At 35.1% G+C, this 57,671-nt stretch carries 57 protein-coding genes (1 of these 57 running past the window's edge); 53 read left to right on the top strand and 4 right to left on the bottom strand.

The window, feature by feature from the left end; translation table 11 throughout:
- Window positions 1–539, bottom strand: the 5' portion of a protein-coding gene (locus F8153_RS13090; protein ID WP_151866804.1) for a hypothetical protein. It extends 97 nt beyond the left edge of the window; only the first 539 of its 636 coding nucleotides appear in the window; it begins with the start codon at window positions 537–539; its stop codon lies off the left edge, out of view.
- A 35-nt stretch (window positions 540–574) separates the two neighbouring features.
- A complete protein-coding gene (locus F8153_RS13085; RefSeq protein WP_243136982.1) occupies window positions 575–778 on the bottom strand; it encodes a helix-turn-helix domain-containing protein in 204 nt (67 codons plus the stop codon).
- Window positions 779–958: 180 nt separating this feature from the next.
- Between F8153_RS13085 and F8153_RS13080 the strand changes: the two genes are divergently transcribed.
- Genes F8153_RS13080 through F8153_RS13065 form a run of 3 tightly spaced genes read left to right on the top strand, consistent with a single transcriptional unit; the run spans window position 959 to window position 8,394 of the window.
- On the top strand, window positions 959–1,741 hold the full coding sequence (locus tag F8153_RS13080) for a ParA family protein (RefSeq protein ID WP_151866802.1): 783 nt from the start codon (window positions 959–961) through the stop codon (window positions 1,739–1,741).
- Window positions 1,734–2,756, top strand: coding sequence for a ParB N-terminal domain-containing protein (locus F8153_RS13075; protein WP_243136981.1), 1,023 nt, complete (start codon window positions 1,734–1,736; stop codon window positions 2,754–2,756). The genes F8153_RS13080 and F8153_RS13075 overlap by 8 nt, the downstream gene beginning before the upstream one ends.
- Window positions 2,749–8,394 carry a DUF6908 domain-containing protein gene (locus tag F8153_RS13065; RefSeq protein WP_243136980.1) on the top strand — a complete coding sequence of 1,882 codons (5,646 nt, stop codon included), beginning with the start codon at window positions 2,749–2,751 and terminating at the stop codon, window positions 8,392–8,394. Before F8153_RS13075 ends, F8153_RS13065 begins: the two co-directional genes overlap by 8 nt.
- An 85-nt stretch (window positions 8,395–8,479) precedes the next feature.
- Here the strand turns inward: F8153_RS13065 and F8153_RS13060 are convergent, their stop codons facing one another.
- Complete coding sequence (locus F8153_RS13060; protein ID WP_151866799.1) at window positions 8,480–9,904, bottom strand: transposase; 1,425 nt, start codon at window positions 9,902–9,904, stop codon at window positions 8,480–8,482.
- Window positions 9,905–10,081: 177 nt separating this feature from the next.
- Here F8153_RS13060 and F8153_RS13055 point away from each other — a divergent pair, with 177 nt between their 5' ends.
- The 14 genes from F8153_RS13055 to F8153_RS12990 all read left to right on the top strand — a co-directional run bounded on the left by F8153_RS13055 (window position 10,082) and on the right by F8153_RS12990 (window position 21,280).
- Window positions 10,082–11,545, top strand: coding sequence for a helicase C-terminal domain-containing protein (locus tag F8153_RS13055; RefSeq protein ID WP_243136979.1), 1,464 nt, complete (start codon window positions 10,082–10,084; stop codon window positions 11,543–11,545).
- A 43-nt stretch (window positions 11,546–11,588) separates the two neighbouring features.
- The gene (locus F8153_RS13050) at window positions 11,589–11,837 is read left to right on the top strand and encodes a hypothetical protein (RefSeq protein ID WP_151866798.1); all 249 of its coding nucleotides are present in this window, start codon (window positions 11,589–11,591) and stop codon (window positions 11,835–11,837) included.
- 1 nt (window position 11,838) lies between these two features.
- A complete protein-coding gene (locus F8153_RS13045) occupies window positions 11,839–12,546 on the top strand; it encodes a JAB domain-containing protein (RefSeq protein WP_151866797.1) in 708 nt (235 codons plus the stop codon).
- Between the two features lie 12 nt (window positions 12,547–12,558).
- The gene (locus F8153_RS13040) at window positions 12,559–12,819 is read left to right on the top strand and encodes a hypothetical protein (protein ID WP_151866796.1); all 261 of its coding nucleotides are present in this window, start codon (window positions 12,559–12,561) and stop codon (window positions 12,817–12,819) included.
- 3 nt (window positions 12,820–12,822) lie between these two features.
- Window positions 12,823–13,785 (top strand): DUF3991 and toprim domain-containing protein, encoded by a 963-nt coding sequence (locus F8153_RS13035; RefSeq protein WP_151866795.1) that lies wholly within the window; start codon window positions 12,823–12,825, stop codon window positions 13,783–13,785.
- 13 nt (window positions 13,786–13,798) lie between these two features.
- Window positions 13,799–14,212 carry a DUF6075 family protein gene (locus F8153_RS13030; RefSeq protein WP_151866794.1) on the top strand — a complete coding sequence of 138 codons (414 nt, stop codon included), beginning with the start codon at window positions 13,799–13,801 and terminating at the stop codon, window positions 14,210–14,212.
- A gap of 91 nt (window positions 14,213–14,303) precedes the next feature.
- Window positions 14,304–16,097 carry a hypothetical protein gene (locus F8153_RS13025; protein ID WP_151866793.1) on the top strand — a complete coding sequence of 598 codons (1,794 nt, stop codon included), beginning with the start codon at window positions 14,304–14,306 and terminating at the stop codon, window positions 16,095–16,097.
- Between the two features lie 241 nt (window positions 16,098–16,338).
- Entirely contained in the window at window positions 16,339–16,656 is a 318-nt protein-coding gene (locus tag F8153_RS13020; RefSeq protein ID WP_151866792.1) for a hypothetical protein, read from the top strand.
- A 97-nt stretch (window positions 16,657–16,753) separates the two neighbouring features.
- Window positions 16,754–17,071 carry a MobC family plasmid mobilization relaxosome protein gene (locus F8153_RS13015; RefSeq protein WP_151866791.1) on the top strand — a complete coding sequence of 106 codons (318 nt, stop codon included), beginning with the start codon at window positions 16,754–16,756 and terminating at the stop codon, window positions 17,069–17,071.
- Window positions 17,072–17,076: 5 nt separating this feature from the next.
- Window positions 17,077–17,433 carry a hypothetical protein gene (locus F8153_RS13010; RefSeq protein WP_151866790.1) on the top strand — a complete coding sequence of 119 codons (357 nt, stop codon included), beginning with the start codon at window positions 17,077–17,079 and terminating at the stop codon, window positions 17,431–17,433.
- A 5-nt stretch (window positions 17,434–17,438) separates the two neighbouring features.
- Entirely contained in the window at window positions 17,439–18,395 is a 957-nt protein-coding gene (locus F8153_RS13005) for a relaxase/mobilization nuclease domain-containing protein (RefSeq protein WP_151866789.1), read from the top strand.
- 16 nt (window positions 18,396–18,411) lie between these two features.
- Entirely contained in the window at window positions 18,412–18,861 is a 450-nt protein-coding gene (locus tag F8153_RS13000; protein WP_151866788.1) for a hypothetical protein, read from the top strand.
- 13 nt (window positions 18,862–18,874) lie between these two features.
- Entirely contained in the window at window positions 18,875–20,917 is a 2,043-nt protein-coding gene (locus tag F8153_RS12995; RefSeq protein ID WP_243136978.1) for a VirD4-like conjugal transfer protein, CD1115 family, read from the top strand.
- A gap of 36 nt (window positions 20,918–20,953) precedes the next feature.
- Window positions 20,954–21,280, top strand: coding sequence for an Mbov_0395 family pilin-like conjugal transfer protein (locus F8153_RS12990; RefSeq protein ID WP_151866827.1), 327 nt, complete (start codon window positions 20,954–20,956; stop codon window positions 21,278–21,280).
- A 309-nt stretch (window positions 21,281–21,589) separates the two neighbouring features.
- On the opposite strand, the gene F8153_RS12985 is transcribed toward F8153_RS12990, so the two are convergent.
- Window positions 21,590–23,047, bottom strand: a complete 1,458-nt coding sequence (locus F8153_RS12985) for a DDE-type integrase/transposase/recombinase (RefSeq protein WP_151866787.1) — start codon at window positions 23,045–23,047, stop codon at window positions 21,590–21,592.
- Between the two features lie 182 nt (window positions 23,048–23,229).
- Here F8153_RS12985 and F8153_RS12980 point away from each other — a divergent pair, with 182 nt between their 5' ends.
- The 36 genes from F8153_RS12980 to F8153_RS12815 form a co-directional block, all read left to right on the top strand.
- On the top strand, window positions 23,230–23,469 hold the full coding sequence (locus F8153_RS12980; RefSeq protein WP_151866786.1) for a DUF6133 family protein: 240 nt from the start codon (window positions 23,230–23,232) through the stop codon (window positions 23,467–23,469).
- Window positions 23,470–23,547: 78 nt separating this feature from the next.
- Window positions 23,548–24,387 carry a conjugal transfer protein TrbL family protein gene (locus F8153_RS12975; RefSeq protein WP_151866785.1) on the top strand — a complete coding sequence of 280 codons (840 nt, stop codon included), beginning with the start codon at window positions 23,548–23,550 and terminating at the stop codon, window positions 24,385–24,387.
- Window positions 24,388–24,402: 15 nt separating this feature from the next.
- Window positions 24,403–24,612: a mercury transporter gene (locus tag F8153_RS12970; RefSeq protein WP_151860350.1), complete on the top strand. Its 210-nt coding sequence runs from the start codon at window positions 24,403–24,405 to the stop codon at window positions 24,610–24,612.
- Window positions 24,573–24,947, top strand: a complete 375-nt coding sequence (locus F8153_RS12965) for a hypothetical protein (protein ID WP_330577788.1) — start codon at window positions 24,573–24,575, stop codon at window positions 24,945–24,947. Before F8153_RS12970 ends, F8153_RS12965 begins: the two co-directional genes overlap by 40 nt.
- 3 nt (window positions 24,948–24,950) lie before the next feature.
- On the top strand, window positions 24,951–25,364 hold the full coding sequence (locus tag F8153_RS12960; protein WP_151860349.1) for a prepilin peptidase: 414 nt from the start codon (window positions 24,951–24,953) through the stop codon (window positions 25,362–25,364).
- Window positions 25,365–25,466: 102 nt separating this feature from the next.
- On the top strand, window positions 25,467–25,988 hold the full coding sequence (gene cpaB, locus F8153_RS16450; protein WP_243136977.1) for a Flp pilus assembly protein CpaB: 522 nt from the start codon (window positions 25,467–25,469) through the stop codon (window positions 25,986–25,988).
- A 33-nt stretch (window positions 25,989–26,021) separates the two neighbouring features.
- Window positions 26,022–26,237: a hypothetical protein gene (locus tag F8153_RS16445; protein WP_243136976.1), complete on the top strand. Its 216-nt coding sequence runs from the start codon at window positions 26,022–26,024 to the stop codon at window positions 26,235–26,237.
- Window positions 26,227–27,048: an AAA family ATPase gene (locus tag F8153_RS12950; RefSeq protein WP_192929814.1), complete on the top strand. Its 822-nt coding sequence runs from the start codon at window positions 26,227–26,229 to the stop codon at window positions 27,046–27,048. The genes F8153_RS16445 and F8153_RS12950 overlap by 11 nt, the downstream gene beginning before the upstream one ends.
- Window positions 27,049–28,392: a CpaF/VirB11 family protein gene (locus F8153_RS12945; protein ID WP_151866783.1), complete on the top strand. Its 1,344-nt coding sequence runs from the start codon at window positions 27,049–27,051 to the stop codon at window positions 28,390–28,392.
- Window positions 28,385–29,314 carry a type II secretion system F family protein gene (locus tag F8153_RS12940; RefSeq protein ID WP_151866782.1) on the top strand — a complete coding sequence of 310 codons (930 nt, stop codon included), beginning with the start codon at window positions 28,385–28,387 and terminating at the stop codon, window positions 29,312–29,314. Before F8153_RS12945 ends, F8153_RS12940 begins: the two co-directional genes overlap by 8 nt.
- Window positions 29,315–29,327: 13 nt before the next feature.
- On the top strand, window positions 29,328–30,200 hold the full coding sequence (locus tag F8153_RS12935) for a type II secretion system F family protein (RefSeq protein ID WP_151866781.1): 873 nt from the start codon (window positions 29,328–29,330) through the stop codon (window positions 30,198–30,200).
- A gap of 11 nt (window positions 30,201–30,211) precedes the next feature.
- Window positions 30,212–30,604 (top strand): DUF4320 family protein, encoded by a 393-nt coding sequence (locus F8153_RS12930; RefSeq protein ID WP_151866780.1) that lies wholly within the window; start codon window positions 30,212–30,214, stop codon window positions 30,602–30,604.
- Window positions 30,601–31,122, top strand: a complete 522-nt coding sequence (locus F8153_RS12925) for a hypothetical protein (RefSeq protein WP_279380056.1) — start codon at window positions 30,601–30,603, stop codon at window positions 31,120–31,122. Before F8153_RS12930 ends, F8153_RS12925 begins: the two co-directional genes overlap by 4 nt.
- Window positions 31,123–31,219: 97 nt before the next feature.
- Window positions 31,220–31,546 carry a PadR family transcriptional regulator gene (locus F8153_RS12920; RefSeq protein ID WP_192929813.1) on the top strand — a complete coding sequence of 109 codons (327 nt, stop codon included), beginning with the start codon at window positions 31,220–31,222 and terminating at the stop codon, window positions 31,544–31,546.
- Window positions 31,547–31,560: 14 nt separating this feature from the next.
- Entirely contained in the window at window positions 31,561–32,154 is a 594-nt protein-coding gene (locus F8153_RS12915; RefSeq protein ID WP_151866778.1) for a DUF6550 family protein, read from the top strand.
- Window positions 32,155–32,221: 67 nt separating this feature from the next.
- Window positions 32,222–34,258 carry a hypothetical protein gene (locus F8153_RS12910; RefSeq protein WP_151866777.1) on the top strand — a complete coding sequence of 679 codons (2,037 nt, stop codon included), beginning with the start codon at window positions 32,222–32,224 and terminating at the stop codon, window positions 34,256–34,258.
- Window positions 34,259–34,272: 14 nt separating this feature from the next.
- On the top strand, window positions 34,273–35,502 hold the full coding sequence (locus F8153_RS12905; RefSeq protein WP_151866776.1) for a C40 family peptidase: 1,230 nt from the start codon (window positions 34,273–34,275) through the stop codon (window positions 35,500–35,502).
- Window positions 35,503–35,518: 16 nt separating this feature from the next.
- Window positions 35,519–36,160, top strand: coding sequence for a hypothetical protein (locus F8153_RS12900; RefSeq protein WP_151866775.1), 642 nt, complete (start codon window positions 35,519–35,521; stop codon window positions 36,158–36,160).
- Window positions 36,161–36,306: 146 nt separating this feature from the next.
- Window positions 36,307–37,695: an AAA family ATPase gene (locus F8153_RS12895; protein WP_151866774.1), complete on the top strand. Its 1,389-nt coding sequence runs from the start codon at window positions 36,307–36,309 to the stop codon at window positions 37,693–37,695.
- Window positions 37,685–38,374 carry a DUF167 domain-containing protein gene (locus F8153_RS12890; protein WP_151866773.1) on the top strand — a complete coding sequence of 230 codons (690 nt, stop codon included), beginning with the start codon at window positions 37,685–37,687 and terminating at the stop codon, window positions 38,372–38,374. The genes F8153_RS12895 and F8153_RS12890 overlap by 11 nt, the downstream gene beginning before the upstream one ends.
- A gap of 78 nt (window positions 38,375–38,452) precedes the next feature.
- Window positions 38,453–40,273 carry a VirB4 family type IV secretion system protein gene (locus F8153_RS12885; protein WP_151866772.1) on the top strand — a complete coding sequence of 607 codons (1,821 nt, stop codon included), beginning with the start codon at window positions 38,453–38,455 and terminating at the stop codon, window positions 40,271–40,273.
- A 12-nt stretch (window positions 40,274–40,285) separates the two neighbouring features.
- The gene (locus F8153_RS16225) at window positions 40,286–40,453 is read left to right on the top strand and encodes a hypothetical protein (protein ID WP_192929812.1); all 168 of its coding nucleotides are present in this window, start codon (window positions 40,286–40,288) and stop codon (window positions 40,451–40,453) included.
- Entirely contained in the window at window positions 40,407–41,438 is a 1,032-nt protein-coding gene (locus F8153_RS12880; RefSeq protein ID WP_192929811.1) for a P-loop NTPase family protein, read from the top strand. Before F8153_RS16225 ends, F8153_RS12880 begins: the two co-directional genes overlap by 47 nt.
- A gap of 19 nt (window positions 41,439–41,457) precedes the next feature.
- Window positions 41,458–41,916 (top strand): helix-turn-helix domain-containing protein, encoded by a 459-nt coding sequence (locus tag F8153_RS12875; RefSeq protein ID WP_151866770.1) that lies wholly within the window; start codon window positions 41,458–41,460, stop codon window positions 41,914–41,916.
- A gap of 227 nt (window positions 41,917–42,143) precedes the next feature.
- Entirely contained in the window at window positions 42,144–42,737 is a 594-nt protein-coding gene (locus F8153_RS12870; RefSeq protein ID WP_151866769.1) for a helix-turn-helix domain-containing protein, read from the top strand.
- A gap of 19 nt (window positions 42,738–42,756) precedes the next feature.
- On the top strand, window positions 42,757–44,289 hold the full coding sequence (locus F8153_RS12865; protein WP_151866768.1) for a class I SAM-dependent DNA methyltransferase: 1,533 nt from the start codon (window positions 42,757–42,759) through the stop codon (window positions 44,287–44,289).
- Window positions 44,279–45,361, top strand: a complete 1,083-nt coding sequence (locus F8153_RS12860) for a PIN domain-containing protein (RefSeq protein ID WP_151866767.1) — start codon at window positions 44,279–44,281, stop codon at window positions 45,359–45,361. Before F8153_RS12865 ends, F8153_RS12860 begins: the two co-directional genes overlap by 11 nt.
- Window positions 45,354–46,589, top strand: a complete 1,236-nt coding sequence (locus tag F8153_RS12855; RefSeq protein WP_151866766.1) for a restriction endonuclease subunit S — start codon at window positions 45,354–45,356, stop codon at window positions 46,587–46,589. The genes F8153_RS12860 and F8153_RS12855 overlap by 8 nt, the downstream gene beginning before the upstream one ends.
- A gap of 30 nt (window positions 46,590–46,619) precedes the next feature.
- The gene (locus F8153_RS12850) at window positions 46,620–49,871 is read left to right on the top strand and encodes a type I restriction endonuclease subunit R (protein ID WP_151866765.1); all 3,252 of its coding nucleotides are present in this window, start codon (window positions 46,620–46,622) and stop codon (window positions 49,869–49,871) included.
- Between the two features lie 17 nt (window positions 49,872–49,888).
- A complete protein-coding gene (locus F8153_RS12845) occupies window positions 49,889–50,104 on the top strand; it encodes a YdbC family protein (protein ID WP_151866764.1) in 216 nt (71 codons plus the stop codon).
- A 41-nt stretch (window positions 50,105–50,145) separates the two neighbouring features.
- A complete protein-coding gene (locus F8153_RS12840) occupies window positions 50,146–51,051 on the top strand; it encodes a HamA C-terminal domain-containing protein (protein ID WP_151866763.1) in 906 nt (301 codons plus the stop codon).
- Window positions 51,051–53,645: a DEAD/DEAH box helicase gene (locus tag F8153_RS12835; protein ID WP_151866762.1), complete on the top strand. Its 2,595-nt coding sequence runs from the start codon at window positions 51,051–51,053 to the stop codon at window positions 53,643–53,645. Before F8153_RS12840 ends, F8153_RS12835 begins: the two co-directional genes overlap by 1 nt.
- A 50-nt stretch (window positions 53,646–53,695) precedes the next feature.
- Window positions 53,696–54,838, top strand: coding sequence for an AlbA family DNA-binding domain-containing protein (locus tag F8153_RS12830; protein ID WP_330577787.1), 1,143 nt, complete (start codon window positions 53,696–53,698; stop codon window positions 54,836–54,838).
- Window positions 54,839–54,872: 34 nt separating this feature from the next.
- Window positions 54,873–56,417 carry a hypothetical protein gene (locus tag F8153_RS12825; RefSeq protein ID WP_151866760.1) on the top strand — a complete coding sequence of 515 codons (1,545 nt, stop codon included), beginning with the start codon at window positions 54,873–54,875 and terminating at the stop codon, window positions 56,415–56,417.
- Between the two features lie 83 nt (window positions 56,418–56,500).
- Entirely contained in the window at window positions 56,501–56,704 is a 204-nt protein-coding gene (locus tag F8153_RS12820) for a hypothetical protein (RefSeq protein ID WP_151866759.1), read from the top strand.
- Between the two features lie 16 nt (window positions 56,705–56,720).
- On the top strand, window positions 56,721–57,671 hold a 951-nt coding region (locus F8153_RS12815; protein ID WP_151866758.1), incomplete at its 3' end, for a hypothetical protein.

Genomic DNA, 57,671 nt, shown 5'->3' with positions numbered 1-57,671 from the left:
CCGTTTAAAGATGTACCAAGGAAGAATCCAGACCTTTCGTTAGCAATCCACAGTCGATCATGATATTCATCCGTGAAATGAACTTTTACGCTAGGGCAATTTAATCTAGAGACTATTGAATCATGTACATCTTGGTTAAAGTTTGCTGAAGTAGTGACAAATTTAACCGACAATAATTGGCAACTATTCAGTAAAGTGCTTAAGAAATCAATATAGTTAGAGTCGTATCTCTTTGGGAAAATATAAGGATCAATAATAATTAACTCACCATGATGCGCATCGATGCTTTGTAAGTAATCATTAAATTTAATAGCTTTTTCATTATCAGTCATGTTCCTCCACATGACATCTTCATTAAGTATTTCTAACCCTTGCGTCTCGAAATATCTATAGATCTCGCTTGTTGTAGGTCCGTGATATATTCCTAATTTCAATCCAGTTTTTTCATATAATAGGGCAGAGTAATTAAGCATAATATTTCCGATATCTTCTCTTTTACCTTTATATTCATCTTCTAAGAGCACATAATATAGGCTCATAACATCCACCTCTTTTTATTCATAATATTTACAACTTAAATCCTATCCCCATTCTTATCAACAAAATATCCCTCAAACTCACAATCCAAAGCTTCAGCAATTGCTTCTAATTCATTCATTGAGAAGTTATCTCTTTTGAATTTATTTGCCATGTTCTGATTTGTGGTACCGAGTCTTTTGCTAAGTTCTATTATCGTTACATTCTTTCTTTTAAGTAAAATCCGGATTTTCTCACCCATCGTTAACTTCATTAATTATCACCTACCTAAGTTAAATAATACACCTATTAGTGAATATCTGCAATTAAATCATCGAATGATTTGATGTAAGTGATTCAAAATAAGCGATACCTTGATGTGGTTAATCTATAAGTGTACTATCACATTATAAAGTGAATATCAGAAAGGAGCATAAAAATCATGAGTAAAATTATAGCCGTTGCTTCACAAAAAGGTGGAGTAGCAAAAAGTACAACTTGTAGGAATTTAGCAACAATTTTAGCAAAGGAGGGTTACAAGGTTCTCGCAATCGATACGGATAACCAAGCGTCAATGACGGACTGTTTTGGTATTGTAAAGCCTGAAACACTGGATACAACACTGTACCATTTGATGATGGCAGTTATGAATGAAGATGATCTTCCGCCAAAAGAGAGTTACATACTAAATAGGGATGGTGTGGATGTTATTCCAAGTAGTATTGAAATGTCTGCCATTGAAATGAACTTGGTCAGCACTATGAGTAGGGAATACGTCTTAAAAGCAATCACAGAACAACTTAGACCAGATTATGACTACATTATTGTGGATTCAGCCCCATCATTAGGTTTGATGACATTAAATGTTTTGGCTGCTTGTGATAGCGTATTGATTCCGGCAACACCGGAGTACCTATCTGTAAAGGGTTTGGAGTTATTGCTTCAAACAATTATGAAGATAAAGCGCAGAATTAATCCAAGCATTACTTTTGAAGGTATTCTGCTAACCATGTTTGATGAAAGAACTAATCTATCAAAGAACATGATAGAAATGGTGGATGAAGCTTATGGTGAGCATATTAAAGTGTTTGATATTAGGATACCTAAGTCAGTAAAAGTGGGTGAAGCTAATCTTCAAAGTAAATGTATCGTGGATTACATGCCAACGAATAAAGCGGCCATAGCTTATCAGGAATTAACGAAGGAGTTGATCAATAATGGATAAAATAAAAATGAAAAAAGTTGAAACCTTTGCCTCGATATTTGGTGAAGATCATAGTGAAGTGCCATCTGAAAAAACAGATGGCACAACGTCATTAAGGCTAGAAGACCTTATTCCTTTTAAAAATCACCCATTCAAGCTTTATGAAGGGGACAGATTTAAAGACATGGTTGAGAGCATAAAAAACTATGGTGTGATTGTTCCTATAGTTGTTAGGAAAATTGATGACAAGTATGAAATTTTATCTGGTCACAATAGAGTTAATGCTGCTAAAGAAGCAGGATTAACTGAGATTCCAACAGTAATCAAAGAAGGACTCACTGAAGAAGAAGCGACGCTCATTGTTACAGAAACAAACCTGATGCAACGATCATTTTCTGAACTTGCTCATTCAGAGAGAGCAACTGTTATTGCAACGAGGCATCATGCTATGAAGAGTCAAGGTGTTAGAAATGATCTATTAGATGAAATTGAAACACTATCCAAAGCCCCTGATTTAGCTCAAGATGAAACTTGTGGCCCATTGGACCACAAGTTAAAAACTAGAGATAAACTTGGAGAAGAATATGGATTATCTCCTCGTTCAATAACTAGATACATTAGGCTAAACCACCTCAATAATGGGTTAAAAGACCTTGTTGATGAAGGTAAAATTGCAATGAGAGCAGGTGTGGATTTATCATATTTATCTGAAGATAATCAAGAAATGGTGGAAGCTATTATCTCAGAAGACACATTTAAAGTAGATATGAAGAAAGCAGCACTTATTAGAAGGTACGAAAGAGAAAGTAAGCTTAACTGGAATACAGCCCAAAAGATTATCAGTGGTGATATGCTAAAAAGTACAGGTAAAGTGAAACCATTTAAGCTTCAACCGACAATCATTTCAAAGTATTTTAATCCTAATGATGATAAGAAGGCTATTGAAAAAACAATTGAAAAGGCTCTTGATTTTTACTTTAGCCAGATGAAAAACCAATCAAGTGACATTGAGGAGGGGGAGGAGATGATTGAATAGACTGACAGAAATCAAGGAAATTTATGACTACATCTTGAAGGAAATCATGCAAGATGAGCAATCATGGAAAGACTTTTTAACCTTTCATGCAAGGATATATAAGCACAGTTTTAATAACGCCGTACTTATATATGCCCAAAGACCTGAGGCTACTTTAGTTGCAGATATGGAAATCTGGAACCGTCGCATTGGCAGGTGGATTAATAGAGGGGCTAAGAGTATTGCGGTCTTTGATGATCAAAGTGCTTATTTGAAACTAAAATACTTATTTGATATTGAAGATACCCATGGTCAGCCACATACTATTCCCAAAGTTTGGCGATTAAATGAAGCATTAGAATCACAATTACTAGAAAATTTTAAAGCAAATACCCTGTCAGAATGGATTACACGGCGAACTCATGAATCAGTCCTCGCTTATACTTCAGATATTCAGCAAGGACTTGAAAAAGAATTGTCTAAGACCAAGTTGTCGGGACTTCCCATTGAAGGTGTTACAAGGCAGTTTATGCAGTCGCTTAAGGATAGTGTAGAATATATGACTGCCATTCGCTCAGGGATTGAAGAACCTAAGCTAAGTAATATGAAACCATTTAGCACAGTAACAGATTTTGATTCAAAGGCATTAACTCTAAGATTAGGCTATCTGACAAGTACCATCTCAGAACATATTCTAAGAGAAATCGAAAGAGAAATTAAGACTATCAAAGAAGAAAAAAGGAGCGTGAATGTCAATGAAACCCATGGAACTCAGTTATCAGGAAGTACAAGGGATTTATCATCCTCAGATTCAAGTATCGAGGGAGGAAAGCTACGACAAGAAGCCGCTAGGGAAGTACGGGCAGATGGCGTTGAATTATCTGAAAGAGGAACACATCAATCGGTACAATTATCTAGTGACCGAAGGGATACTGCTTCCACCGATGCATCAAGTGAACGAGGAAGCGTGGGAGAGGATGGAGAAACTTCAAGACCAGATGCTACAAGAAGAACCCATTCAGGACCCGACCAACACTTATCAGACTTATCATCACAGAGAGATGATAAGAATGAGAGCGGAGGAGATCGTTCTTCAAGAAATTATCTTCAAGGAGAGATAGCAAAAGATTTAGAGCTGCCAGAACGCAGCTCTTTTTTAATGGAACTAACAGATGATGAAATTATTGAAAAGGTAGTACTAAGAGGTTCTGGCTTTGAAGGTGGGAAACAGCGGATTGTAGATTTCTTCTCAGAAGAACATACTGCAAAAGAAAAAGCAGACTTTCTAAAAAATGAATATGGTACTGGCGGTAGTTCTGTTACATTTTCTGATGATCTAAATGGGTTTGAAAATCACGATAGTAAAGGGATTACAATTGATATTTATAAAAACGATAAAAAAATTCATTTGTCTTGGGCTAAAGTGGCTTCCGGTATTGATGCCTTAATTGTTAATGGTAAATACTTTGAACCTCGGTATAAAAATGATAATCCACCAACAAGAAAGGCAGCCTATCAACCATCATTATTTGACTTAGGTTACGATGATAATAAAATTAGGCATGAGAATTATAAAAAGTTAATGAAGATTGCTCCTGGAATCTTAAACGGACGTTATCGGTATATGAAGCTAAAAGCGCCTGGCTTTATGGACCTTGTTATTGAAAGGCTTTATGAGAATCGAATCTCTCTATCCCACTATTACGAGCAAAATGGAGATTTAATGAGTGATCCAGATATGGAACTCATAGTGGACCATAATCAAAAGACATTAATAGCAGCCACCTTTCAGCAAGATAATATGGCAATCTATCATGCAGCCTATCAAGGTGATGAGTTAGTTAATCCTGATTTAGAAGATGAGTTAAATGATTTTCTGAAAGACTGGTTATCAAATATTGCTAGGCAAGGCCACATTGTTTATAAGGCTTATTATTCAGAGGATATTGATGAAGAGAATCAAGAACCAATATTTGATGATAAAGGTCATGAAATTATTATTGAAGCACCTTCAGAAACGGATGATTTATTGGACCTAGAAGATGAGGATCTCCATGAATACCCCTTAGAAGTAGGCATGGAAGTGGATATTGAGGGAAGGAAATTTCAAATCGAATCCATTGATTATGATAACAATGCTGTATCTCTTATGGATTTAACCTTTGCTGGGCAAACTGGTTATCCAATTTTCAGAAAAGAAAGTGTTGATTTTGTTTTGGATTTTCTGCCTGATGAGAAACCACTGACTGAAGAAGAAAAGTGGGGCATTGTATCCGTTGGTTCAGTTGAAGATGAAAAGCAAAGCCAGGAACAATCTACAAAAATCAATTATCAATTTTCACCTGAAGATGAGATTGGTATTGGTGGGTTAAAAACAAAATTCAGAGCCAATGTTGAAGCCATTAAAACGTTAAAAGTTATTGAGGCAGAAAATCGAATGGCCACTGACAAAGAACAATCCATCTTAGCCAGATATGTAGGTTGGGGTGGTATGCCAGGGGCTTTTGATATAGGGGCAAGTGGCTGGAGCAATGAGTATGCTGAATTAAAGAAGCTCTTGTCACAAGAAGAATACGATAGTGCAAAAGCCTCAACGCCCAATGCCCATTATACATCTTCAGTTGTCATTCAAAGCATTTATCAGGCACTTGATCAGTTTGGTTTTAAAAAGGGGAACATCTTGGAACCTTCCTTAGGTGTTGGTAATTTCTTTTCCCACCTTCCTGACTCTATGAACAAGTCAAAACTCTTTGGGGTTGAACTGGATGATGTATCAGGTCGTATTGCAAGACAGCTCTATCAGAATGCACAGATTCAAATTAAAGGTTATGAAGAAACACAGTTTGAAGATAACTTTTTTGATGTAGCCATTGGCAATGTCCCTTTTGGTAATTATAAAGTATATGACAGACTTTATGATAAGCATAACTTCATGATCCATGACTATTTCTTAGCAAAAACATTAGATAAAGTACGTCCTGGTGGCATCATTGCCTTTGTTACCAGTAAGGGAACCATGGACAAAAAAGATCAAGCTGTCAGAAAGTATATTGCTGAAAGAGCAGAGCTGATAGGTGCAATACGATTACCCAATACAGCATTTAAGGAAAATACCAATACTGATGTAACAGCAGATATTCTTTTTCTTAAAAAAAGAGAACGCAGGTCGGTGGAAATACCAACTTGGCTATCAGTTACAGATAATGAAAATGGGGTCCCCGTCAATCAGTACTTCATTGACCATCCCCATATGATGCTTGGTGAAATGATATTTGATGAAAGAATGTTTGGTAGAGACAGTCGTTATACGACATGTGTAAATACAGATAGTAACTTTAATCTGGAAGAAGCTTTATCTGAAGCAGTCTCTCATCTTCAAGCTAAAATCGGCTATTACGAGCAGGCAAAAAAAGAGGATAGCAATGATATCCCTGCTGATCCAAAGTATAAGAACTACTGTTATGCCTTTATTGATGATAAACTTTATTACCGTGAAAACTCTATGATGAGACGAATGGATTATACCGGTAAAACCCTTGAGCGGATTCAAGGCATGATGGCGATTCGTGAAATAACAAGAGAAATCATTACACTTCAAATGGAAGGTTGTACTAAGGAAACGCTTGAAAAGGCTCAAAATCAATTAAATCAACTCTATGATACATTTGTGAAGAATCATGGTTATATTACTTCAAGACCAAATGCCAGTGCCTTCCGTGATGACAATGATTATCCACTTTTATGTTCTCTAGAAGTGGAGGATGAAGATCATCATGTCACAAAGGCAGACATGTTTACTAAAAGAACGATTAAACCTTATGAAGCCATAACAAATGTAGATTCTGCATTTGAAGCATTATCAGCATCCTTAAATGAAAAAGGTATGGTAGATATTCCGTTTATGGCTGAGCTTTATGATGAAGAACCAGAGGTCATCATTAAAGAGTTTGAACAGGACATCTATCTGAACCCTGAAAAATATGATGAAAATGATCCTTTGAGAGGTTGGGAAACGGCTGATGAATATCTCTCAGGTGATGTAAGACAAAAGCTTAAATTTGCTAAGGTCTTTGCGGATATGAATCCGGAAGTCTTTTTAAAGAATGTACCAGCCCTAGAAAAAGTACAACCCATTGATCTTGAGGCCAGTGATATTGATGTAAGGTTGGGTACCACATGGATTGAACCATCAGATTATGAGCAGTTTATCTATGAGACCTTGAAAACACCGAGATACTATCACAATACCGGTGGCAGAAATGAAATCAAAGTGCACTACAACAATTACAATGCAAGCTTTGGTGTTGAGAATAAAGGCTTAGATGGCTATTCCATTTCAGCCAAAGAAACCTATGGGACTTCAAGAATTAATGCATATTACATCATCGAAGACAGCTTGAATCTTAGAAATTCTACGGTGAAGGATCGTGTTGAAGATGGAGAAAGTGTAAAATATGTCATCAACAAAAAAGAGACTATGCTGGCTAGAGAAAAGCAATCCTTATTAAAACAGGCTTTTAAAGAATGGCTTTTCAAAGATCCAGAAAGACGTAAAAAGTATGTGAATTATTATAATCAGCACTATAACAATATCCGCCTGAGAGAATATGATGGCAGTCACTTGAAATTTCCAGGCATGAATCCAGATATTAAATTAAGAGAACACCAAACAGCTGCTATTGCAAGAATTATCTATGGTGGGAGTACACTTCTAGCCCATTCAGTAGGTGCAGGTAAGACTTTTGAAATGGTTGCTAGCTGTATGGAACAAAAGAGACTGGGACTGATTAATAAAGCAGTGCTTGTTGTACCAAATCATTTAACACAGCATATCGGCAGTGAGTTCTTAAGGCTTTATCCATCGGCTAATATTCTTGTCACCACAAAGAAAGATTTTCAAAAATCAAATCGTAGACGTTTCGTCAGTCGTATTGCTACTGGCGCTTATGATGCTGTTATTATGGGGCACTCGCAGTTCGAGAAAATTCCTGTATCTAAAGAACGTCAGGAGGAAATGATTCATAGGCAGATCAATGATATCTCTGCTGCTATTGCTGATGCAAAAAGGAGTAATGGTGAAAATTGGAGTATCAAGCAGATGGAAAAGCTCAAGCTTTCACTAACAGCTGAAATCAAACGACTTCACGACAGCCCCAAAGATGATGTGATTAACTTTGAAGAACTTGGAATAGATTGTGTTTATGTAGATGAAGCTCATTATTTTAAGAACTGTGCTGTATTTTCAAAGATAAGAAATGTTGCGGGAATCTCCAATACACGTAGTAAAAAATCCATGGATATGCTCATGAAAACCCAGTATATCCAAGAAATCAATCAAGGACGTGGCGTCATCTTTGCGACTGGTACCCCCATCAGTAATAGCATGACTGAAATGTATGTTATGCAAAGGTATATTCAAAATAAGGAGCTTGAAGCAAGAGGTATCCATCACTTTGATGCATGGGCAGCACAGTTTGGAGAAGTTGTTTCAAGTCTTGAACTAGCACCTGAAGGAACAGGATATCGCTATAAAAGCAGATTTGCTAAGTTCTCAAATTTACCAGAGCTCATGACTATATTTAAAAACATGGCAGATGTAAAAACAGCAGATATGCTTAAATTACCTATTCCTAAATTAGATAGTTGCAAAACAAAATAAGGAGTTGTCCACAGCTTAAATAAAGTAAAGCGGTTTTATACACATAAAAAAACGCACGTCAAAAAGAGGTATGGTAAAGATCGGATTATCTTAGAAGGGACTTGATGGCGAGTTTACCATGTTTGATTTTGGAATGATACAGCAGTACAAAAGCAATTAACTGAGTAATCCCAGCCAGAAGGACATTTGCTTGAAGAGAAATTGTACTTCTGACATTTGTTGTTTTTATCTGAATCATTGATTTCAACTGAGCAATAGTCCTTTCGCAAACAGTTCTGATTTTGTAAAGTTCAATCCATTCGTGGCTGGACCTCGGCATTGCAGAATTGTAGCGATAGTTATGATGAATCGTTAGGTTCTTGATACGTCCAAATGGTGATTTTGTACATGGGTTATCGCATTCTAATATCACTTTACTTTTTCCGTTGGTCATCTTAGAGGTTCTTTTGGGACATATGTACTGAATGCGGTCGGAACGGTTCTTTCCTTTTACGATGCCTGTATATTTCATCGGTAGATTTGGGTCATGCGGGCATGTTGGTACACCATCTTCATCGTACCCGGGTTGTGGAAGTTCTGAGTGATTTCTCTGATTGATTGGAATGATAGGTGTGATCTCTTTCTTGTAAAGATATGCATAGTTGTCATCGCTATCAAAACCAGCATCTCCGAGAAAAAAATCATAATCGTGATTGGGATGGAGCTGAAAGTACGTTTCGAGAGCAGGAATCAATGAAACGGAGTCATATAAGTCTTTGGTTTGTTGGGGTGTAAGATCTGTTTCAAGGGTGTTGTCAGAGTCTATGAAATTGATATCCCTAATCAAACCGAAGCCATTAGTCGATAATATGGCTTTTCTGAAATATCCGAAATGCCCATTTAAAAAGGCCAATTTTGCATCAGGATTGGCAACGCTGCATTTAGGCATCTTACTTTGTGCATGCTTGATGGGATCAAAGTTTTTATTGTCAGGGTATGTCTTGGCAAGTATTTTAGATGTTTTTAAGATATTTTCAAAGAATTTTGGATTGTTTTCTTTTACAAAAAGTTCAAAGCCAGTTGTATCCGTTATTAATATTTGAGATTTAAATTCATCACAGTCGTAGGCGAGACTATCCGTAAAATCAACAGTGTGGTGAAACATCTTCTTGATTTCATCGTAAAACTGGGACTTAAATCTTGAAAACTGTGATTTGTGAGGTACACGTGAAAATCCTAGGAATTTGCGGAACTCGGCTGAAAACTTAATGAAAGAAATGAGTAAAGCTGTCGAAGGCAACCCTAACAGATCAGAGACAATTAAAGCCTTGATCATGCCTTCAAGAGGAAAGTCACGATTTCTACCAGCGTATGGATAGTATGCTCGATAGAATGATAAAGGGATCAAACTTTTGAGATCAACATAATTATCAAACAAATCAAATAGGATAACTGAATTATCAGAAGTGAGCTCATCTATTTCGTGACTAAGTTCGAAATAAGAGATCTGTTTACAAGCGGTATTCAGCATCGTTTTTCTCCTTTCTTGGGGGCTGTGTATTGCGTGGGAGTTATGCACAGGTTTATATGCTTTTTATACCCAAAATGGAGAAAAACATGCTGTTTCAACTAGATAAACACTGTGTTATAAACGGTTGTAGCGTTTTGCAACAACCTAATTCCTAAATTAAAGGGAGACAAACATAAGTTGATTTCAGCTGAGTCCAGTGATTTTACAAAAGAAATCATGGAAAGCTTTGTTGAAAGGGCAAGTAATATTCGAAATGGTATGGTTGATCCAAGAATTGATAATATGCTTAAGATTACCAATGAAGCAAGACTTCTAGGACTTGATCCGAGGCTTCTTTATGATGAAGCACCAAATGAACCGGATAGTAAAGTCAATCAGTGTATTGATAAAGTGTTTGAAGAATATCAGGAGAGTGATGCTTTTAAAGGAACACAAATCATATTTTGTGATGTAGGAACGCCTAATACAGATGGGCGTTTTTCTGTATACCCTTATATCAAGGAAGAATTGATAAAGAGAGGTATTCCAGAAAAAGAGGTTTGCTTTATACATGATGACAACAGTGAAGCTCAAAGAGAAACTCTATTTGCAGATATGCGTAGTGGTAACAAACGTATTATCCTTGGTTCAACTGCCAAGATGGGGACTGGAACTAATATACAGGACCGCTTAATTGCTCTTCATCATTTAGACTGCCCATGGCGGCCAAGTGATCTGGAGCAGCGAGAAGGAAGAATCCTAAGACAAGGCAATCAAAATGAAGCTTTAAACATCTATAAATACGTGACAAAATCAACATTTGACAGCTATTTGTGGCAAATTGTCGAGAACAAACAGCGATTCATCAGTCAAATCATGACTAGTAAATCCGTAGCAAGAAATGCAGAGGATATTGATGAAACAGTATTATCTTTTGCAGAAGTTAAAGCCCTAGCAACAGGCAATCCTTTAATTAAAGAAAAGATGGATATTGATAACGAAGTCAGCCGTTTAAGCATTTTAAAGTCTGAATATAACAGTAGAAGGTATGCTATGGAGGATAATTTCACTTACAAATATCCAAAGCTGATTCAACAGGCAAAACAGCGTCTTGAAGGATTGATTAAAGACATCAGTAGACGAGATATGAATAAGGCAGAAGAGTTTCAAATCAATATCGATGGCAAGTTCTTTGATGAAAGGGAAAAAGCCGGAACTTATCTTCAAATGTTACTTTCAAGGATTGAACCAGATAAAGAAGCCCATATAGGTACATTTAATGGCTTCGACCTCTTAATTCTAAAGAACAATTTTTTTGGTCAGTCTAAGATGATCCTTCATGCAGAGCAGAAATATGAAGTTGAATTTGGAGATAGTCCTCACGGTAATATGGTCAGGCTTGAAAACCTTTTGGATGGGCTTGAAAAGCGCATTGAAAAAACAGAAAGCCAGATTGATGAGTATGAAAGAAACATGACCCAGTCCAAGGAAGAGTGGGAGAAACCATTTATGTATGAGGAAGAGTTAGCACTGAAGCTAAAGCGGCAATTCGAGCTTAATGCTGAACTAGATATGGATAAAGGAGATGATGGTATCGTAGTGAGTGAAGAAGATTTTAATGAAGAAGTAATCGTTGAAGATGACGAAGAAATGACAGTTTAGCAGGGTGAAACCCCTGGTTTTTAAATGGAAGGAGTTGAATTTAATGACTAGACAAATAATTCAAAATATCAAACAAGAAAACGTCATTGAGTTGATGTGTGAGGTTCTGGAGCTTTCGGAAAGCTCAGAAAAGAAAGTGACAAGAGCGGTAGAAAAACTAGGTATTCAGGCATTCTTTACAAGTATTGATGCTTTGGATGTTGAAGAAGTTGAAAAAGACAGAATCAAGGCACTTAAAGAAGTGATTGAAGCTAAAGCAAAATCATTAGAAGCATTGGAAGGAGGGCAGTAATATGGCAACGAAAACAAAATACTCAGATAGCTTTTTTCAAAGCTTAAATAAATTGACTGGTATTCCAATGAGTAAATTAAAAAGTTATGCAAAAGAAAACAATCCTTTTAATATCTTAGAACATCCTGGTGTTGTTGAACCCAGTTACAGACAGCTTGAAAAAATCAATAAGCTAAATGAATTCATTGCTTCTTACAATGTGCTTAAGCTAGATCAGGAGAATGAGAAAATAACCTTTAAATCGCCTAATGATTCAGGGAAATACTTTGCATCTCTACTTGGTGGTGTGAAAGATAAGGAAAGATTCTTGGTTGCCTTTTTAGATAACAGCAACAGCATCATAGAGCTTAGAACAGTATCACAAGGAACTACCAATATGGCCGTTGTATACCCAAGAGATATTCTAAAAATGGCTCTTGCAAATGATTGCAGTAGCATCATGCTATCGCACAATCATCCCGGGGGCAGTTTAAAAGCTTCTAGTGAAGATATTGCTTTAACACAACGGATTGTCGATATCTTTAGACCTTTAGATATTAAAGTATTAGATCATATTATTGTGGGTGGTTATAGCTTTAGCTCTATGGCTGAAAATGGCGTATTACCAAACGACAGAATGGATGTTGCAAATTATGAACCTATAAAATTATCAGCAGCTGAAGAAAATCAGGTTGAATATACTTCAGTGGATGAAGAAATCGAACTTTAGGAGGAATTATTGATGAATCAAAATAGAACAGAACAAATACGAGAAAATAACGCTGAAACCATTACATGGATACTTGGTGCAACAGGTGAGGCAAAGGAAAAGATTAAAAGCTATATTATGGACCAGGGCATTAAATCTTTTTTACTTCATCATAAACAACTTGAACTTGCCACAGAAGAAGATGAAAAAATTGATGTGCTAAAAAGAGTGATTAAAACATTTGACGGAGATATTGAAACAATGAATTTTAGTGATATGGATGAGGGGTGTTAAGCTTTGAAACGATTTACAGAAGCTGAAATAAATGAAGCCAACAATATTAACCTGATTGCATATGCGGAGCAGTTAGGTCTAAATCTCAAGAAAGTGGGCAATTCCTATAAAGTCAAAGATTATGGCGGGCTTTATATCGATGCAACGGGTGCCAAATGGAATTGGTTTTCAAAAGATGCAGGCGGTGGGCCTATTCAATTTGTCATGGAAATGGAAGGTAAGAATTGGGTGGATGCAATCTATACACTTCTGGGTACAGAAAAAAATGATTTTACACCAAGACCTAAATTGAATGATGAGGTAAAAGAACCATTTGTATTACCAGATAAAAATGATACCTACAAACATGTCATTGCCTATCTCATACAATCAAGAGGTATTGATAAAGAAGTTGTTTACGATTTTATCAGCCAAGACAAGCTATACGAGAATACCCAAAGGAGCTGTGTCTTTGTAGGCTATGATGAAAATCATGAAGCCAAATACGCCAGTGTACGCAGTACCAATACTAGGGGGAGTTCCTATCGAGGAGATGTAAAAAACTCTGATAAGGCATTTCCCTTTTCTTATGAGGGGTGCAGCACGACGGTATGTGTATTTGAATCACCCATTGATCTGATGAGCTATTTAACTTTGCTCCAATATCATGGGATTGAATCTTTTGAACATCATATGATTTCACTTGGAGGTGTAGCTGATCGAGCATTAGATTATTATTTGAAACTACATCCAGAGATTAATAGAATTATGCTCTGCCTCGACAATGACGAAGCAGGGCATTTTGCTTGTCAGCAGTTTAATGAGAAGTACCATGAGAATTACAAGCTTCTAAGGCATAGCCCAACAGGTAAGGATTTTAATGAAGATTTACTAACTATAAAAAGCAATCTACAGCAAAGTCAAGCAAGAGAACCAGTAATAGGATATGAAATGGAAAGGGACATTGAAGAAGAAATGGAGCCTTGAAAGGAGGTAGCCAATGTATTTTTTAAATGAAGATCATGCTTATAATTTTCAAAATATGATACTAAAAGATCAAACACATCCAAGTGATTTGGAGAGGATGTCACTCTTTTATATTATTGGCGGAAACGAAGATTTATTTATGAAGCGTCAGAATATCTACGATTTTAAAAATCACGAAATAAATCCGCAAGTTCTAACAAATGGAGAAGTGGATTTGTGTTCCAGTAGCAAGTCTTTGGTAAGACTTGCATACAATCTTTTTAATGGTTATGAGGATGAGTACACCACGCCAAGAGATTTGTTATATAATCTGGATCGAAAGAATTTCGTGGTTGCCAAAGGCGGAATTGATATGAGGTTTAATGGACATATTGAAAAGCAAATATCAGGGAAACTGGATGAAGATATGGATATTGAGTTTATTTGAAATTACAAAAGTTTACAGAAGTTGATGAAATAATTGGGCTGTTATGAGAAAATAGTAATAACTGAATTATTTAAATTAGGAGAGATGAGTTGTGAAAAAAGAGATATATTCTAAAATTCGTGAATATACCTACAATGATAAATTAATTGCATTGGATGGGTTATTGGAGTGTAGCAATTTTGAAAATTTAGGGATATATATATTTGAAATTATCAAAAACGAATGCTTAATTGATGTTGCCTATGAAGAAGAAATATTGAAGAGAGTTTTATTGCATCCCAAAAAGATGGAAGACTTCAGTAATGAGAATTTTTATGAAGTTTTAGCAAAAGAAATATGTGACTTTGAAGTTTTACCATCGATTACACTGGATGAAGGAAAAAATGTAATTACTGAAATTACTGCTGAGGTCGAGTTGCTTCGCCAACGCTATGAAGAAAGAAATACAATGATAAATCATAGAATTGAGGAGCTAACAGATGAGATTGATGAAGTAAAAAATAGAATATCAAATGATACGAATATTTTGAAACCACTTAAGCAATTTGAAGATGAAAAATCTGTTCTGCTAAATGAAAAAAGATTGCTTGAGCTAGAGTTACAACAAAGACAGCATGTATATGTGTACTTTCAGGCTTCATTTAATGACTTATTAGATCCAGGGATTCAAAAAAGAGAGTTGTATCAGAACTCAGTAAGGGCTAGTAGAAAGAATAAATCAAGTGAAATTAGCGATATTTATAATTACTATCTTATAGATGTGGATGTTTTTAAGGGATTGTTTGAACAATATGACAATGTGTTTTATAAATCCAAACTATATTACCTGTATGATAAGATACAAAAAAAGTATTATTACGAGTTATCAAGAAATAAAGAACAAACAAACATTTTAGAGATGCTTCAAGGAGAGGTGAATAGTTTTCCCAAAATTCATGAATTAAGGAATCTTAGATCAAATGATTTGGAAAAATACAAAAGAATTTTGAAGGATCTAATTGAACAGTATGAAGTAATAAATGTTATTGAAGATGGGATAGAAAACAATTACTGTTTAATTGAACGTAAACCTTTTTTATTGAAGTGCTTACAATTTTACAAGGAGAAAGACTATGTTGTATTCAATAATGTTGTAGCAAGTCAAATTGAAGGTATGTTTAATGATTTTATGAGAGATATTACAACGTATTTGAGAATAGATAGCTTTCGGGAATTAGATTTTCCAATACTAAGGAAAGTACTAGAGTTTTTAAATGATGTTGGGAAGGGTATTCATCTTGAAATATATCTTTATTTTTTCTACTATTTTGTTGATCAGGTAAGAAATCCAATTGCACATGGGGATTATGCAAAGTGTATTAACGAGATTGATGATGAGACTTTAGCAGTTGAACTAATATTAGACATGGCTTCTATAATCTATATAATAGAAAATTTTTCAGAATCAAGTAGAATTAAAAACTTTTTCAGTGGATTTTTCAAAGTGTTTTTTTATAAAGATAATACTGATGACTATGAGTTTTACGATTGTATAATTAACGAATTATTGGGCGAGCGTATGCATGCAGGATTTCAGAAATTAGAGTATATGAATGCAATTGAAGTATTATATTGGTTATTTAATCCTTATTATGAAGATAGAATTGAGTTTTATCACTTAACAGATGAAGTCAATCGGTTTAAAAGAATTGTATGTTCTGAGGCGTTCTGGTTATATGTTAATGAAAATTTGGACAAAGTGTTAGATGATGAATTCTGTCAATTTAAGTTTTCATCAGACTTTAAATTTGTTATTTGCAGGATGTTCTCAATTGCAAGGAACCAAAACAATTCAATTATTCCAATGCTTGTTGAAGCGAAGAAAAAACTTGATGAAATATTTTGAATTTCAATATCCCCAAAACCGAATTAGAAAGCTCTGCTTTCATGAGGGCAAGCTTCCACAATGTATGACATTGTGCTTGATGGGAGTTTCCCATACCCTATAAATACTTGGGACTGTGTCCCAAACCCTTAAGGCAAACTTGAAGAAGATGATTATTATTGTGCAGTAGTTACTACCATATGATTTTTACATTATTTACTGTATAATATTGTTAAAATAAGGAAAGAAAGAAGGTGAATAAATGTTTGAGAATGATGATGAATATATGAAATCATTAAAAAAAGGTGATAGTTACCATTTTACATACTCTTTTGAGTATATTGCTAAAAATTATGGTAATGACAATTATGATATTGATACTGCTAATATGGAGGTAAAGGTAAACTGGGATGAGTCCCAAATGGGTTACGTTATTTCGTACAGCGTCCCTGAGATGTATAAGATTGACCCGTCTCAAGGTAATGGTTCTGAAACAGAGTTTTATGAATCAGATGTATATTGGCGTTTAATGTCGGATCTTGGAAGTATTGGAATCGGAGCAGAAGCTATAGTTATCTAGTAAAAAATACTATGGTTGATGATGCATATGTTTTGTACTAGTCTAGGTATAAGAGACTCGAGGTGTAATTGCATCTTGAGTTTTTTTGTGTGAGAAGGTGATTAAATCGAATAAAACAAAACGAGTCAATCTAAGAGTTACAGAAAAAGAATATCAAAAGATTGTAGGTAAAGCAAAAAAAGCCAATCTTAGCACTAGCAGATATGTCTCTCTGTCCGCACTGGACAAGGAGATTATTTTTTTTGATGATATTAAAAGAATGAATCATGAGCTATCTAAAATTGGCAACAACTTAAACCAGTTGACCGTATTAGCCCATCAAGGAAAAATCAAGGAAGTCAATCTAACGAAAACCAGAGAAGCATTTTCTGGCTTATGGGATGAATTATGCAAATTAGTGAAACGGAAGGGGTGAAGCACATGAAATATCACATTTACCAGTACGGACCCGGATGCAAATGGATGGATAATCTGCAGGAAGCTGCTGAGTATTTTAAACAATTGTCGGATGACGGTAGATATACGGCTATTGGGATTACTGAAGGAGCATATGCAGTTGATGTTGTAATTAAGGGACAATACGCTAAAGGACAAGACTTTCTAATATCACAAGACATTAGGCAATCAAAACTTTTTGAAGAAAAACCTGAAAAGATGATTGGTGCATTATCGAATCTATATGAAGCTGTAGGTGTTAAAGCAGAAATTAGTCAAAAGATGATTGAAGACTTAAAGGATCTAGCCAATGAATTAGATCATGAGTTAGATGAGATATAGACCTTATGGCTGTTATTGAATTTATTAATGGGAAGAACAATACCTTATCAGCACTAAAAAGAGTTCTTAAATACATTATCAATCCGGCTAAAACAGAAGAAAATCTTAAAGGCGGTCATAACTGTGACGTTAATACGGCTTATAACGACTTCTTTATGATAAAAGAACTCAACAGTAAAACAAAAGGAAGGCAATATATCCACTTTACTCAGAGCTTTGCACCATATGATAAGGTGACTCCTGAAATCGTCAAGCAAATTGCGGATGAGATGGTTCAAATGGAAGCATTTAAAGGTTTTCAAGTTGCCTATGCAGTCCATACAGATAGAGATCATCTTCACACCCATTTTGTTGTAAATACTGTTAATAAAAAGACAGGACACAAGTGGAAACAAAGTGCAGAACAGCTTCAAATGATGAAAGATTATTCTGATGAAATCTGCAAAAAATATGGGTTGATTATAACCCAGGGGAAATCAGGTAGTCATATCAATCGGGGCGAATATCGCTCTAAAGAAAAAGGCCATAGCTGGAAGTATGAACTCTTTTTAGCTGTGAAAAAAGTGAAATGGATTGCCAGAAACAAAGAAGAGTTCATAGCCAATATGAATGCATTAGGCTATCAAGTGGATTGGAGTGATACTAGAAAATATATTACTTTTACAAATGGTGAGGGTAAAAAATGCAGAAACAGAAAACTCTATCCTCCTGAACATTTTACTAAGGAAGCACTGTTAAAAGCTTTTGAATTAAATAGTCAGAGAATGGATGCTAAGCTTTCTAGAAGTAAAATGGAAATGCTTTTATCGGCAGTACAACTTGTTAAAATAGATACTCCATCAGAGACCGGTAAGAACTATCCATTATCAACACTGGAAGGGGAAGCACTCAAAGAAAAAATTGAAGAATCAAAGAAAGGAAAAGGTCTTAACTGGGACAAAGAAAGTGAAAATAGTATGTAGAAAGGTGGACGATTGAATGACAAAATTAATGGAACTCTACAATCAATTAAAAGCATTGCAGGCAGATGGATTAAAAGATGGCTATCGTAAAATTTTAGAACATGATGGACATGTTCTAGCTATGGGTAAAATGCAGGAAGGCTTTGAATTTGTGACTTGGCGATATACCTATGATGGTAACTCCGTTACATTGGGGCATTATTTTACAAGTCTTGAAGCTGCAAAAGAAGATTTTGCTAAACGAGCAGGACTTATTAATGCCAATCGGATGTTTGGCGAAACAGATTTAAAATTAATCCATTCAAGCCTAGTGAATTATGTGGGGCTTAATGGTAACTTGAATTATAAGGACGAAAAAGCCATCGGTTCGATTCTTGAAAAAATCGAATTGATTGTCCCGGAGATTCTACGCCATAAGAAACTTGAAGACCTCGAAATAGTTGCTGATGACGGGATAGAACTGTGAGGTGATGTGAAAGATGAAGTATAAACAACTGAAGCTGATGATATCAGCTCTAATATTTCTTGTAGGTTTATGGATGAATATTTATTTTTCCACGAACCTACATTTTTTATTGTCAGGAAAAATGAAGGTGTTATCTTTTATCCCAATAAAATCATGTTTTGAAAGTATGACGGCAAGTGGTCAACATTTGTCACTATTTCTTTATTTACAAGGCTTTATCCTTCTGTGCTCTATTTATTTCTATCTGGCAAATATGAAGCCCTATCAATCAGATTTAGAAGCAGTTACTCCTGATATATCAACGCCGGTTAGAGCAGGACAAATGCAATTTGGATCAGCTAGATGGCTCACAGAAGAAGAAAAAAACAAAGGGTTTAAATCTATAAAGCTTAGAAGAAACGAACTAAAAATATTAATGGAAAGGATCAGACAGGATGAAGAAAAAGAATACTGTTCAAAAAAAGAAAACTTATCCCAAGGAGAAACCCTTCAAAGACTATCAGAAAGAAGTAATGAAAAGTCAAATGAAAAAGACTTACCAGAAACCGATACGCAGGAATATCCGTTACCCAAGCTAAACCAAGGCGGTATCGTTGTTGGTTTTCATAAAGAGGGAGATACTGAAAAGATATTTTACATTGATGAGGATACCCATAGTCTCTGTATTGGTGCAACACGATCAGGAAAAACAAGGTCTGTAGTGCTTCAATCTGTTGGACTACTGGGACTTTCAACTGAAAGCTTAGTTATTAGTGATCCAAAAGGTGAAATCTTCACTTATACCTATCTCTATTTTGAAGCTCTTGGTTATGAAGTGATTTGCATTGACTTTAAGAATCCCTTAAAGAGTGATCGGTATAACTTCTTACAGCCAGTCATTGATGCCATTGATGAAAATGATATTCCTAAAGCAGTCGATGCCACATGGGATTTAACAGCTGCCCTTGTGCCGGAGAATAGTCATAATGAAAAAATATGGACCAACGGTGAAGCTAGCATTATTGCCAGTGCTATTATGGCAGTCGTTTATGACAATCGTAATGGTAAAGACAGAAGATATCAGAACATGAGCAATGTTTATTTCTTCATCAGTGAGATGTGCAAAGTAGTAGATGGGGCAATGCCAATTATCAAATACATGAAGAACATGCCGGCACATCATCCTGCAAAAGCCTTACTTGCCATAAGTGAAGTTGCTCCAAGCAAAACTAGGGGATCATTTTATACTTCAGCACTGACAACATTAAGGCTGTTTACAAACCCACTCATTCATTCTATGTCAGAAGCCAGTGACTTTGACTTAAGGAGAATGGGATCGGACAAGCAGGTACTGTTTATTGTGCTTCCTGATGAAAAGACAACCTATTATAGTTTAGCAAGTCTCTTTGTTAATCAATGCTATATGCAACTTGTTAAAAATGCAGATGAGAGAGGTGGACGATTAAAAAGACGAGTTAACTTCATGCTTGAAGAGTTCGGTAACTTTGTTAAAATCCCCGATTTTGCAAATAAGCTGACTGTAGGTGGTGGTAGAGGCATTCGTTTCAATTTATTCCTTCAAAGCTTTATGCAGTTGGATGAGAAATATGGTAAAGAAGTCGCTGGCACTATTAAATCCAACTGTGAAACCTGGCTTTATCTTCAGGCAGATGATTTGGGAACTTTGGATGAAATATCAAAGAAGCTGGGGAACTATACCGTATCCACTTATTCTCTGAGTTCATCTCATGGTAAATATTCTAATCCATCAAGTTCCCATAGCGTTAATCTGACCCACCGAGCCTTATTAACGGTGGACGAGATCAGACGAATCAATAGACCATATACATTAATCACTTCGAGAAATCACCCGGCAATGATGCAATTGCCAGATCTATCGGAGTGGTTTTTTAATACCCTCTTTGGGCTTGGAGACAAAGAACATAACAGAAGGTGCGTGAAAAAAGAGAAGGAAAACGAAATCAAAGAAAATCTCCTAATGCCATTGATACATGGAACATTTGGGAGTATTACACCCAAGAAGAAAAAACGAATTTTGTTTATATGCGCAATATGAAAGGCGGTGAACAAGGTGAAACTTAAACCACTAAAAATGAAAGCAATGAATCTTTTAAAGACAGTCTTTGGAACACTGGTCGTGATGATGATGTCATCGGTTCCAGTTATGGCGGATACGGTTCAGGACAGTCAAATTGTCAAAGGAACTGAAAAATTGATTCAAGACGTAACGACATGGCTAATGGTTTTAGCACCGATTGTCGGTGTTTTGCTGATTATCTATTTCTTCATTAGAAGAAGCGCAGCAGATGAAATCGACCAGAAGAAATGGAACAACCGTATTGTGACGGTGATTGTTTCAGTTATAGGAGCAGTTCTAGCTTCGGCAACACTTAATCTGATTATTGGTTACTACGTTTAATCATGGGCAAATCCTGATTAAAAATATAAAACTATTTTAAACGGTAACGTAAAGTAGCATATGAAAAAGCAGTTTAAAAGAATTTTCCAGATTGTTTTATAAAAGAAAGATAGTATAACTAAAAAAAGCTGGATTTCGTTGCCCTTGACAGCACAAAAAAGCAATACAAATGTTAAGAACCGACGGCGATAACTCAAGAACAAACATAATTATCCCGTCGATAAATAAGTCTAGCATTGCTTTTTAATGCTATAAAGGGTAAATCAAAATCAGAGATTTTGACAACTTAAAGTAACCTCTGGCTTAAATCTAAGAACAATCAATTAAAGTCTTTTCTCTCTGAAGCTCTAAGATTGTCTGTTGACCAAGAAAAATAAGAATCTGCCATTTACCTGGCATGTTGTCAGCATTTTCAATCATATCAACAGAATTCAAAACCTTGTCGTTTTTAGAGGTGTGCTTACGAAGAAAGTTATAGTAACAAACCCAAAGAGAGACAGCATAATTAGCACCATCAAAGTTATCGTATCCACACGAACATCGATATGTAACCTTAAAGGTTCTGTTAAGCCTCTCAACCATCTGTTTGTATGGTCTAAACTCTTTAGAAACAGCATCATCATTAGATAAACCAATAACTTGAGTAATATCGAAATGAAGTGGATTTTTATCCCTGAGGGCAAACTGTTGAGCTGCAAGTGGATATGCACTATATCCATCAGCAATAAACTTAAACTTATGAGAAATATTAGAGACATATTTAAAAGCCATTCTCATGGCTAAGATGCATGGGCCAACAGTTCTATTATCAGAAACTTGGTAACCGATGATAGAGCGTGAAACAGCATCCATGATGAACCATATATAACCTTTGATGCCCTTAACTTTGATATAAGTCTCATCAGCAACAAAAGTGTTGGATTTACTATAGTCATAGTTATCGACAAAAGGCTTAACAAGAACAGCGGCAGTTCTTGCGTAGTTAGCGACCATGGTGTGAGAGACTTTAATACCATAGAGATCCTCAAGAGCTTGCGCAGTTTTACGCAAAGAAAGACCGAGATTAACATGAAAAGTTAAACAAAGGGACATAATGTGAGCGTTGTTTTTACGAAACTTAAGAGAAAATGCATTTTTAGGCAATGAGTTGATATCCATGTTGAAAAAATCGACATTAAACTCACGGTAAATATAGTGAAGTTTGTGCTTGTACTTTTGACCTTTTTCAATGATTCCTTTGTCAACATTCTTGAGATTATGTAAATAATAAGAACACTTTTTATTAACACACTTATGGATAGTAAAGAACTTACGACTCTTTATAGGTGATAAAGAATGGCTACAATATGGGCACTTGAGCTTAAGTTTTTTAGTAACGAACTCGCCAGTTATGAAAGTTTTACCACAAACTTTGCATTGGTACTGACCCTTATCACCATTGTTATCATAGAGATAATGATGAGTGGCACCACAAAGAGGGCAAGATGTATCCTCGGGGATAGACTTACCATTACGCCTGTTAACAGGTTTAAGTTTTTTCTTGTACTTCCACTCGTAATACGCCAAAAGGAACTGCCAGTCTTGCTTAATAAAAGGCTGGATAACAGGAAGAATATCAGTCTTAAATCTTTGGTACTTAGGTGAATGAACATCATCAAAAGCCCATTGAGCTAGAGGAACATATTTAGAGATAAAAAATACCAGCCAGCGAATATGTTGATTTTGGTATTGGATAATTAAAAGTAAATGAGATATAATTGAGTTCAAAACGATGACATCCTTTCTTTTGCGAGATGATTTTGTGTGTGAGAACTCAAATTATAACCGAAAAAAGGGGGTCATTGTTTTTTTATTCAAAAAAAGAGTGAAAACCTTTGAAAATATAGAGTTTTATTAGAACTAAGGGGTTTCTTAGTTGACACTACCTTTTAAACTACGGAGGTAATGAAATGAAAAAGTTAATGAACAAAGCACAAATGGAAATGGTAAAAGTAATGGTTAAAGGAAGAGCTATTCTTGCTGGAAAAAGCGGTGAAGGTATGGTTGATTCGGCGGTTAAAATTTTGATCTCAATTGTCATTGGAGCCTTGCTGTTAGCGGGCTTGTATGCTCTTTTTGGTGATGTAATTTTGCCAACTTTAAGACAACGTATTCAGGACATGTTCAATTTCAGTGGTGGCGTGAACTAATTGTATGAAAATTACAAAATAAAGTAATAGGGGCTTTTTAGCCCCTAAAAACGTTATCAAAGAAGGAGGTGCACATCAATGGAATACGTCATCATGCTATTAATTGGTGCCATATTAACAGGCTGCTTAGCATATGTAAACACACTCCTAGATGGTCTTGTTCCTATTGCCCTTCATGCAGAAGACTATATGGACACACTTCTTGGAACCAGTGGGATAAGTGGCATATTTGATATTTTCTTTTCCTTTGGTGTTTCTCTAATTGTCTTGAAGTTTCTAATGAAAGGTTTTGAGAGATACATTTTATGGACAGAGGGTGATGGAGAGATTGAACCCATAATGCTTCTTACAGGTTTCTTTAAGTCCCTTGCTATAGCTATAAGTTTTCCTACCTTATATGGATGGTTGGCTGAAATTGTTGAAGATTTAAGCAGTCAACTAATCACCACAATATCCAATGATATGGCAACGGATTTCAGTAGTGTTATTACTGGTATTACGAGCGCAGGGATTTTTACAGGTATTGTGTCCATCATCTTCTTTATCTGTTTCTTCATGCTGTATATCCAGTTTCTAACAAGAGGACTTGAAATTCTAATTCTTAGAATAGGTTTACCTTTGGCTTGTGTGGGGTTGATGGATCAAGATAATGGTGTATTTAGAACCTACATTCAAAAGTTCTTTCAAAGTACAGCGGCAGTGTTGGTACAGATTGTACTTGCCAAACTGGGGGTTGCCTTAATGCTCAATGCCCATGTGTTTTGGGGCTTAGCAGCTCTTTTGTTAGCCTTAAGGACACCGAAGTTCTTACAGGAATTCTTGATTGTTTCAAGTGGAAATGGCGGCGGTGGCATGATGAATAGAGTCTATTCAACTGCTCGAATCTATCAAATGGGAAAAGCGGTATTTAAAAAATAGAAGGGTGGTAAGGCAGTGGATCTATTAAAAGAAATGGCTGATGCCTTCATCCTTTTAATTCGTGTTGGAGCAGTTTTAAGAGTTGTACACTGCTTTATCCATATAGGGATTGATGAAGAACAAGGTTCTAGCTATAAAAAGAGGATGAAAAATACAGTAGTCTTTTATGTCTTAGCAGAGAGCATATGGCAGATAAAAGATTTAGTCATGAGTTATTACATGTGATGGAGGTGCTTATGGAAGAAAGAAAAAAGAATCCCTTGTATATTCCTCAAGGATTGAAAACAAGGGTTGAGATTTTTGATGGATTCGGTAAAGAAGAGTTATTCAAGACCATTATTGTGACCATAGTTATTGGTATGCTTGATATTCTATATTACTTGATATTTAAGAATACGGTTGTGAGCATAGTCGCTATTCTTGTGGCAATTGCAGGCAGTGTCATGATGTTGACAAAAGACCGATCCAACATATCGGTTGTAGATCAGGTAGGGTTTATGATTCGTTTTACCAGGTCGCAAAAATTTTATCCTTATAAGTATCAAGATGAATGGAGGTAGCCTATGGAAGTTTTTCAAATGTTAGCCTTTATTATGCTTCTAATCTATGCTGCCATAATAGACCTCAAGACAAGAACAATACCGGATTATGTACCTGTGCTAATCATGCTTGTTGGATTGATTGATATGGAACCCCTACCAGCAGTATTAGGGCTGATACTAGTTCCTTTACCGTATTTTATTATGGCACTTCTAAAAGATAACAGCATAGGTGGTGGTGATATTAAGCTCATGGCTGCTTGTGGATTTTACTTAGGTTTACAAGCAGGATATATGGCGAGTATTGTAGGACTCATGCTTACCATTATCATTCATTTTGCCTATAGCGTGATTAGAAGTAAAAAGATGACTAGAAGCATACCACTGGGACCATATCTGGGAGCAGGCTGTATAATAGCCAATTTTGTAATGTTATAAAAGAAAAGAACGGGAGGAATACTAGCGATGAAAAAAATATTAAGAAACAGAACCATTCTAGGGATAGCCAGTATTGTGCTATCTCTTATTATTTGTTTTGGATTGACCCCGTTATTCAATCAGGCGATTTCTGAGAAAGTATCGGTTGTAAGAGTAACAGAGAATACTCAAAAGGGTGAGCGAATTACATCAAAGATGATAGAAACGGTTGAAATTGGTGGGTATAATTTGCCGGATACAGTTTTACGTCAGGAAGAAAACATCATTGGTAATTATGCCTTAACAGAACTTCATACAGGTGACTATGTTTTAAATTCTAAGATTTCAAGTAACCCCCTTGTAAATTATGAGTATTTGACGGATTTTGATGGTAGTGAACGAGCCATATCTGTCAGCATTAAAAGCTTTGCTGCTGGATTGTCAGGGAAATTAGAACCAGGGGATATTGTTACTGTCATGGCTTCTGATTTTGGAGATATGAGAGAAACAGTAAGTCCTGCGGAGCTTCAATATGTAGAGGTGCTAGCAGTGACAGCCGGAACGGGTCTTGATACAGATGAATATGAAATAGATCGAGAAGCAATAGAAAAAGATAAAGAATTACCAGCTACAGTGACATTATAGGTAACGGATAAGCAGGCAAAACTTCTTGCTGAGATGGAAGCTAAGGGTAAAATTCACATAGTTTTAGCGTATCGTGGTGAAAAGGAAAATGCAGATAAGTTCTTGGACGAACAGAAGTTGATTTTGTCTGAAAGTGAAGATGAAGCACAAGCGGATAAAAATGAAACGGATGATATTAATCAAGATGAAACACAAGAAAGTAATCAAGAAGTTGGGGAAAAATTGGAGGAAGATAGCAATGAAGAATAATAAAATTATTGCTATATGGGGCAATCCCAATAGCGGGAAAACTACTTTGAGCATTAAGATTGCTAGTGAACTGGTTAAAAAAAATAAAAGTGTCATATTGGTCATGGCAGACCCCTATGCACCGGCTATTCATACCGTGCTTCCATTTACAGAGACAAAGGATCAGTCATTGGGAGCATTGTTGTCCTCGATTCAGATTTCTCAAGAAAGCATTTTAAAAAAGTGCATTCCAGTTCAGAACACAAAAAACTTAAGTATTTTAAGTTATCTTCATGGGGAGAACATTCGAACTTATGCAGATTACGGGAAAGAGAGAGTCCTTGATTTATTCATTCTATTAAAGCATTTAGCGGATCACATTATTGTGGATTGCAGCAGTCAGTTTCATCACGACTTACTTTCAAGAGGAGCACTTGAATTATCAGATCAAGTCATTCGTTTAATTTCACCGGATTTAAAAGCTATTAGCTTCTATGATGCTTCGTTACCTTTATTGGGAGAGCGAAAATACAACGTGGCAAATCATATTAAGATATTATCCAATGTGAAACCAGAAATGCCTAAAGATATTGTTGGGAATCGTTTTGGTGGCATTCAGAATGAACTGGATTATAGTGAGGAACTTCAACGACAAGTACTAGAAGCGAGGCTCTTTGAAACACTAACAGATAAAAAAAGCGAGGGTTACAATAAGCAACTTCAAAGCCTTATGGATATATTGTTCTTTGGTGAAGATGATCATGAGAAAAAAGAAAAGAAGAGTGAAAAGAAACTTAAAATTGCTTTTCTCAAAAAAGGGAGTGATGCGTAGATGAGTGGCGTGTTTTTAGAATCAGCAAAGAATATCCGAGATTTTTCTGATATCCTTCATGAAGTGCAGGAATATATATCAGGGAAATATGCAATTTTAATATCCCATGACAGTGAAAAGCAAAAAGAACAGATGAAGTCCTATATTACCAAGTATCTGATGGATTATTCTTTAGCGGTTGAAGATATGAACCTAGACGAGTTGGTAGAAACGCTATACTCAGAAATGGCAGAGTATTCATTTCTAACGAAGTATCTGTTTCGTAGTGACATAGAAGAAATAAATATCAACGCATGGAATGATATTAAGGTCACTTATTCAAATGGCGAAATTTTACCTATAAAAGAAACATTTAATTCACCAAGGCATGCCATTGATGTTATTAGAAGACTGCTTCATAAAAGTGGTATGATTCTTGACCAGTCACAGCCCATTGTTGTAGGTCATTTATCGGAGCGTATTAGAATCACAGTTTTAGGACAAGGTGTTATTGACCCGGCTATTGGTGTTGCGGTATCTATTCGTATTGTCAATCCAAAGAAACTGGTCAAAGAGGATTTCATCAGACAGAATACAGCAAGTGAGGAAATGCTAGATTTCCTATCGCTGGCACACCGATATGGTGAAAGTCTTTGTATCACCGGAGCGACATCTAGCGGTAAGACGACACTCATGAGTTGGATTCTTTCAACACTACCGGATAATAAGAGGTTATATACCATTGAAAACGGTACAAGAGAGTTTAATTTAGTCAAGAAAAATGAAAAAGGTGAAGTTATCAACAATGTTATCCACACTGTAACACGACATAGTGATGATCCAAAACAGAATATTACCATGGTTAAATTGCTTGAAACAGGACTTACAGTTAATCCAGATTATATCTGTGTTGCTGAGATGAAGTCGGAAGAAGCCTTTTTCGCTCAGGAATCGGCAAGGACAGGGCATGGGGTAACTACTACGATACATGCCAGCTCTTGTATTGCTACCTATTATCGAATGGTAACCCTTTGTAAACAGCGATATGATATGGATGAAAGAACCCTTTATAATCTGGTAACAGAAGCCTTTCCCATTGTTGCTTTTTCAAAGAAGCTAGAAGACAACTCAAGGCATATCATGGAAATTACCGAATGCGAGATTAAAGAGGATGGCTCAAGAGAAATTAGAACACTTTATAAATTCAATGTAACGGATAATGCTCTTGTAGATGGCAAACTTAAGATCATTGGGAAATATGAAAAGATTAATGACATATCATCATCTCTTGAGAAAAGACTTCTAGAAAACGGTATGCCAAGTAGCCTATTAAAAGGTTTTAAGCGAGGTGATACCCATGAATAGTTTATTGTTTATCGCATTTATTGCCATGATTATAGGTCTCTTTGTTACATTTGGACTTTCATTCTTTGATATGGCAACGGATATTCTAAAAAAGAGAGCTAAAAAGGAACAGGCATTAAATGAAAGAATCAAAGCATTAACCAGTAAGAAAAAGAAAAAAGGACTGAAAAAGCTTATTGATGAAACCAAACATGTATTACAAATGACCAATAAAGAAAATTTATTTATGCTGATCGTCATGCTCTCACTTGTATTTATGACCATCGGTTTTTTTATTGCCATTACACTAGGGAATATGTTCCTTGTGCCGGTACTAGCTATTGGGTTTTCACTACTTCCTTTTTGGTACGTCCAATTTACAGTGACAAAATGGAAAAAGGGATTAAATAGTGAACTGGAAACAGCTTTATCAGTCATTACAACATCTTATTTAAGAAGTGAGAGTATTATCACAGCTATAGAAGAAAACGTAAACTATATCAATCCACCGGTTCAGAATGTGTTTCATGCTTTTTTAACACAAACGAAATTGATTAATGCCAATACAAAAATGGCACTTGAGGGCTTAAAACCAAAAATAGAAAGTTCAGTATTTCATGAGTGGGTAGATGCGCTCATTGACTGTCAGGAAGATAAAAACCTTAAAAGTACGCTGACACCTATTGTATCTAAATTATCAGATATGCGGATGGTTTCAGCTGAACTTGATTATCTTCTGTATGAACCAATTAAAGAATTTGATACCATGGCAATATTATTAGTTGGCAACATACCACTCATGTATATGCTCAATAAAGATTGGTACCATACGTTAATGTTCACAGGCATTGGTAAATTTGTACTGGCAGTCTGTGGCATCGTCATATTTGTTTCATTGGCAGCCGTCGTTAAATTATCTAAGCCTGTGGAATACAAAAGGTAGAAAGGGGGATATGATGATACAAATTTTACTTTTATTTTCGATATCCTTTTCTTTAGGTGTGTATCTGATTTTGAAGGATGTATTAAAGCTGCCTTCAGGACGAGCTATTAAAGCGGTTCACGTCATAGATAAAAGGGAAAGAAAAAAATCAAAGAATCTTGAAGTGTTAATCAATGAGTGGGCTATTAGATTATCTAGAATAGTTCGTCTTACTGATTACAGTAGACGAAGACTTACAGCGACTTTAAAATCAGCAAATATAAAGCTCTCACCAGAAACATTTGTTGCGAGAGCTTGGCTAAAAGCGGGGATGATGCTACTTTTTATAATCCCTGCTTTATTTATTTTCCCTATGGTATTTCCAGTCATATTGTTTTTAGCAGTAGCAGTTTATTTCAAAGAAATCCGAAGTGCTGATGAAACTGTCAGAAAAAGAAGAGAAGATATCGAGTTTGAATTGCCACGTTTTGTTTCTACCTTATCTCAGGAATTAAAAGCCAATCGAAATGTGCTTAATATTTTAGAAACATACAAACAAAATGCGGGCAAGAGTTTTAAAAATGAGCTAGAGATTACCGTGGCAGACATGAAGTCAGGCAGCTATGAATCAGCCATTACAAGAATGGAAGCAAGGCTCAACAGCCCACCGTTGTCTGAAACGATTCGTGGGCTTATTGGTGTACTAAGAGGTGATGATGGTGTTGTGTATTTTCAAATGCTGTCTCATGATTTGAAACAATTAGAATTACAACGATTAAAGACAATCGCCATGAAAAGACCGGCAAAGATAAGGAAATATTCCTTTGCCATGCTCTTTTGCTTCTTGATGATGTATCTATCCGTTATGTTTGTTGAAATTATTGAAACCCTTGGGAAACTATTTTAGGAGGTGGTCGAATGATAGAGATTTTAAAGTCGAAACGGGGAGAGGGATATATTGATGTCGTGGTGGTTGTCCTTGTAGCGATGATGATCATTGCTATGGCAGTTAAGGTATATCCTGTTTTTGTGGTGAAGGGCGATTTAAACACATTTGCTAACGAGCTTGCAAGAGTGGCTGAAATTGAAGGACGCATTGGTTCAGAAACCACAGCTAAGAAAAATGAACTTAGGGCAAGTCTTGGGATTGATCCAACAGTGAATTGGTCTACGTCAGGGAATATTGATCTCAATGAAGAGTTTAGCGTTGTCTTAACATTACCTGTAGATATTGGATTTTTCGAATTTGGCTCCTTTCCCATTACCTTGACCGCTAAGGCAACAGGCAGATCGGAGGTATATCACAAGTGATGAAAATCATAAAAGATAAACAAGGGAATGCAGCACTCTTTGCCATTGTGATTATTTTATGTCTGATACTTCTCTTTACAGTTGCAAGTGAATACTTAAGATTACAAATAATAGCAAGTGGTGTCAGAGATGCCCTGCAATCCTCTGTTATTGCAGTAGCGACTGAAAACTATGATGAAGTCTACAACGGTTTAAGAGAAGGCTACTCTGGTGGTTATCAGCTAAATGAAATGGATAGATGGGTAGAGCGAGTTGATTCAGGTGCAGTGCTCATGAAATTGAGTGATAAACTGGGACTAATTGGTGGAAATAAATATGCAGGTGGGTATTTGGAATATCGCTTATACGATTTGGATATTCAGATTAATAATGCGCCTTTTGCAATGAGTGACAATAACAACAGATTTGAAGCAGAAGCCTGGGTGACACTTCTTGTACCTTTATCCTTTGGTTGGGAGCACTTACCGCCAATGGAGATTCGACTTAAAGTTAATGCTGGATATAGTCCAAAGTTCTAAAAAAATAAGTGAAGTATAGACAAATAAAATCACTCATGATAATATGTATATATAGAACATGTATAATTTATACATATCGTTATTGGAGTTGATGAACATGAAAAATAAACCATCTATAAATCTGAATGAACCAAGCTTTTATATCTTATTGGCATTGTCAAAGGAGCCGATGAGTGGTTACGAACTAACAAGAGACATACTAAATATCACAAAAAGTAGACTTGAAGTAAAAACTGGAACAATGTACCCAACCCTAAAAAAGTTGTTGAAGCTTGAGCTCATTGAACAGATCGATGAGAACGGTCAGGAAAGAAATAAGAAGATATATCAATTGACAGAAGAAGGGAAGAAAATCCTTCAATATGAAGTTGATATGCTGAAAGAAAAATTAGAAGAAGTAAAGTTAATTATAAACGAAACCTAAGGAGGTCGTGGAATATGAAAAAAATGAATTCAAAACAAATAACTTTGTTTACAGGAACATCTTTAATAATAGTTGCAGTAATATTCGGTGCTTTGATTTTTTCGAAGCTCAATACTCAAGAAGTTGGAAAGGACAATGTATTATCTGATATTGAAAATAATGCACCTGTTGTAGAAAAAATTGAAGAATCAGATGAAATTGAACAAGTTGTTGAAGTTCCTAAAATTCAGGATACTGAAACGAAGCTGACAGAAGACAAAGCAGAAGTTACTTCCATTGAGGAGCCGATGCCTGAACCACCAGAAAAACCAGAACTAGAAGCACCAAAAGATAAACCTGAAACCAATGACGATTTAGAGGATATGGATAATGTACCTGAATACAATGAAGAAGATTTGGTTATTGAACCTGAGGAAGTTGTTGTGGTGAATGAACCCCAAGAATCAACAGAACCAGAGCCAGTAGTAGAAGAAGAGAGCGAAAGCAATTTAGTACCATCATCTGAAAACCCATTTTTAAATCCAGAGAATGCGGCAAAACCTATAGAGTCAAATGGCGAAGACTATTATGAAGATGGAAGAAAAGCTGGTGAAGGCGACAAATTTTAACCAATTAAAAATATTTTAGACAGCCTCTTAGAAAGTAAGAGCTGTCTTTTTTTATGGAGGAATGAAAATGATGAAGAAATTTAAAAGTGTACTAGGACTATTTCTTGTCATGGCATTATTGATTGGTTCTTTAACCGTATATGCCGATGACAATGCTGATACAGGTTCAGGTGATACAAGTAATGCACTGGATGGTAAAGGATTTTACCGTGGCAGTGAAAATATGTACAAAGTATCTGTATATGTTGGTTTGTCAGATCAAGCTGATAAGAATACAAATTTAAGCTCAGATTGGAAAATGATTGGCTCAAGACCTATATATGTTAAACCATCCAACTTTTCAATGCCATCAAACGTGTTTTTTGGTATTGAAAATAAAGTGAATTATCAAGAGGGAAATGCTTTTACACCTAATAACAGTCCAATAATAGTTACTGACAATCCACCACCAATACCAATTACGAATGGTGGCAATATAGGCTCTGTAAAATCCTATTTTGGAGATGTAAATACGCTTGATATGTTTATAAATTATTTTGCCACTCAAAAAGGAACTTCTAGAGAAGGTCTAGTAGAAAACATAAGTTTTACTATTGAAGGTGATAGAAAATTCTATCCCACAGAAGAAATCCTACCCATTAAAGTTGATGGTCAATATCAGAACAAAGTGCCATGGCTGATTGTTTATGAACCTGTGATTATTTCATATCTAAAAGACCGTACAACCACATTAGCCTTTACTGCCACAGAATATGCCTTAGCTCAAAAGCTAGGGTATTTTAATTTTAGGGGTGGAGCTGATGGGCAGTATATTTCAGGGATGACCCATTCTGATTTGCCAAATTCCATTTTTTTAGAAGAAAGTTGGTTTGGTTATCCGGTAACGTCGGCACTTCCTGATAATGTGTATTGGGATTTAAATCGTATCATAGCAGGCGGTGGTTGGGGTATGCGCCTATTAAAGGCGAATGCGGTCAATGTAGTTGAAAATGATACAGAGTATGACTATGAGTATCGTGTTGACACAGATGTTATTACGTCAGTTCGAATTTACGCAAGTGATGACATAACGCCTGATAACCGCCATGTAAGTGAAACAGCTTACAACAATCCAGTTAAAAACACTGCCACTGTAACCATCAGTGCCAATGGCTACACAAAGAATACTGAGGTCGTTATTCCTAGTGGCGGTTCAGAACTGGTTTGGCTCAAATGGCATACTCCAAATACGCCTGGTGATGTAACAATTCAAGTAAATGTTAGTGGAAATAGTGCAGCTAAAATTGATGGAACAAGTCGAAGTACTACTTTAATTGGTAAGGTCGTAGATTTAAGCTTAAGTGAGCCACCAAATCCAACAGCCAATGACCAAAATGATCATTTTACCTTACCAAGTATTCCAGTAAAAGCAGAGAAAACTACTGCGAACTGGGGCGTGTATGATTGTAACTGGATTCCAAAATGGGTATGGCATCCAAAATGGGAATGGGAATCTGATTGGCAGAAGGATTACTATACCTATCATCATTCTGGTGGATGCAGGGATACTGATGGTGATGGAGATGATGATTATTGTCCAGGGCACAGAAGATATCGCTGGGTTGATCGAGGTGAGTGGGTTGATAACGGTCATTGGGTAGATGAAGGACACTGGGAATATGATTATACAAACTATAGTGCCAGTCTCACAGGCGATATGTCATTGGAACCGGATGAAAAATCTCCAACCGCAGACGGAGAGGTTATGAGATCAGGTTATGGTGTAAATATCAATGTTTCAACCTTCCCAACAACCAATGCTCCAAGTTCTCATGTTACCAATGCTCAAAATGTCATTACTTATTTCCCAGAGTTTCATTATGATATTTATTGGAGGTTGCTGGATGCAAGGGAATATGGTGAATTTGCATTTAAAGAAAATAAGTATTCAACTTATAATAGCCGAGTTCATTTTACACCACTATGGTTTCCGGATGGAAGGTATAGTGTCTATTCAGAAATAATTGATATGTGGACGCCAGATGGCATGCTTAGAATAAATTTAAATGACGATGTGACCATTGATGGAGATTTATACATGGATTGGCACATTGGACCAAAATAGAGGGGGAGTGAGACATGGCAATAGACCCAGCGACACTAAAAGCAGCAGCAAAAATTGCTACTACAGTTTTGTCAGATGAAAAGGGCAGGCGAATCGTATTGGTTGCCTGCCTTGTTCCATTTATCATCATTCTACTAGTTTTATCATCACCATTTGCGATCTTTTTTTCAATACTTGATGGTCAAGAAGAAACGGTTTCGGTTATCAGTGCGTTGAATGAGATGAAAGAAGATTTTAGGCATAGTGTACAACAGGAACAAGCCGATTCGACCGCAGATATCATTAAAACTATAGTTATGGGAAGTGAAGACGCATTACTAATTGATAATTCGGAAGATGTATTGATTGCTTTCGCAGTGAAATATAATGTGACAAAAGATGATGCAGAGCAGGTTGCAGTTCTATCTGACAATCAACTAGAAAAGCTTAGACAAGTCTACCTAGATATGAACGTAATAACCACTACTTATGAAACCACATCAAAAGAAGTTGAAGTCACGACAACGAATGATGATGGAGAGTCGGTTATTGAGACTAAAACAGTTACAACAACCACTAAAATTATTACTATTGACAGTTTGACAGCAGAAGATATCGGTGAAGTTTATGGATTTGATGATGTGCAGAATCAGATGATTGGTGAAATGCGTCAAAGTGGATATGGCATATTGATGGCTTCGGGTAACAGCAAGACTTTTCTGGATAGGGAAGAAATTGAAGAAATAAAGAGTCATATCCCCGAAGACATAATCATCGAAAGTGAAAAAGTTGTTGAAGCAGCTGAAAGCTTAGTCGGGAAAGTAAATTATTTCTGGGGTGGAAAAAGTCTAGCTATCGGATGGGATAATCGCTTTGGAACAGATATGGAAGTAACTTCACCGGGAAGCTCATCTACAGGTACAATACGTCCCTTTGGCTTAGATTGTTCAGGCTTTGTGACTTGGGTATTCGTGAATGTAGGATTACCTGCTGAGTCTATTGAATCAACAATAGGCCACGGCACAACAGCTCAGTGGAATGTATCTACAAGTATTCCGACAAGTGCAGCAATGAAAGGTGATCTCGCTTTTCTTGCAATACCAGGAACGAGAAAGGTTAATCATATTGGTATCGTTACAGGTAGAAACGATAACGGACAAATCATGGTTATTTACTGTTCATCAGGTGCTAACAACGTTTCAATATCAACAGCAGAAAGTGTTGGTTTTCTATATTATAGAAGACCGGCAGTTCTAATCAATTAAAGTCGGGAGGTTAAGCATGAATCCAGTATTACCAATTATTATGATTTTATTATGTGCTATTGCAGGAGCAGTAGCGTTTTTCTTTTTAAAGAGACCAAAGCAACTAAAGAATGATCAGATTAATGAGAATCAAAAGACAGCTCAGGAGTTTGTTAATGTGGAAGATATTCATGATAGATTTTTATATACAAGAGATGGTCAGATTATCGCTTATATTAAGATTCATCCAATTAGTATAGATTTATTTTCAGACAGTGAAAAAGAACAGATTTCAAAGGTTTTAACAGCTGAATTATCTAGTGTTCAGAAACCCTTTAAGTTTTTGGCAGTCTCACGACCGGTGGATATCACACCACTGGTGAATGAGTACCAAAGTCTTTTATTAGAGACCACAGATCAAAAGCAAAAAGAGCTCCTCAGGCACGAAATCATGGAAATTAGCAATTTTGCTACCAGTGGTGAAGTTATAGAAAGAAACTTTTTTATCATGATTTGGAGTCGATATCGAGAAGGTATAGAATCGGATTTGATTAAAGAGTGTAAGGAAATGATTCAAAAGTTTGAAAGTGTCAACATTCATTGCGACATCATAAAAGAACAAGAAATAACCCGACTGTGTAATTCAATTAATAATCCTGCATATATTTATTATGAGTAGGGTGTTTGGTGAATACGATACTAAAATATGGTTATAATAAACGCTATATAAAATTAACAATCGATACAAAATGTATCTTATTAATAAAATACATTTACAAATCGAGTGTTTTGTGATAAGATTTATTGTAACCGGAGGTGTATGTAATGAAAGATTCTATGATTCGTATAAAAGAAGCTGAACTATATAATATAAAAAATGTTGAATATGGAAAAATTGATTTTCCAAATGATAATGCATCATCAAAAAAATTAATGCGTTCTGAGATCGTTGGCATATACGGTCAAAATGGTTCGGGTAAAACAGCATTTGTTGATGCTATGTGGATTATTAAACACCTTATAAGTGGAAAAGAGCTACCTAAAAATGCACGTGACTATATTTTTGAAGCAGAAGAAACTGCCACGATCAAACTTGGTTTTGATTTGAACCAAGGTGATCATGAGTATCAGATTTTCTACGAAGTAGAGATTGAAAGAACAGATGAAAACAAAGCTAAAGTCATTCGAGAAAACTTAACGTACAAAGAGCTTATTGATGGTGCTTGGAAAAGTAAAGCGGGAATTATTGATTATCACGTAAAAAACAAAGAATATGTTTTTAAACCGGTAAAAAACTATCGTTTACTCACTTCAAATAATGCTGATGTTCAAATTGATTTGGGTGTTGCAAAAAAAATGTCAGATAAAAACAGTACCTCTTTTGTTTTCAGCAGTGAGTTAGAAGATATTATTAAGAAAAGTGATGCTTTTAAAAACTACACAGAGATTATTCTAGCTTTAAAACATTATGCCAATGTTAATCTTTTCATCATAAAGAATCACCATTCAGGAATGATTAACATGAATGTGTTAATTCCCTTTAGTTTCAGGTTGTTGGATGAGAAAAAGGTGACACAGGGAGATTTGGCAATCGGTCTATTAAAGCCATCGGTTGTACCAGAAGAAGTTTATAATGTTGTGGTTAAGATTATTGACCAGATGAATATTGTTCTTGAGACTATTGTTCCAGGTCTTAATATCGGTTTGAAAAACCATGGCAAGCAACTTAGAGAAGATGGTAATGAAGGGATTCGGATTGAACTCATATCCATAAGAGATGACATAAAAGTTCCTTTAAAATATGAATCTGATGGTATCAAAAAAATCATCTCAATATTGAGTACTTTGATAACAATGTTTAATAATCCTACAGTTTGTATGGTGGTTGATGAACTGGATGCCGGCATATTTGAATATTTACTTGGTGAAATTCTTCAGATTATCAGTGAAAACGGAAAAGGACAGTTGATCTTTACTTCTCATAATTTGAGACCCCTTGAAATGCTGGATACAAGTTCAATCATCTTTACAACAACGAATCCTAAAAATCGCTATATGCGCTTTGCAAATGTTAAGAGCAATAATAACCTTCGAAACTTGTATTATCGAAGCATAAATCTTGGTGGACAAAAAGAGGAAATCTACAAAGAGACCAATAGTTTTGATATCAGTCGTGCCTTCAGGATTGCTGGGAGGGTGATTGATGAAAACTAAAAAGGTCATTCTATTTATTGTAGAAGGTGTCACTGATAAAACATCTTTAGGTGGCATTATTGATAAATTGGTTTCGTCGAACCTGGTAAGGTTTTATATAACCGGAGGAGATATAACCAGTGATCGCTTTTCAAATAGCTCTAATGCCATTGCCAAAGTCAATGATCATGTTAAAGCTTTTCTAGCAAGAGAACTAGGAATAAAAAAGAGCGATATCATTCGCATCGTTCATCTAATCGACATGGATGGGGCTTATATAGAAAGTAATCAAATTCAAGTGGAAGAAGTAGAGGAATTTGCTTATTCAGAATCTGCGATTATTGCAAACGGGGTAGAGCGTGTTCTTGAAAGAAACAGTAGAAAACAGCAAGTTATTAATCGATTATCACTCTGTCCAAAGATATCGGGTATTCCGTATAGCATGTATTATTTTTCTTGTAATCTTGAACACGTTTTGCATAATGAGATAAATCTGGCGGATGAATTGAAGATGGAGTATGCTGAGCGGTTTTCTGATTCCTATTATAAGACGGAAACGACATTTATTGACTTCATTCGAGATGAACAGTTTGCAGTTAAAGGCGATTACAAAGAGACTTGGGAATTTATAAAACTTAACGGAAATTCCCTCAAACGGTATAGCAATTTTCACTTGTTCTTTGAAAAAAAGATAGATTAACTAAATGAATATAATCACGAGAAAACACAGCACATTGATGTTGTGTTTTTTTCGTGCAAAAAAATGGAGGAAAAGTGAATGAAAAAGACACAGAACAATCAATCAACAGTTAATAATAGCCTATTAAACATCATTACTCCAATCGGTCTTGAACTTAAAAGAAACAGCCTGATTGTAGGTGAAAGCTCAGGGAGAATTTATGGTATTGTCAAGTACCCGCAAAAAGTCGATTATGGATGGCTAGCAAAAATCACAAACATACCCGGAACAGTCGTCGGCATTACATTTATACCGATCGATAATGGTGAATTTATTTCAGGATTATCGAAAAATGTCATCCAAAATCGAAGTGCAGCGGATTCAGCAAAAGATCCACTCATTCGGCAAAGGGCAGAGCAAGCAGCTATGGATGGTGAAAAGATCATGCTTCAAATTGACAGAGAAGGTGAAACCGTTGGAACCATGATTATATCCATCATGGTGATTTCAAGGGAAGAAAACAACTTTCAAAAGATTTGCAGAAAAACAGAAAGTATCATTGCCACAAGTAAAGCTAAATTAAGAATTATGGCAAATCTACAAGAACAAGCATTTAAAAGTGTTGCACCATATTATACCCTCGATGAAGCGATTGGAGAAGTACTTAAAAGAGTCATTCCAATGAGCAGTTTTGTCGGGGGTTTTCCTTTTTCATCTTCCGGTTATAATGATGGAACCGGTTATTATTTTGGACGTGATAGTACAGGTGGTCTTGTTGTTCTTGATCCATGGAAAAGAGGGAATGACAGAACGAATACCAATTTTACCATTATGGGCGTGGCAGGGGTTGGAAAAAGCACCGTCGTTAAGCATATTGCTCTTTCAGAATATATGAAAGGAACTAAAATTATCTTCATAGATCCCGAGAGAGAGTACCAAGAAATTACAAAGGCTTTGAATGGCGACTGGATTAATACCGGTGGTGATGTCAATGGTAAAATTAATCCATTGCAAATTAGACCCACACCTGTAGATGATGATGACAAATATTATAAGGATGAAGGTCATGGTATGGGAGATATGGCCATCTACATGAAGAACCTTGAAATCTTTTTTAGCTTATACTTACCTTCTCTATCAGATAAGCAAAGAGCAATTCTTAAGAACGTGCTAATCAAACTATACAATCATTTTGGTATTAGATGGGATACAGATATTAATATATTATCAAATGAAGATTTTCCGGTTTTTTCAGATCTGTATGAACTGTTGAAAGAAAAGGCCACTAAGGGAAAAACTTCATCAAGCAAAAATGAATATGAAGAGTTGGCGTTACTGTTACAGGATATAGCTCTTGGTAGCGACGCTTTTTTATGGAACGGTAAAAGCACAATCAAGACAAGTTCAAGATGTATCTGCTTGGATACTCATGATCTACAAAACACCAGTGACAATATCAAAAGAACTCAGTATTTCAATATCCTTACGTGGTGCTGGCAGCAAATGAGTTTAGACAGAAATGAACCGGTTTTATTAATATGTGATGAAAGTTATCTTATGATCGATCCCAATGTGCCGCAGTCTTTGGTATTTTTAAGAAATGTTGAAAAAAGAGCTAGAAAATATGAAGCAGGGGTAGCGATTATATCCCATTCAGTTGTTGATTTCTTAGATCCAAAGATTAAGCTTTATGGACAAGCACTGCTTGACATTCCGGCTTATAAAATACTGATGGGTTGTGATGGCATGAATTTAATCGAAACCAAGAAACTATACAATCTAACAGATGCTGAAGAACAGCTATTAGGTCAAAAGAAAAGGGGAAATGCCCTTGTGATGATTGGTTCTAAAAGATTGCATGTGAACTTTCAGATACCAGATTACAAATTTGAGTTTATGGGCAAAGCCGGTGGAAGATAGGAGCGTGGACTTTTGAAAAAGAAACTAGTGATAGAATTGATCATTTATATTGTAATTGTCATCATTGGAATCATAATGATGATTATGTACCAGCCAAAAGAAGTGGAGATAGTATTGCCGAAAGATTTTCAAATTGAGCAGGAAGGAGGTGCTGGTAATGCTTTTATACCTATCCAGTAACGAGAACATTAATATGATTGATTTTCTTCATGATGAGCATGGAATGATTATAAAGAAATTATCTGGTACGTTTTCTCTAAAACAATTTGTTCTTAGTGATATGAGAAGCTTAGAGCATTTTAACTATGTGCTTATTGATCTAAAAGCGCTTAAGGATACAGAAGACGAAATGATGGAAGCTGTAATTGGCTTTAGGAAGATGTTCTCTTCAAGAATGATAGTTTATATAGAAGCGATTAAGGAACAAGAGAAACTCATTTTACAGCTCATTGAAGCAGGGATTTATAACATTGTGTCATCGGCAGATGTGGCATCCCTTAAAGAGGAAGTTCTTAAAGCCATTAGCGACCTTGGGATAAGCAAACGTGAAATTCAGTCAAAGCTTATTCAAGAAGATGTAACGGCAAACAGCACCTTTACATCATATTCTTTCTTGAAAAAAAATATTAAGATTGCTGTCACTGGGGTGCAGCACCGTGTTGGTACGACGACCATGGCTATTAATTTGGCAAATTACTTATCTAACATTGGCGCTAAGGTATGTTATGTAGAAGCAAATGAACATAACCATTTGAGTAAGCTTCCGGAGTTTTATCAGGGGATGACAACGAAGGAAGATATCATCCTATACAATGGAGTGAAATATCTTTCGCTCCATTCAGAATGTCATGATGAATTTGATTTCATAATTTATGACATGGGGGTAGTCAACAATAGGATCATAGGCGTCATAAGAAAAAATTGCGATGCTGCAATACTTTGTGCAACAGGGAAGCCTTACGAAATTAATGATATAGCGAATATCGATAATCTGATTGATGAGAAACTTATAGGCAAAGTATTTTCTTTTGCTGCTGAATCTGATAAACGAAAAATAGAAAAGCAATATGGAAGTATATCTTTTTCAAACTACACACCCGATTATTTTGATGGAGATACTAACGAAGAGGTTTGGGAGGACGTAATTACCAGATTTATTAAGTGATATTGAAGGAGAACAACTCATGACGAATAAAGGGAAATTGATTGAAAGTGTATATAAAGCAGATTTAAGCCAACGAGCAACGTTGGTTATTTTTTATTTAATTAATAGAGCGGACCAAGAGAATACTTGTTTTCCTAGTATAAAAACCATTGCTAAGGAATGTAATATAAGCACTAGAACAGTTCAAAGAGCATTAAATGATCTTGAAAAAGCCGGATTTATCACTCGAGAAAGTCGGTTCCACGAACAAGGAGGACAGCGGTCTAATCTTTATCACCTGATTGAAGTAGAGACTACTAATAACCTGGACTCTCTTGATTCAGAAATAGGATGTGAAACTTATGAAGAAAAGAATATGCTTTATGATTGTGAGCAATCGATAAATATAGAAGATGGTTGTACATGTAAACGAGTGAATTTACAAAATAATGAGGAAACACAAATAAATAGAATAAATAGAAATACTTTGAACAAGTAAACTTCGACTCTTTATATGCAACAATGACAAATGAAAATTTACTGTCGGGGACCCTATGTCATGATGGCATACCTTGAATTATTCACTCTAACATTGGGTTATTGATAAAAAAGAATAGCTTTTGATATTTATTTACATATATTTGGATATTTATATTGACTAAGTCAATAAATAGGATTATAATAAATATTGACTTAGTCAATAAACATAAAATGGGAGGTGAATACTTGATAGGATTAGAATTCATTCTTGGCCTATACAATATGCAACACGTTGAGTTGGCAGAACAATTAAGAATCAAGAAACAGAATATCAACATGTGGGTTAAGAAAAGACAAAACATTCCTAAAAAGTATCTCCCGGTATTGGAAGAACTATTTGGAATTGATAGAGAAGTATTCTCTAGAGAGCTTGATGAGATTGAAAAGCTTGAAATACAAAAGGAGAAACTTAAAAAGGATTTAAAACCAGTTATCACAAAGCATGAAAAGAGATATAAATCCGGAGAAGTAAATGATGTTGTTGATATTCCGATATACGATAAAGAGGAAATTAATATCATTGAAAGAGATATTGAAAAAGCAAAGTTGGTGACAAGGTTTAAAGAATCGATGGATATTGTGGATAATAACCCATATATGGATACATTCAAATTGATGGTTGAACTGATGGAGAAAGCTCAGCATGAATCTATTCTTCATAAGACAATAGAAGCATTATCACATTATCTAGAGGTTTTACCTGGAAGTATCAATAGTGATGAAGCTCAAGAAGAATTTGAAGCAGAAATTTTTGAGGTTTTTGATGATCATAATTATTAATTAAGGGAGGCAATTTAAAATGGCGACAACAGGTAACATTGGATTTGAAGAAACACTTTGGAAAGCAGCAGACAAGCTGAGAGGGAGCATGGATGCAAGTGAGTATAAGCACGTTGTGCTTGGGCTTATATTCTTAAAATATATCTCAGACAAATTTGAAAATAAATATGAGGCATTGCTTACTGAGGGCGAAGGTTTTGAAGAAGACCGTGATGAATATGAAGCAGAAAATATTTTTTGGGTTCCAAAAGAAGCAAGATGGAACTTTATTATGGATAATGCAAAAGACGTTAAAATAGGTCAATTTATTGACGATGCTATGATTTTGATTGAGAAGGAAAATCCAACTCTTAGGGGAGTTCTCGATAAGCGTTATGCACGTCCTGAAATTGATAAAAGAAGATTGGGAGAATTAATAGACCTTATTTCTACTATTAAGCTTCATCAAAATGGTGAAAAAGATTTATTAGGTAGAGTGTACGAATACTTCCTTGGACAATTTGCTTCAGTTGAAGGTAAAGGCGGCGGAGAATTCTATACACCGACAAGTGTAGTTAAAACCTTAGTTGAAATGATTGAACCATACGAAGGCAGAATCTATGACCCTTGTTGTGGTTCAGGTGGAATGTTTGTCCAAAGTGAAAAGTTTGTTGAGGAACATCAAGGAAAAGTTGAAAACCTTTCTATTTATGGACAAGAACTCAATTCAACAACGTGGAAACTTTGTAAAATGAATTTAGCGATTAGGGGACTTGATGCTAATCTTGGGGATCACCATGCAGATACGTTCCATAATGATATGCATAAGACCTTAAAAGCTGATTATATTTTGGCGAATCCGCCTTTCAACATTAGTGACTGGGGTGGCAACCAATTAACTGATGATGTTCGTTGGAAATATGGAACACCACCAGCAGGTAATGCAAATTACGCATGGCTTCAACATATGGTATATCATTTGGGACCTAATGGATCAGCAGGTATTGTGCTAGCAAATGGTTCGTTAAGCGCTAATACATCCAATGAAGGTGAAATCAGAAAGAATCTTCTTGAAGCAGACTTGGTAGATGCTATTGTTGCCTTGCCAGACAAGCTATTTTATTCAACTGGGATACCAGTGTCTCTATGGATTCTTAATAGAAATAAAGACAATAACCCTAGCTACAGAAGCAGAAAACATGAAGTTCTATTTATTGATGCAAGAGGTCTTGGAGAAATGGTTGATCGCCGTCATAGAGAATTATCTAGTGATGGTGAAGATAGCGATGTAAGTAAGATTGCGAATATCTACCATGAATGGCGTAATAAAGGTGGTTCATATGAAGATTTAAAAGGCTTCTGTAAATCCGCAACTATTCAAGAAATTAGAGAGCATGAATATGTTCTAACTCCAGGGCGATATGTTGGCATAGAAGAAGTAGAAGATGATGGTATTCCATTTGAAGAAAAGATGGAAAACATGACAGCTGAATTGGCGGAATTGTTTGCTAAGTCTAGACACCTTGAAGATGAGATAAGAAAGAATCTTGGGGGTATTGGGTATGAGTTTTAGTAGTCCCAATAATTATGTCATAATATTTGATACTAACATTTTGTATGAAAAAGCGGAAAATGGGTGTAATTTTTGCGAGTTCAAGTTTAATAGACTATTTCAAAATATTGTAGATGAAATTGAAGAAAGAGATCTCATTGACCATATTACTATTGCAATTCCTGATGTGACTTGGAACGAATTATACCATCAAAGGATACAAGCATATAACAGAAAAAATCACGAATTGGAGAAGTTATTGGAAGTCTTTAAGTTCCCACATATTCAGTATGAAATTTCAGCATTTGATTATGAAGTGTACTTAAATGAACAAATAGACATATTTAAGAAAAAGCTCGGCAATTATTCAATGAATGTAATCAGCATAGATTTACCTAGTGAAACAAGATTTCAATCAATTGTTAGACGTGCTTTTTCCAAACTCCCGCCATTTGAAGGGGTTGACAAAAAAAGCGATAAAGGATTTAAGGACGCTTTAATATGGGAGAGTGTCCTAGAATTTAAGGCGAAGTATTTTGAATATAAAGTGATCTTATACTCTCGGGATGGATTATTTAACGATATACTTGCACAAGAATACAATGATCTTTTTAAAGATAATCTTATATTGTTGAATAAAGAAGTTGATGTTATAAGACAAATAGCGGAAGTTCAGAAGACTGTAAATCAACTTCGTAAAATAAATATAGACGAAGTGAAGTATTACGATGAGTTACGATCTTTAGTAAGTTTCGAACTTATAAAAGATGTGATTTTTGAAACAGAGTTATGCAAAAATTTTGGCTCACAAATTTATGATATTAGTGATGTAAGGGAAACTGAAATCAAGAATGTAATAGAAACTACAGAAAATAATTCTACAGAGTACATTAATTTTGAAATCAATATACAACTTAGTCTGACATTCTCAAATTTTGAAAAGGAAGAAGATATTGATTTAGAAAATGAAGAAGTCATATTTTATATTGAGTATAGCTTTTATGAGAAGAGTTTCTATATCACAAAAGTATATGTGTTAGAAAATTTCTATAATCTCAATAAAAGACAGTTAGGCGGTGGTAAATTTGTTTAGAAGAATGAAACTATCAGAGATAGGTCAAATAGTTGCTGGTGGAACACCAAAAACAAAGATTGAAGAATATTGGAATGGAGATGTCTCATGGATAACACCTAAAGACCTATCTTCTCATACAAGTATGTATATTTCAAATGGAGAACGAAATATTAGCAAAAAAGGGTTAGACAATTCCAGTGCAAAACTTCTTCCCAAAGGGACTGTTTTATTTACTTCAAGAGCACCTATTGGTTATGTTGCTATAGCAAAGAACGAAGTGACAACAAACCAAGGATTTAAGAGTATTATTGTGAATGATGAAAATGATAATATATTTGTATATTACTTATTAAGAAATAACATAAGTGTAATAGAAAATTATGCCAATGGATCAACGTTCAAGGAAATATCAGGCACAGTTATGAAAAATTTAGAGTTTGATATTCCATCGCTAATGGAACAAAAATCCATAGCTAATATTCTTTCAACCCTTGACGAAAAAATCGAAATCAATATCCAAATTAATAAAACCCTAGAAAATATGGCACAAGCGATTTTTACTCAATGGTTTGTAGACTTTGAATTTCCAAACGAAGATGGTCAATCATATAAATCCAGCGGTGGTGAAATGGTTGAAAGTGAACTGGGTATGATTCCTAAGGGGTGGAAGGTAAAAAAAGTGGAGGAAGTGACTAAGATAATAAGAGGAGCATCTCCAAGACCTATACAAGATTATATTCGTGATGAGGGAATACAATGGGTAAAAATATCAGATGCTTCATCGAGTAATACTCGATTCATATCTTCGACAAAAGAATTTATTAAAGAAGAAGGAAGAAACAAGAGCAGAGAAGTAAAAGTTGGGACATTAATTTTATCAAATAGTGCGACTCCAGGAATTCCTATGATAATGAAAATTGATGCATGCGTGCATGATGGATGGTTAATTTTTAATGAGTTCAGAGAAATCACAAAAGAATATATGTTTCATTTCTTAACTGAAAATCGTGTTGGAATTTTAAGCTTAAGTAATGGTAGCGTGTTTAGAAATCTTAAAACTGATATACTTAAGAATTATAAAATCATAGTACCTTCGAGTGATGTTGTTGCAAGGGTAGATGAGATTTTTAAAAGTATAAATAATTCAATAGATAATATTGAAAATCAAATTACAACATTAGCCAAATTGAGAGACGAAATTCTACCTAAACTTATGTCTGGTGAAATACGAGTGCCAATAGAATAGAATTAATCAAATTTGAAAGGGGGAATAACCTTGAGACTTTTTGAAAATTTTACTGAAGATCTACTTGAAGAAGCTGCCATAGAGATATTGCAAAACTTAGGTTATGATTATGCTTTTGGACCTGACATTTCATGTGGTGGAGAATATGAAGAACGTAAAGACTATCGAGAAGTCATCTTATCTAATCGGGTTAGAGATGCACTTTACAGGATTAATCGGGATTTACCAGCAGAAGCGTTAGAGGAAGCTTACAGACAGATTATTACTTTCAATAGCCCTATGCTGGAAGAAAACAACAGAAGTTTTCATAAATTGCTGACTGAGGGAATTGAAGTTTCCTTTATGGAAAACGGACACCCTCGTACGAAGAACGCAAGGATTATTGAGTTTGAAAAAGAATTTTTTGCTAGAAATGAGTTTTTGGTAGTCAATCAGTTTACCATTATAGAAAATGAAGAGCGCCGTCCTGATCTCATTATCTTCATTAACGGTATACCTTTAGTGTTAATCGAATTAAAGTCAGCCAGTGATGAAAATGTCGGTATTGAAAGCGCATACAATCAGATTCAAACATATAAAAAAGATATACCAAGCCTTTTCAATTATAACGCTTTTTGCATTCTATCAGATGGTATTAATGCAAAGGCTGGTACCATCACGTCCAATGAAGAAAGATTCATGAATTGGAGAAGCATTGATGGTAAAGTCGTTGAGCCACTTTCGAAGCCACAATATGAGACCCTATTTAATGGGATGCTTCAGAAGGAAAGACTTTTGGATATCATTCAAAACTTTATTCTATTCCAAGAGTCTAGCGAAGACGAGAAAGATTCTGATGGTAAGAAGTTAGGTGACAAAAAGACGATCATCAAAATTTTAGCTGCCTATCATCAGTATTTTGCCGTAAAAAAAGCAGTAGATAAAACCAAAGAAGCAACAAGTGTAGATGGGGATCGTAAGATCGGCGTCATCTGGCATACTCAAGGATCAGGTAAAAGTTTTTCCATGGTATTCTATACTGCTGGACTTGTAAGAGAATTAAACAATCCAACCATTGTGGTTATTACAGACAGGAATGACTTAGATGATCAGCTATTTACGACATTTACAAAGTCTAAAGATATTTTGAGACAAACGCCAAAACAGGCGGATGTTAGAAAGCTTACTGATAATCAGAAGTCTTCAGCTAACGGGAATAATTCAGTAGAGGTTAATGGTCTTTTTGATCTTTTAAATGAAAGAGAATCCGGTGGCATTATCTTCACAACGATTCAAAAATTCAAACCTGAAGAAGGTGAAATGTCGGTATTAACTGATCGTAGAAATGTCATCATAATTGCAGATGAAGCCCATAGAAGTCAATATGGCCTTGAAGCTAAAGCCGATGCTAAGACTGGTGAAGTGAAATATGGCTATGCGAAGTATTTAAGAGATGCTTTACCAAATGCTTCTTTTATTGGATTTACCGGTACGCCTATTGACCTTGAAGATCGTTCAACAACAGCTGTGTTTGGACATACCATTGACACTTATGATATGACAAGAGCAGTTGAAGATGAAGCGACTGTTAAGATTTATTATGAAAATCGAATCATTAAATTAGAAGCAGATGAAGAAGAGCTAAAAGCTATTGATGAAGAGTTTGATGAATTGACAGAAGGTCAAGAAGATATCGAAAAGGAAAAGAACAAAGGCAAATGGTCTCGATTAGAAGCCATAGTAGGTTCTCCTAATCGTGTCAAGAAATTAGCCGAAGATATCGTAACTCATTATGAAGAAAAGACAAAAGCGATTGATGGGAAAGCAATGGTCGTGTGCATGAGTCGTAAAATCTGTGCGGACTTATATGATGAAATCATTGCATTAAGACCGGACTGGCATAGTGATGATGTTGATAAAGGTAAAATTAAGGTTGTTATGACAGGCAGTGCTGCAGATAGTGAAAGATTGCAACAGCATGTTGGCGGTAAACAACGAAGAGATACTTTGGCAAAACGTATGAAAGATAATAGTGATGAATTAAAAATCGTTATCGTTAGAGATATGTGGCTTACTGGTTTTGATGTGCCATCCATGCATACTATGTACATAGACAAGCCGATGAAGGGACATAACCTGATGCAAGCCATTGCTAGAGTAAACCGTGTTTTCAAAGAAAAATCTGGTGGTGTTGTTGTTGACTACATCGGAATCTTAGAAAGTCTAAAAAGTGCCTTGAAGCAATACACGGACAGTGACCGTGGTAATACAGGTATAAATACTGACGTTGCTATTGGTGTAATGCTTGAGAAACTTGAAATCCTTCAAGATATGTTCCATGGATATGATTATTCTGCTTATTTGGGTACATCACAAGTACAAAGAATCAGAGCAATAACAGGCGGTATGGATTTTGTGCTTGGAATGACAGAAGAAGATCAAAAAGAGTTCAAAAAAATAGCTGTAGAGCTTTCAAAAGCACATTCGCTGTGTGCAGCAACTGAAATCGGAAGATCGAAAGCTCTTGAAGTCAGTTATTTTAAAGCAGTAAAAGCCAGCTTGGTTAAGCTAGGAACAAAAGGTGACCGACCTTTGAGTAAAAGCGAAATTGATGCGAGAGTTCATCAAATGCTTGAACGTTCCATAATTTCTGAAGAAGTTATTGATGTATTTGATGCAATGGGAATTCAACGACCAGAAGTTTCTATACTTTCAGAAGAATTCTTAGAAGAAGTACGAGAGTTGAAACAGAAGAACTTAGCTGTTGAGATGTTAAGAAAGCTTTTAGAAGGCAATATCAAATCCATTGAAAGAACAAATCTTGTCAAATCAGAAATGTTCTCAGAAAAGTTGAAGAAAGCTCTTAACAAGTATCGTAATCAAGCCATTACTAATGCAGAAGTTATTGAAGAACTTATTCGAATGGCACATGAACTCAAAAAGATGAAGGAAGAGCAAGTAAACTCTGGTTTAAGTGAAGATGAAATTGCTTTTTATGATGCTTTAACAGCAGATGATATTGTAAAGGACTTCTTGGAAGATGAGACACTTAAGAAGATTGCTAGAGAACTTACTGTAGCTATTCGCAATAATATTACCATTGACTGGAGTGTTAGAAAGAGTGCTCAAGCAGGTATGAGACGTATCATTAAAAGACTTCTTAAGAAATATGATTATCCGCCTGAGCAAGCTAAAAAAGCGATGGAAACAGTCATGCGACAAGCGGAAAAAATGTGTGGAAATCAAGTTGATTTGGTGTTTTACGACCGAGTTGCCGATCTAGGATCACAATATAAAGCATAGTGTAGAAGGTGGAAAATATGGCAGATATCAAATATGAGATTATAGAAACTCTTGGTGTTCTCTCAGAGAATGCCAAGGGTTGGAAAAAAGAATTAAATCTGGTTTCATGGAATGGTAGAGAACCAAAATATGATTTAAGAGATTGGGCACCGGAGCATGAGAAGATGGGAAAAGGTGTGACGTTGACAAACGAAGAACTTAAGGAATTAAAAGCGATTATTAGTAAATTATAGAGAGTCAAATTTTGATTCGTAATACCTTAGGAGGGTTTGATATGGAGTTGAGTATAGGGTCAAAAGATTTTTTGGATTCATTTCAGCATATATGGGAAAAAAATATTGATGATTATGGTACAAGTAAAGTGAATTTATTTGTGCTTAATATTAATGCAAATAATTTTGATTATTCGAGTTTAACAAGAAATCTTCTTGACCCATTAATTGACTACTCTGTATCACGGAAGATAAAAGAAAGATTTAAAGGCAAACCCCATACATTAACTCGTACAGCACAAGATAAGTTCAAGGAATATATCAATAATACAGGTGAATTAGGTGAATTTTTACTTTATTGTTTTTTGGAATCTCATCTGGAAGCACCCAAGATTTTGTCTAAATTAGAACTTAAAACCTCAACTAGCATGTACGTTCATGGTGCTGATGGAGTGCATTTTTTGAAGCTGGATAACGGTAATTATCAGTTAATATTTGGAGAATCAAAGACTATTAAAGGTATGACGGATGCTTTAAGCGCTGCTTTTACATCGATATATGAATTCAAAAACGAAATTAACAAAGATGGTAAAGAAAAAAGTGGAATAAACTATGAAAAGACATTATTACATTCAAATTTAGACAAAGAAGCTTTTTCTGATGAGGAAAGAAGTTTTTTGGAAAACTTGATTTATCCGAAAAAAGATAGAGACTTTTATGTTGATGATGCTTTTGGAATCTTTATTGGTTATGAAATTGAAATTAATACTGAAGATATGAAGTTGCCAAATGATCAGTTCAGACAGAAAATCATATCAACAATAAGTGATGATGTTTCCCGAAGATTAGGCTATATTGCTAAGAAGATTGAAGAGTATAAGTTGTTTGGGCATAACTTTTATATTTATGTCATGCCATTTTCTGAGTTAGATGATAATCGAAGAAAAATATTGGAGGAGATTATATAATGGGGTTGCTTAAAGAACTGTCTAGACGAGTATTAAGAGATGAATATTTTATAGAGCTGTTTATGAAAATTGAAAGAATTAAATTTCAAGATTTTTTTAAACTTACTGAAGTTCATGAACTGTCTTCAAAAGAATACCACGATTTACTTCGATTTGCGGATATACTTTCTTATTCAGAAGAAAGCGATGACAGAAATATATGTTACAAAATCATTAGTATGCTATACGATGATTATTCATATGACGAATATTATATTGGTATAGCAAATGCCGTTCTTGTTCGATTGGGGAACTTTCCAGCACTTGAACTGGTATTAAAAAGCAATAATAAAATTTTTACAAATGAAGAAATTGAAATGGAGAAAATTATAAAGCAAACATTTCAAAGAGATCCTCATGGTGAGAATGTTTTTACTGATCCGCAGTATAAGATTTATGAAGCACTAAAAAGCAACAACCATTTCAGTTTTTCGGGACCTACTTCTTTGGGAAAGTCTTTTATTATGGAGGCATTTATCAAGTATTTGATTTTTGAACATAACTTTACAGAAAATATGGTTATTCTCGTACCGACTAGAGCTTTAATAAATCAAGTAACAAACAAAATGAAATCTGAACTAATAGATATAGCTGGCGGTAATTTCAATGACATTAAATACAAAGTGCTTTCACATCCTGTTATACCTAGATTACTTGAAGATACAAAGGCTAGGTATATTTTTGTATTTACACCAGAAAGACTAATATCATACCTTTCGAACAATGAAAATCAGAAAGTTGATTATATGTTTATTGATGAGGCGCATAAAATGGTTTCAAATAAGGATTCAAGGGGACCGCTGTTTTACCATGCAATATTACAGGCTGAAAGAAAAAGTGTCAAATTATTCTTTGCCTCACCTAATGTACCGAATGCTGATGTGTTTTTGCACTTGTTTGAAAAAAGTACTGAAGAGACAATGTCAATTAAAGAATCACCGGTAGCACAGAATAGATACTTTTTAGATATTTACAACCATAATTTAACTTTATTTTCAGACTTAGGCGAAGATTATGCTGAATCAATGCATTCAGCATATCAAAAGTATGATTTTAATCAGTGGTTATATAAACTAGGTGATGGCAACAAGAATATTATTTACTGTAATTCAACAAAGGATACTATTGATTACGCAATTTCGTTTGCTAAACTATTGCCAGATAAAGATAATGAACAGATTAATGAGTTGATTGAACTAATAAAAGAACATATACATCGAGATTACTATTTGATTGATTGCTTAAAAAAAGGTGTAGGATATCATTTTGGACGTTTACCACAGAGGGTAAGGGAAAGAATCGAGTCATTGTTCTCAGAAAAGATAATCGATTATCTTTTCTGCACGTCTACTTTACTAGAAGGTGTAAATTTACCGGCAAAGAATATTTTCATCTTAAATAATGCGATTGGGTTATCTAAGTTTACTGATATTGATTTTTGGAATTTAGCTGGTAGAGCAGGACGTTTAACAAAAGAATTGTCCGGAAATATTATCTGTACCAAGATTTTAGATAAAAGAAATCGCTGGGACAATCCGATAAAAGACCTTGAAGTTGTTAGAAGTAGGGAAATCAGAAAAATTCAGCCGTATGTTATCAAAGGGCAAAAGAAGTTTTACATTAATATTGGACGTTCTCTTGAGGGGAAAGAGTTTACTAGAAAGAGTGTAACTAGTGCCGAAAAAGAAATATGGGATCATTATGCTAATATAGCGTTTATACATCAAATTCGGGAGGAACAATCCGTTTTAAAAGCAAATTTCATAGCTCAAGTTGAGGGTGCAAATCAGCTACTACGAAAAAAAGTCAAGAATAATATGGTGCCAGTCGAAATTCTGTCAACATCTTCGATGATAAAAGAAAAGTACCAGAATAATGCTTGGCAATTGGAGAAAATTAATGAAAAAACAATGCCCACTGATGTAACAAGAGAAGAATGTCAATATTTTCTTAATCTCTTTTATGACCTATATGGTTGGAAAGATGAAGAATCCAGTGGACATGCCCCGTTAGCAAAAAGTAAAAATAAGCTTAGATATTATGCTGTGCTTATGAAAGATTGGATGAATTCTGTACCATTAAATCGTATTATTATGAACATAATTAAGTATTATGAAGAACGAGGCGAATATTGGGATGTAAATGAGAGACTTCCATTTGATGGTAAGGATAAAAGAATAATCAATCTGATAATCAATGAATTAATGAGAGATATCGAAACAAATATTCGATATAAGATGAAAAACTATTTTACCAATTATTATTTGATCTTGTGTGAAAGGCTTGGTGAAGAACATGCAGGAGCAAATTGGGGAGACTTTTTAGAATACGGTACAACGGATTTAAAGGTAATAGAACTACAAAATATAGGTCTACCAAGATACTTGGCGACATTTTTACTTGAGAATCATATGGAATCATTAAAATTTGAGAACGATATATTAGTATCAATTGATATTGAGGAAATCATTGCTAATATAGACCAAGGGAAAGCAGAATATAAAGAGTTTATGGAAAAAATGGCTCTTGAAATTAACAATAATGAAGATATTTAGCCACATGGAGCTAAAATAAATTTCAAGAATTTACATTGAAGGTGATGAATGTGTACTCAGAAATATTGAATATTATTGATTTAAAACAAGAAGGCTCGTATTGGGATTTTAAGAGCGAGTGGTATTCAAAGGGAAAGAAGGCGGATTTACTCCATGACATCATGTGCATGTCCAATAATCTTGAGAATAGGGATGCTTATATCATTATTGGAGTAGATGAAGAAAATGATCATAAGATTAAGGATGTCAAGGATGATGAGAACCGGAAAAATACTCAAATGATTGTAGACTTTTTAAAGGATAAAAAGTTTGTTGGAGGTATTCGTCCTACAGTGTATGTAGAACCTATTATTGTTGAAGATGGTTGTATTGATGTGATAGTGATGAAAAATAGTAACAATACGCCATACTACTTAAATGAGAGATATCAGAGTATTGAGGCAAATAATATATACACACCTGTAATGGACACCAATACACCAAAGGAAAAATCAGCTGACATTCACCATGTAGAGTATTTATGGAAAAAACGATTTGGAATTATATCGACACCATTGGAAAGAATCAAACACTACTTGTGTAAACCAGTTGAGTGGCTAGATGCTCCTACTAACTGGGAAACGGTAAAAAAATATCATATGTTTTTTCCTGAGTTCACAATAGAATATACCTTGGAAGATGATGGGGATGCATATCAATACTATTTGTTTAACCAAACAGATATTAGACCTCATTGGAGAGAAATAAGAATATTCTATCATCAAACATTATTGTCAACATTAGAAGGGGTTAGCTTAGATGGAGGAAGATACTTTACACCTACACCTTTGACAGACGGAGTTTCTTTTGGACGGTTTCATAACTGGGACATAGTTTTTAAATATTTTATTAAAGATACATTGCCTTATGTAATTCATCAGTTCTATTATGTCCCAGATGGAGATGAAGAAACCACATCACATAATAGATTTGAAGAATGTATACTGATTTTTGAATCTGAAAATGAGAAGGAGTTATTTAAAAATTATGTTATAAAAAACTGGGTAAACAAGGAAAACTTTTCAATAAATATATGGCTTCCACACTTTTCAGAAATAGATGGTTATATTATGGAAGAATTTAAGAAGCAATATTATAATATGCAGATTTTAAAAAGAATGCTATCAGAATTTCGAAGAACATTTATTCGGTGACAACGATTATAAGAAAAGGGGGACTATCGATTATATGGATCAGATAATATCAAACTTTAAAAAGTCAATTAAAACAGTCTTAGTTAATATAAATGACCAAACATATGAGATTCCTATCAGTTATAGTATGAGTGCTCATAAGGTGTACGACGATAAGATAAAGAAGTGCAATGATAAAATGGAAGCATTTTATACAATGTTATTTGAAATGATACAATCTAATTGGAAGATCATAAATGATGATATCCCTTTTACGCTTGAATTTAAAGATATGAAAGCCATATCTAAAGGTGATATTGAAAAGATTATTGAAATCATTTATCGAGAAAGTGGATATTTTACTCAGCTTGAAAGCGTATTAGGGATGAAAGATACATCAAGTTATGAAAAATTTTATCTCTTACATGAAAAAGAGAAGAAAGAGCTAGATAAACTAAATAAAAAAATGAAGAAAATAACTGATACTACCTTTAAAGAAACTTTGCCTAAAGTTCCTAATTTCAATAATATCGCAATACGGCATAATCACTTTAGCTGGATAAATGAGCATATTGAAACGATTAATAGAGTAAATGAGTTATATAACAATAATGTTGTCCAGATGATTGAACGATTTCAAATGCAGAATGTTGTAAATTCAAATAGAACAATAATTGAAGCAGCAAATATGTTTTCACAGCAAGCCTTAGAGGCAATGGCAAATATAAAAGCTGTTACGGGCATTTTTGATTCAGATATTTTTGCCACCGTTAAAAATGCTATGATAAATAGCTCTAGAATTACGAATGTTATTGAACATCAAAGGATATTGTTTAGTGAAACAATGATGGATTATCGAATTGCCTTTGAAGCTCAAGATAGAATCAGGGAGTTTGTTGAATTCACAAATGAAATTTCAAGAAGAATTACCCCTTTTCTTTTTGATCTTAATGCAATAAGTATAGCTCAAAACCATTTGAAGGCTTATTTGAAGAACAGAACTAAAAAACTATATGGCTTAGGTTGGTGTATTGGCAACATTGAACATGAAGAAGTAATTGAAAGATTATATAGTGATTGTGATAAGCTAAGCGATGAAGAGATTAGTGAAATTATCACAAACTATTTTGAGAGCAATAATTATGAAGTGTTAGATAAGTTGGTTTCTAGCTGGGAGCAAATGAGTTATTACCAACCATTTCTAAAATTGTCTGATGATGCTGTGAACTTTTATAAAATGGGAAAATATTGGCCGGGTGTTGATGCCTTTACTATAATGCTTGAAGGTGCTATTCGTAACTTTGCAAACGATAGATACAAAGTTTTTGAAACTAGCATTTGGAAATATATAACTCCACTAAAAAAAGAATCAGATGAATTAATGGATTATTTGACGGAGTATTTCTTTGTTCAATTTAAAGCATATTATGCTAGTTTTAGTCCTGAGAACACAGAGGTTGTACCAGATTTCAACAGAAATAAGATAAAGCATGGTATTATTACGGATTATGATAAAAAAGAATACGTATTGAAATTGATTTTAATGGTGAACGATATATTGATGATCATATCTTCTTTATCTGAAATGGAAGCAGCTTAATCCAACTAAAGTGATTACAAGCACAAAATCTGTGGATTTGTTATTTTAGATTTATATTGATCAACAAAGGGGAGGTGAAGTAAGTGAAATTTGGAATAAGAACACCGAGCTTGAAAAAAAGAATATCTGCAAGAACGAGCTTAAAAAGGCAGATTGTACATAGAGCAGGTCTGAAAATGCCACGAGGATATGGATGGCTTAGAAATCCCAAGAAATATGCCTATAACAAGGTATATAATCGAACATCATTTGATATTTTTAAGCTTCTGAAAAAACTGTTTAAATAGATGGGGGGGACTAAAGATGCGACTTTTTTTAGGGAAGTTTAGTAATAAACATCCGGAGCAAATTGAAAAGAAATTTTATTCTGCTGGAGATGAAGGCAGTAGTTATTATGGTGAAGTTAAACCAGGGGATTATGTTTTTGCCGCTTATGAAGGCAAAATTGCAGCTTTATGGAAAGCCAAAGAATATACCAAATTAAAGAATACAGTAAACCCCAAGGATGATGGGGTATTGCTTTTTGATGAAGTGAAGAAATATGATGATGTTAGTGTAACCAATGATTTTACAAGATATAAGTATTTTATTCATGATCTGAATCTAGTCAATAAAGTGACAAAGAGTGTTAAAGGGCTAGGGTTTATTCCGATAAAAACAACGGATGATTGTCCACCAAATCCCGTAGACATTGACTTCAAATCCAGTGGTGTCAATATATATATTGCTTTGGAGGATGCCAGTGTTAATTATAAAGATGGAGATATTAGAGTAACGATTGATAATCTTGAACAGATGAAGATTACTAGCATAGATCGTTTTGAGAAAGGCAAGTTCATAGTATATGAAGCGTTCAATAAACTTTATGAAGAAAGAAACGCTGATGACGGAAAATATACAATTAGAGAGTTGAGCGACTATGCCTTAGAAGACCAAGCTTCTCAGAAACGTAAGTTTTTGATTACACTGATTGAAGAGCTTGAAAGTAATGGCTATTATAAAGTTTCAAGTGCAATTCGGTTATATGATAATCTTCTGGTTGGCAGAAAACGATCAGCAAGTGCAAAAGCGGGAAATTCAGACATAAAACCGAATAGTGCCGTTATCGATGAAGAAGGTTTCGAAGATGATAATGAACAATATCAAATGTTTGCGGGACTCCTTAATTTTAATCCCAATCTTATTTTATACGGCCCACCGGGAACTGGTAAAACATACGCAACCAGAAAGATTGTTATTGACCGCCTGAACCAG

Source organism: Alkaliphilus serpentinus, assembly GCF_009017255.1.
GTDB lineage: Bacteria > Bacillota > Clostridia > Peptostreptococcales > Natronincolaceae > Alkaliphilus_D > Alkaliphilus_D serpentinus.
The sequence above is the reverse complement of the archived record's forward strand: the minus strand, read 5'-3'. Positions and strand labels throughout refer to the sequence as shown.

Bases quoted from the DNA above. Each gene is read 5' to 3' on its own strand.
- F8153_RS12890 (WP_151866773.1), top strand. From the start codon at position 37,685: ATGAAAACTAAAAAGGTCATTCTATTTATTGTAGAAGGTGTCACTGAT.
- F8153_RS12835 (WP_151866762.1), top strand. From the start codon at position 51,051: ATGGGGTTGCTTAAAGAACTGTCTAGACGAGTATTAAGAGATGAATAT.
- F8153_RS12940 (WP_151866782.1), top strand. From the start codon at position 28,385: ATGAATAGTTTATTGTTTATCGCATTTATTGCCATGATTATAGGTCTC.
- F8153_RS12825 (WP_151866760.1), top strand. From the start codon at position 54,873: ATGGATCAGATAATATCAAACTTTAAAAAGTCAATTAAAACAGTCTTA.
- F8153_RS12885 (WP_151866772.1), top strand. From the start codon at position 38,453: ATGAAAAAGACACAGAACAATCAATCAACAGTTAATAATAGCCTATTA.
- F8153_RS13075 (WP_243136981.1), top strand. From the start codon at position 1,734: ATGGATAAAATAAAAATGAAAAAAGTTGAAACCTTTGCCTCGATATTT.
- F8153_RS13085 (WP_243136982.1), bottom strand. From the start codon at position 778: ATGGGTGAGAAAATCCGGATTTTACTTAAAAGAAAGAATGTAACGATA.
- F8153_RS12905 (WP_151866776.1), top strand. From the start codon at position 34,273: ATGGCAATAGACCCAGCGACACTAAAAGCAGCAGCAAAAATTGCTACT.
- F8153_RS12935 (WP_151866781.1), top strand. From the start codon at position 29,328: ATGATACAAATTTTACTTTTATTTTCGATATCCTTTTCTTTAGGTGTG.
- F8153_RS12950 (WP_192929814.1), top strand. From the start codon at position 26,227: ATGAAGAATAATAAAATTATTGCTATATGGGGCAATCCCAATAGCGGG.
- F8153_RS12875 (WP_151866770.1), top strand. From the start codon at position 41,458: ATGACGAATAAAGGGAAATTGATTGAAAGTGTATATAAAGCAGATTTA.
- F8153_RS12960 (WP_151860349.1), top strand. From the start codon at position 24,951: ATGGAAGTTTTTCAAATGTTAGCCTTTATTATGCTTCTAATCTATGCT.
- F8153_RS13020 (WP_151866792.1), top strand. From the start codon at position 16,339: ATGTTTGAGAATGATGATGAATATATGAAATCATTAAAAAAAGGTGAT.
- F8153_RS13030 (WP_151866794.1), top strand. From the start codon at position 13,799: ATGTATTTTTTAAATGAAGATCATGCTTATAATTTTCAAAATATGATA.
- F8153_RS12965 (WP_330577788.1), top strand. From the start codon at position 24,573: ATGGCAGATAAAAGATTTAGTCATGAGTTATTACATGTGATGGAGGTG.
- F8153_RS12990 (WP_151866827.1), top strand. From the start codon at position 20,954: ATGAAAGCAATGAATCTTTTAAAGACAGTCTTTGGAACACTGGTCGTG.
- F8153_RS16445 (WP_243136976.1), top strand. From the start codon at position 26,022: ATGGAAGCTAAGGGTAAAATTCACATAGTTTTAGCGTATCGTGGTGAA.
- F8153_RS12980 (WP_151866786.1), top strand. From the start codon at position 23,230: ATGAAAAAGTTAATGAACAAAGCACAAATGGAAATGGTAAAAGTAATG.
- F8153_RS13045 (WP_151866797.1), top strand. From the start codon at position 11,839: ATGGCAACGAAAACAAAATACTCAGATAGCTTTTTTCAAAGCTTAAAT.
- F8153_RS13060 (WP_151866799.1), bottom strand. From the start codon at position 9,904: ATGCTGAATACCGCTTGTAAACAGATCTCTTATTTCGAACTTAGTCAC.
- F8153_RS13010 (WP_151866790.1), top strand. From the start codon at position 17,077: ATGAAATATCACATTTACCAGTACGGACCCGGATGCAAATGGATGGAT.
- F8153_RS12915 (WP_151866778.1), top strand. From the start codon at position 31,561: ATGAAAAAAATGAATTCAAAACAAATAACTTTGTTTACAGGAACATCT.
- F8153_RS12845 (WP_151866764.1), top strand. From the start codon at position 49,889: ATGGCAGATATCAAATATGAGATTATAGAAACTCTTGGTGTTCTCTCA.
- F8153_RS12900 (WP_151866775.1), top strand. From the start codon at position 35,519: ATGAATCCAGTATTACCAATTATTATGATTTTATTATGTGCTATTGCA.
- F8153_RS13040 (WP_151866796.1), top strand. From the start codon at position 12,559: ATGAATCAAAATAGAACAGAACAAATACGAGAAAATAACGCTGAAACC.
- F8153_RS12865 (WP_151866768.1), top strand. From the start codon at position 42,757: ATGGCGACAACAGGTAACATTGGATTTGAAGAAACACTTTGGAAAGCA.
- F8153_RS13005 (WP_151866789.1), top strand. From the start codon at position 17,439: ATGGCTGTTATTGAATTTATTAATGGGAAGAACAATACCTTATCAGCA.
- F8153_RS12930 (WP_151866780.1), top strand. From the start codon at position 30,212: ATGATAGAGATTTTAAAGTCGAAACGGGGAGAGGGATATATTGATGTC.
- F8153_RS12995 (WP_243136978.1), top strand. From the start codon at position 18,875: ATGAAGTATAAACAACTGAAGCTGATGATATCAGCTCTAATATTTCTT.
- F8153_RS13080 (WP_151866802.1), top strand. From the start codon at position 959: ATGAGTAAAATTATAGCCGTTGCTTCACAAAAAGGTGGAGTAGCAAAA.
- F8153_RS13000 (WP_151866788.1), top strand. From the start codon at position 18,412: ATGACAAAATTAATGGAACTCTACAATCAATTAAAAGCATTGCAGGCA.
- F8153_RS12945 (WP_151866783.1), top strand. From the start codon at position 27,049: ATGAGTGGCGTGTTTTTAGAATCAGCAAAGAATATCCGAGATTTTTCT.
- F8153_RS12895 (WP_151866774.1), top strand. From the start codon at position 36,307: ATGAAAGATTCTATGATTCGTATAAAAGAAGCTGAACTATATAATATA.
- F8153_RS12840 (WP_151866763.1), top strand. From the start codon at position 50,146: ATGGAGTTGAGTATAGGGTCAAAAGATTTTTTGGATTCATTTCAGCAT.
- F8153_RS12920 (WP_192929813.1), top strand. From the start codon at position 31,220: ATGAAAAATAAACCATCTATAAATCTGAATGAACCAAGCTTTTATATC.
- F8153_RS12860 (WP_151866767.1), top strand. From the start codon at position 44,279: ATGAGTTTTAGTAGTCCCAATAATTATGTCATAATATTTGATACTAAC.
- F8153_RS13050 (WP_151866798.1), top strand. From the start codon at position 11,589: ATGACTAGACAAATAATTCAAAATATCAAACAAGAAAACGTCATTGAG.
- F8153_RS12975 (WP_151866785.1), top strand. From the start codon at position 23,548: ATGGAATACGTCATCATGCTATTAATTGGTGCCATATTAACAGGCTGC.
- F8153_RS12910 (WP_151866777.1), top strand. From the start codon at position 32,222: ATGATGAAGAAATTTAAAAGTGTACTAGGACTATTTCTTGTCATGGCA.